The sequence below is a fragment of the Serratia sp. SA088 genome (assembly GCF_049065515.1).
GTDB lineage: Bacteria > Pseudomonadota > Gammaproteobacteria > Enterobacterales > Enterobacteriaceae > Serratia > Serratia nematodiphila.
In genome coordinates, this window is record NZ_JBAKGW010000012.1 from 1 (window position 1) to 55,585 (window position 55,585).

Here is a 55,585-nt window from a genome sequence, read left to right on the forward strand (position 1 = left end):
GCGGTTGGAATAAAACGAATTTGCCTGGCGGCAATAGCGCGGTGGTCCCACCTGACCCCATGCCGAACTCAGAAGTGAAACGCCGTAGCGCCGATGGTAGTGTGGGGTCTCCCCATGCGAGAGTAGGACACTGCCAGGCATCAAATAAAACAACAGGCCTCATGCGAAAGCATGGGGCTTTTTGTTTTGTCTGTTATCTGGCGTTCTGCTCGAGCATGGGCATCCTGAGACGAATGGTGTAGGACAAATCCGCCGGGAGCGGATTTGAACGTTGCGAAGCAACGGCCCGAAGGGGGGCGGGCAGGACGCCCGCCATAAACTGCCAGGCATCAAATAAAGCCGAAAGCCCTGAACTGACGTTCAGGGCTTTTTGCTATGCGTAAAACGTAAAAAAGCGCAGCTACGCTGCGCCTTTCAACCACTCGACAATAAAGTCGGCGATGCTTTCCGGTTGATTGAGATCCAGCTGCTTAGCTGAGATGGATAGTGGTCGGTCGCTGGCTACCGCCACGACAAACTGATCCAACATGTCTTCCAACGGTTTGCCGATCTCGGTCCGATAAAGCAGGATTTTGCTGACCGGCTCATGTTTAAACCCTTCAACAAGAATCAAATCGATCTTATCGGCATCAAAACGCTCTGCCAGGTAGCGTAGATCCAAAGGTTGTTGCTCCGGCGTTTCGGTCATTAATGCCCAGCGGCGATCGCTGGCGACCAGCGTCTGATCGGCGCCCGCTTTACGCAGCTCATAGCTGTCCTTACCTGGCGTATCCACATCCATATCGTGATGCGTATGTTTGATCAGTCCAATCCTTACCTGGCGCTGTTTCAGCAACGGGATCAGCTGTTTGAGCAGGGTGGTTTTTCCCGTACCGCTGTAGGCGCCGATGGCCAGCAAGGGGGGCAATGAACGATTCATTTCTTTAACTCTCGTGTTTGCTGCCAATGTCGGCAGTCTTCCGGCGTATTCAGGTTATGAAATGCCGCTTGTTGTCCGCTGAACACCACGCGTTGTGCGTTAATCTGATGCAAGAACAGCATCAGCTTGCGTTCACCGCGCGCCAGATAGTCGGCCAGCTGCGGCGCTATTTGGGTATGCAGTAACGCCAGCGTAGGGTGATCACGTTCGCCATCGCTGGCAAAGGCAGCCGGCGCAGCGCCTTTTTGCCGCCAGAGTTGTGCCACTAAGTCAGCGGGAAAGTCGGGGACGTCACAAGGGACGAAGGCCACCCATTCGTTGGAAGATTGCTTGAGTCCGGCCAGCATACCGGCCAACGGCCCGGCGAAATCGGGCGTCAGATCGCCAATCACCGGCAAACCGCTCGCCTGGTAACATGCCTGATTGCGATTGGCGCTGATGACGATGGAAGCCACCTGCGGCCGTAACCGAGCCAATATGTGTTGATAGAGTGCGATACCACCAATCGACACCAGGCCTTTGTCTTCACCGCCCATACGCGTGGCCCGTCCACCGGCCAAAATGACGCCGCTGATTTCTTTATGCATCTCGTTTATCCCGCCTTGTCGATGGGCTGATTGTAGCGCTAAAGCAGGCGTGACATCAGGATTTACCTTTATTGACAAGCCGGTTCTTTCACTGTGTGGGTAAGCCTGTTACTTTGTGAGTTTATTCATGCTATTGGACGATATTGAGATGAAAACGCATCGCGTAAACGAGTTGATCGAGCTGTTGCACCCGGCCTGGCAGGAAGATCCCGATCTCAATTTGATGCAGTTTTTGCAAAAGCTGGCGAAGGAAGCGGGCTTCCAGGGCGAGTTGTCCGAACTGAGCGACGACATTCTCATTTATCACCTGAAAATGCGCGGTAGCGCCGGCACGGATCAGATCCCGGGTCTGAAGAAAGATTACGAAGAAGATTTTAAAACGGCGCTGCTGCGCGCTCGCGGCGTTATCAAGGACTGATCCTCGTGCGGTGCGAGAAAGCATAGCGCGTGAAATGCGCCATTAATGCTACTATTTCTCATTCCCGGCACCGTGCTGTCAGCGATCAAACGAACGTTATGAATAACTCTGCTTTTAATTTCGAAACCCTGTCGCCCGATTTGATTATGGACGCGCTAGAAGGAGTTGGCCTGCGCGTCGATTCCGGCCTCACGGCGCTGAACAGCTACGAGAACCGCGTCTATCAGTTTATGGACGAAGATCGCCGGCGCTACGTGGTGAAGTTTTACCGCCCGGAGCGCTGGAGCGCCGCACAGATCGGTGAGGAACATCAGTTCGCTCTGGATCTGGCCGGCGTGGAGATCCCGGCGGTGGCGCCGTTGGCGCTGCAAGGCGCTACCCTGCATACGCACGGCGGCTTTTTCTTTGCCCTGTTCCCCAGCGTAGGGGGCCGGCAATACGAGATAGACAATCTGGATCAGTTGGAATGGGTGGGCCGTTTTTTGGGGCGTATCCACCAGGTCGGCGGTGAGCGTTTGTTCGCTGAGCGGCCAACGATGGGGATTGAAGAGTACCTCACCGGCCCGCGTCAGGTGCTGGCCGATTGCGGGCTGCTACCGGCAACGCAGCGTGACGCGTTCCTGCAGGCGACGGATAATCTGATTGCGGCGATCAAGTCGCACTGGCATCTGAACTGGCAGCCGCGCCGTTTGCACGGTGATTGCCATCCGGGCAATATTCTGTGGCGCGATGGCCCGCTGTTCGTCGATCTTGATGACGCGCGCAACGGCCCGGCAGTGCAGGATCTGTGGATGTTGCTGCACGGCGAACGTCGCGATCAACTGATGCAGCTGGATGTCTTGCTGGAGGCGTATAGCGAATTTGCCGAGTTCGATCAGCGCGAGCTGGCGTTGATTGAACCACTGCGGGCGATGCGCATGGTGTATTACCTGGCCTGGGTCGCTCGCCGCTGGCAGGATCCGGCCTTCCCTAAGAGTTTTCCGTGGATGGCGGAGTCTGATTTCTGGTTGTCTCAGACTGCGGCCTTCACCGAACAGGTTAAGCTGTTGCAGGAGCCTCCTCTGCAGCTGACGCCAATGTATTGAAGCTTTAACACAATGGAGAGTTTAGTCTTATGAAAAAAATATGGTTGGCGCTCGTTGGCATGGTGATGGCATTCAGCGCCTCGGCGGCACAATTTAGCGATGGCGCTCAGTACGTGACCCTGGACAAGCCGGTGACCGGCGAGCCGCAGGTGTTGGAGTTCTTCTCCTTCTACTGCCCGCACTGCTACCAGTTCGAGCAGGTCTATCATGTGTCTGAGAACGTAAAGAAAGCGCTGCCTGCCGGCACCAAAATGACCAAGTACCACGTGGAGTTCCTGGGGCCGTTGGGCAAACAGCTGACTCAGGCGTGGGCGGTGGCGATGGCGCTGGGCGTGGAAGACAAGGTGAGCCCGCTGATGTTTGAAGCGGTGCAGAAAACCCAGACCGTGCAAACGCCGGACGATATCCGCAACGTCTTCGTGAAAGCGGGCGTGACCGCTGCAGATTATGACGCGGCCTGGAACAGCTTCGTGGTGAAATCTCTGGTGGTTCAACAGGAGAAAGCCGCAGAAGATCTGCAGCTGCGCGGCGTGCCGGCGGTATTCGTCAACGGCAAATACATGGTTAAAAACGATGGCCTGGACACCAGCTCGATGGACGCTTACGTGAAGCAGTTCGCCGATGTGGTTAAATTCCTCAGCCAGCAGAAATAAGCCTGATTCAATATGAAAAACGCCGGCATCGCCGGCGTTTTTTTATCCGTATTGCCGCTTCAATTTATCCAGCAACCGGTCTTTTTCCTGCCACAGCGTATTCAGCCACAGCTGGAAGCGCCGCTTGAACTGTTTGTCGTTGAAGTAGTCGCCGTGCAGGGTTTCATCGATCGGCAGCGTCTCTATTCTCACCACGATACGCGTCAGGCGGCCGCACAGCATATCCATAAAAGGCCGCTGGTTATTTTCCGGATAGAGCAGAGTAACGTTCAACACTTTGTCGAACTGATTGCCCAGCGCGCTGAGCGTAAACGCGATGCCGGCGGCTTTAGGCGCCAGCAAATTGCGATACGGCGAATTGCTTTTAATTTTCTTGGCTTCAGTGAAGCGCGAACCCTCGACGAAATTGACGATGGTGGTTGGACGCTGGCGGAATTTTTCGCAGGAACGGCGCGTCGTTTCGATATCCTTGCCGCGCTTTTCCGGATGCTTGAGCAAATAGGCGCGGGAGTAACGCTTCATGAATGGCATATCCAGCGCCCAGCAGGCCAGGCCGACAAAAGGCACCCAGGCGAGCTGTTGCTTGAGGAAATACTTATTCATTGGAATATGATTTCTGAACAGCACGCATAACACGACAATGTCCGACCAGCTTTCGTGGTTGCTGATCAGCAGATACCAGTTTTTGCGATCCAACCCTTCCAGCCCTTCAATATCCCAACGCAGTTGCCCGTTAATGCGCAATAACAGCGCCAGCCCTTGGCACCAACACCACATCATGAAATCGGCGAAAGCCGAGATATATCGCCAGACGGCGGGAATGGGCACCAGGAGTTTCACGATGCCGGCCAGCGTGATGGGGATGGAGCACAACACCGTCACCAGAATGGTAAGTATGACGGAAATGATAAAGATAACAGGCGTTAACAATCTTGGCATGATTATGGGCTGACGGTTGTTGGGAACATCGTTGCATGCCAAAGCGCATGAACAAAAACGCATTTTAACAGAAATCGCCGGGGTAAAGCGCCGCTAAAAATCACTGTTTTTCGTCTCGATGGATAACCATTTGCTGAGTTTTCGTGCAACTTGTCCAGCTTGTGCTATGGTAATTGAGGCGCCGAATTTGATTAATAGTGCGATTAAAATCCGGCGAAAGTTATATCCACAAATTCAATAAATGCCAGTAATAAAGCGTCGCCGGAATTCGTTCTTTTAACGCGGTGATTTAAATAGGAATTTTATTCGCCGTTATAACGATAATCGCAGCGTTATAATTCGGTCTCTTTTCTATGCACAAAGTTATCCACAGGTAAGATCTTGCGGATCCTCGCACACAATCACATCATTTTCGTCCGCAATGCACGCTAAGGTTCGTCTCCGGCGGCCAGCTATGGCATGCTTACCTCTATGTCCGATCACGATAAAGAAACGCTATGGCCCAGATTGCAGAAAACCCACTAATCCTGGTTGACGGTTCCTCCTACCTCTACCGCGCTTATCACGCCTTCCCGCCGCTGACCAACTCGGCGGGCGAGCCGACCGGCGCGATGTACGGCGTGCTGAATATGCTGCGCAGCCTGCTGCTGCAGTATCAACCGAGCCACGTTGCCGTGGTGTTTGATGCCAAAGGGAAAACCTTCCGCGATGATCTCTTCGCTGAATACAAATCACACCGGCCGCCGATGCCGGACGATCTGCGCGCGCAGATCGAGCCGCTGCACAGCATGGTCAAGGCGATGGGCCTGCCGCTGCTGGTGACACCCGGCGTTGAGGCGGACGACGTTATCGGTACGCTGGCGCTGGAGGCCGAAAAGGCCGGCCATGCGGTGCTGATCAGCACCGGCGACAAAGACATGGCGCAGCTGGTGACGCCGAACGTCACCCTGATCAACACCATGAACAACACGATCCTCGGCCCGCAGGAAGTGTGCGACAAGTACGGCATTCCGCCGGAGTTGATCATCGACTTCCTGGCGCTGATGGGCGATTCATCGGACAACATTCCCGGCGTGCCGGGCGTGGGCGAGAAAACCGCCCAGGCGTTGCTGCAGGGGATCGGCGGGCTGGATGCGCTGTACGGCAATCTGGAGAACATCGCCACGCTGAGCTTCCGCGGCGCCAAAACCATGGCGGCCAAGCTGGAGCAGAACAAAGAGGTCGCGTACCTCTCCTATAAGCTGGCGACGATCAAAACCGACGTCGAACTGGATCTGACCTGCGCGGACCTGACGGTATCTGAGCCGGATGTCGATACGCTGCAACAGCTGTTCAAACAGTACGAGTTCAAACGCTGGCTGGCGGACGTGGAAGCCGGCGTCTGGCTGGAAAACAAGAAAGGCGCGGGCGCGAAAGCTGCCGGCGCCGCCAAACCGGCAGCCGCCGTGGAAGCGCCGAAAGCCTTGGCGGAAGCCAAGCTGTCCCAGAACGGGTATGTCACTATCCTGGATGAAGCGACCTTTACCGACTGGCTGGCGCGGCTGAAAAAGGCCGACGTGTTTGCCTTCGATACCGAAACCGACGGTCTGGATACCCTGACCGCCAACCTGATCGGCCTGTCCTTCGCGATCGCGCCGGGCGAAGCGGCCTATTTGCCGGTGGCGCACGATTATCTGGATGCGCCGGCGCAGCTGGATCGCGCTTATGTGCTGGAGGCGCTCAAGCCGCTGCTGGAAGACGAGAAGGCGCTCAAGGTCGGGCAAAACCTGAAGTTCGACATGAGCCTGCTGGCGCGCTACGGCATCGAGATGCGCGGCATCGCCTACGACACCATGTTGGAGTCCTATGTGCTGGACAGCGTCGGCGGCCGTCACGATATGGACAGCCTGGCCGATCGTTATCTGGGCCACAAAACCATCACCTTCGAAGAGATCGCCGGCAAGGGCAAAAACCAGCTGACGTTCAATCAGATCGCGCTGGAGCAGGCGGCGCCTTACGCCGCCGAAGATGCCGATGTCACGCTGCAGCTGCACCTGGCGATGTGGCCGCAGCTGAAACAGAGCGCGGAACTGCTGACGGTATTCAATGAGATTGAAATGCCGCTGCTGCCGGTGCTGTCGCATATCGAACGCACCGGGGTGCTGATCGATCCGGCCATTTTGTCGGCCCACTCCCAGGAGTTGGCCAAGCGTCTGGCAGAGTTGGAGGCGCAGGCCCACGAGCTGGCGGAAGAGCCGTTCAACCTGGCGTCGACCAAGCAGCTGCAGGCGATCCTGTACGAAAAACAAAAGCTGCCGGTGCTGAAGAAAACCCCGGGCGGGGCGCCGTCCACCAACGAAGAGGTGCTGGCCGAGCTGGCGCTGGACTACCCGCTGCCGAAGGTGATCCTGGAATACCGCGGCCTGGCGAAACTGAAGACCACCTATACCGACAAGCTGCCGTTGATGATCAATCCGGTCAGCGGCCGGGTGCATACCTCGTACCATCAGGCGGTGACCGCCACCGGCCGCCTCTCCTCGAGCGATCCGAACCTGCAGAATATCCCGGTGCGCAACGAAGAAGGGCGGCGCATTCGCCAGGCCTTTATTGCGCCGGAAGGCTACCGCATCGTTGCGGCCGACTACTCGCAGATCGAGCTGCGCATCATGGCGCATCTGTCACAGGATGAGGGGCTGCTGAAGGCCTTTGCCGAAGGGAAAGACATTCACCGCGCCACGGCGTCGGAAGTTTTCGGCGTGCCGTTGGATAAAGTGACCGGCGAGCAGCGCCGCAGCGCCAAGGCGATTAACTTCGGTTTGATTTACGGCATGAGCGCCTTCGGCCTGGCGCGTCAGTTGGGGATCCCGCGTGGGGAAGCCCAGCGCTATATGGATCTCTACTTTGAGCGTTACCCGGGCGTGCTGGATTACATGGAGCGCACCCGTCAGCAGGCTTCCGAGCAGGGCTATGTCAGCACGCTGGACGGCCGCCGTCTGTATCTGCCGGACGTCCGCTCCAGCAACGCCATGCGCCGCAAGGCGGCCGAGCGCGCCGCCATCAACGCCCCGATGCAGGGCACGGCAGCCGATATCATCAAGCGTGCGATGATCGAGGTCGACGCCTGGCTGCAAGGGCAGGAGAAGCCGTTGGTGCGCGCGATCATGCAGGTGCACGATGAATTGGTGTTCGAGGTGCATGAATCGGTGATCGAAGAAGCCAGCCAGCGCATCCGCCAACTGATGGAAGGCAGCATGGCTCTGGCGGTGCCGCTGAAGGTCGATGTGGGCGTCGGCATGAACTGGGATGAAGCGCACTGATCGCCGGGTTATCGCCGTATGCGCTAACTGGCGAGAAGCTAAGCACTTTTCGTAATTAAGCTACAAGATGCGGCGATAGTTTCCCCAACTTCGCCGTTCTTGCGCCGCAAATTGTGTAAGTAAACTACAAAAAATTCTTTTTCCCTGCGAAAAAATGATGTAGAGTTACAGGCGTAGGGTACAGAGGTAAGATGTTCTATCTTTCAGACCTTTTACTTCACGTAATCGGATTTGGCTGAATATTTAGCCGCCCCAGTCAGTATTGACTGGGGCGTTTTTTATTGTAAAAACAGCAGCAAACCATACGTTTTTCCTATCGCTCGGCCCCGCTTTTCATTTCAGCTTCCGCTCCCTCAATCCGCGTAATTCGGCGAGACAAGCCCGTTTTGGCAATAAGTCTTTATGATGGCTTTATTTCAAAAGTGTAATTAGATAACAAAAAATCCCGCCTGCGGCCGATCTGCGGGCATAAAAAAGCCGATGCGGTAAGACATCGGCTCAAACGTGCGATCAGGGCTTATTCGCCGATGTCCTCTTCCGGCAGCACTTCCGGCGGGATCTCGTTAAACCAGGTGTCCAGCTTCTGGCGCAGCTTGTCGACGCCGATCTTTTTCAGCGATGAGAAGGCTTCGACCTGGATATCCCCCATAAACGGCAGCACCGCTTCACGCACCATGTTGAGCTGTGCCTTGCGTGCGCCGGAGGCCAGCTTGTCGGCCTTGGTCAGCAACACCAGCACCGGCGTGCCGACGTCGACCGCCCACTGGATCATCTGCTGGTCGAGATCTTTCAGCGGATGGCGGATATCCATCAGCACCACCAGCCCTTTCAGGCTGTTGCGCATCTGCAGGTATTCGCCCAGCGCGCGTTGCCATTTGCGCTTCATTTCTTCCGGCACTTCGGCGTAGCCATAACCCGGCAGGTCGACCAGACGAATGCCGTCTTCCACTTCGAACAGGTTGATCAGCTGGGTGCGCCCCGGCGTCTTACTGGTGCGCGCCAGGCTTTTTTGGTTGGTCAGCGTATTCAGCGCGCTGGATTTACCGGCGTTGGAACGGCCGGCAAAGGCGACTTCAATTCCTGCATCCCCCGGAAGATGGCGAATATCGGGTGCGCTGGTGACGAAATGGGTCACATGATAGTTGTAGTTCTTGCTGGTCAAAATTTTTCGTCTCCGTGAGGATGGCTAACTGGTTGGCGATTATAACTGCATCAGCGGTAAAAATGGCGTGTTTCTCCGTTTTTAAGCGGCGGGGCGCGATAAAACGACAGTTAAGCCGACCGTACGTTGTGAGACATTTGCCATTCGAATCGCGGGTAATGTCGCTTTATTCGAAAGTGATATTCCTATTTTTATTTTAAAAACAACATGTTGTTTTTTCGTTGTGTGGAAATGTCAGTCAAATCGGCATCAGGTGCCTTGAGCCTTCGCAACAATAACGTAAAGTACTCGTTAACGCAGGGTTGCGCAGGATTAGGGAACATCCGGGAAGGATGACAAATCTCAGGGAATGCACAGGGCGTGCAATGAGTGCCAGGATGAACGCAAAAGGAAGTGACCCTTTCGCACCGGAATAGGCGGCAGGCACATCGGATGGTGAAGTATCGGCAGTTTGGATGCCCGCAGGAAGCGCGCTCGGGAAGAGCGGATGCGAATGGATTGCGCCATGGACGATTTTCCTTTCAGGATGAAGGACGTAGTGGCAGGGAATGCGGTTATAGCAGAAGGAAAAACCGGGATGTTGCATGTACGCAAGGAGCGCGTAACAGGAATACCCTTCGCAAGAAGGTGCGAAATAGGCGGCAGGTTTAACCTGCCGCCTTTTTTCTTTGTCCGCTTTCTGCTAGATTCCGCCGCAATTCTATACTGAATCTACATACCTAAGAGCACACGCTATGAACCAGCCATCAAAAGCACCTCGCGGCAGCGCGGCGAAGTCAAAAACGAAAAAGAAAAGCCGTATGGAGCTCGATCAGGAAGCGCGCGAGCGCAAACGCCTGAAAAAACGCCGCGGCCACGCTTCCGGTTCACGTACTCAGGTCGAGTCCGGCAGCCAGAAAAACAAATCGGCGGCGGAAGCCAAAGATCCGCGTATCGGCAGTAAAGTGCCGGTTGCGCTGGTGGTCGACGAAACCAAAGTGAAGGCTAAACCGCAACCGAAGCCAAAGGCCGAAGCGAAACCGCGCCTGTCGCCGGAAGAAGAGCTGGCGAAGCTGGAAAATGACGAACGCCTGAACGCGCTGCTGGATCGCATCGACGATGGCGAAACGCTGAACGCGCAAGAGCAGGCGTATGTCGACAAGACGCTGGATCGCATCGATGTGCTGATGGACGTGCTGGGCATCGAGCTGGGCGATGAAGACGACGAGGAAGAAGAAGAGAAGCAGGAAGATATTCTGAAGCTGCTGAAAGGCGGTAACCCGAAGGACGCCTTTTAACGCGCCATGTGGCTGATCCCGACAATAGCCCTACTCTTGATGTGTTATCTGCTGTGGTTATTCGGTAAACTATGGCGGCTGTCTAAGCGCAAAGCGCGTTTTCGCAGCGCTTCCGTGGCCAGACAGCGCAGACAACCGCCCCTCTCCCGGCCCGGTAGAAAAAGATATCGGAAGGAGTGAGCATGTCAGAGCAGACGATTGTCTGGGATTTGGCCCTGATCCAAAAATATAACTACTCAGGGCCGCGTTATACCTCATACCCCACGGCGCTCGAGTTTAACCAGCGCTACGACGAAGCGGCGTTTCAACGCGCCGCGGCGCGCTACCCTGAGCGCCCGCTGTCGCTGTACGTGCATATCCCTTTCTGCCATAAGCTGTGCTATTTCTGCGGCTGCAACAAGCTGGTGACGCGCCAGACGCACAAGGCCGACGAATACCTGAACGTTTTGGCGCAAGAGATCGCCAGCCGTGCGCCGCTGTTCGCCGGCCGCAAGGTTGGCCAGATGCACTGGGGCGGCGGTACGCCAACCTACCTGGACAAAGCGCAAATCAGCCGGCTGGTGGCGCTGCTGCGCGAACATTTTGATTTTCTGCCTGATGCGGAGATGTCGATCGAAGTCGATCCGCGCGAGATAGAGCTGGATGTGCTCGATCATTTACGCGCCGAAGGCTTTAACCGTTTGAGCATGGGGGTGCAGGATTTCAACAAGCAGGTGCAGCAGTTGGTCAATCGCGAGCAGGATGAAGCCTTCATTTTCGCCCTGATCGAGCGGGCCAAAGCGCTGGGCTTCCGCTCGACCAATATCGATCTGATCTACGGCCTGCCGAAACAGACGCCGGAAAGCTTCGCCTTCACCCTGCAGCGGGTGGCTGAACTGGATCCCGATCGCCTCAGCGTGTTCAACTACGCGCATATGCCGAATTTATTCGCCGCCCAGCGCAAAATCAAAGACGCCGATCTGCCCAGCGCGCAGCAGAAGCTGGATATCCTGCAGCAGAGCATCGCGTTCCTGACTGACGCCGGCTATCAGTTTATCGGTATGGATCACTTTGCACGCCCGGACGATGAGCTGGCGATTGCGCAACGCGAAGGCAAGCTGCACCGCAATTTCCAGGGCTACACCACCCAGGGCGACAGCGATCTGCTGGGGTTGGGCGTGTCGGCCATCAGCATGCTCGGCGACAGCTATGCGCAGAATCAGAAAGAGCTGAAGCGTTACTATGAGAGCGTACCGGCGCAGGGCAACGCCCTGTGGCGCGGGCTGGCGCTGACGGACGACGATTGTCTGCGGCGCGATCTGATCAAAACGCTGATCTGCAACTTTCGGTTGGCGTATCAGCCGCTCGAACGGCAATACGGCATCGATTTCACCGCTTACTTCGCCGAAGACCTGCAGCTGCTGGCGCCGTTTGAACGCGATGGGCTGGTGGAGCGCGACGAGCAGGGCATTCGTGTGACGCCGCGCGGGCGCTTGCTGATCCGCAATATTTGCATGTGCTTCGACCGCTATCTGCGGCAACAGGCGCGCAGCCAGCAGTTCTCTCGGGTGATCTGAGGATGAAAAAACAGCCGCTGATGCGGCTGTTTTTTTAACTGAAGAAGTTAATCAGCGCGGCGCACAACACCGCGGCGACCGCCGCCTGCGGGGTGTGGCTGGCGGTGGAGCCCAGCTCCGCGCCCTGAGAAATGAATGCGATGAATGAGTCCAGCATCGTCAACCTCCAGAGTGTGCGACACGATCATACTGCGCCCGCGCCGGCTGTAAAGCCTGAGGTTGGCGTTTTTTTGTGCGCCGGACTGCGTTTTTCATCATCCACCCCGTTCCTATTCCATGCCCAGCTCTTTAAGCTTGCGTGTCAGGGTATTGCGCCCCCAGCCCAGCAGGCGCGCGGCTTCCTGTTTGTGCCCTTGGGTGTGGCGCAGGGCGGTGGTGAGCAGCGTGCGCTCCATTTCCGGCTGTGCTTCCGACAGCAGATTTTGATGACCGGAACGCAGCGCGCGATCGGCCCACTGCGCCAGCAGCGTGGCCCAGCTGTCCGGCAGGCTGTGGCTGGGGCTCTCCGGCGCAGCGGTTTCGAACAGTTCACCCGGCAGATCCTGAATCAGCACCTCTTGCCCGGCGGCCATCACCGTCAGCCAGCGGCAGGTGTTCTCCAGCTGGCGCACGTTGCCCGGCCAGGGCAGGCGGGTCAGCGCGGTTTCGGTTTCCGGATGCAGGTTCTTGGCCTCGACGCCCAGCTCCTTGGCGGCGATCTGCAGGAAGTGGCGCGCCAGCCGCGGGATGTCTTCCCGGCGCTCGCGCAGCGGCGGCAGGTGTACGCGGATCACGTTCAGGCGGTGGAACAGATCCTCGCGGAACTTGCCTTCCTGTACCCGCAGCTCCAGGTTCTGGTGCGTGGCGGCGATGATGCGCACGTCGACCTTCACCGGCGCATAGCCGCCGACCCGGTAGAACTGGCCGTCCGCCAGCACCCGCAGCAGGCGCGTTTGCACGTCGAGCGGCATATCGCCGATCTCGTCGAGGAACAGCGTGCCGCCGTCGGCCTGTTCAAAGCGCCCCTGACGGATTTGGTTCGCGCCGGTGAAGGCGCCTTTCTCGTGGCCGAACAGCTCGGACTCGATCAGATCCTTGGGAATAGCGGCCATGTTCAGGGCGATGAACGGTGATTTGGCGCGCGGGCTGTGGCGGTGCAGCGCATGCGCCACCAGCTCTTTACCGGTGCCGGATTCGCCGTTGATCAGCACGCTGATCGACGAACGCGAGAGCCTGCCGATGATGCGAAACACGTCCTGCATCGCCGGCGCTTCGCCGATGATGTCCGCCGCCGGATCGCTGGCCGGCTGGCTGCGCACCGGCTGCTGCTGCTCCTGATAATGGCTGATGGCGCGCTCGACCAGCGCCACCGCTTCGTCGATGTCGAACGGCTTCGGCAGGTAGTCGAAGGCCCCTTGCTGATAGGCGCTGACGGCCGCGTCCAAATCCGAATGCGCGGTCATGATGATCACCGGCAGCATCGGGTGGCGCTGTTTGATCTGCTTGAGCAGCGCCAGACCATCAATGCCCGGCATGCGGATATCGGACAGCAGCACGTCGGGGGTTTGCGTGGCCAAGGCTTCCAGCACGTCATTGCCGCCTTCGAAGGTGGCGCAGCTCAGGCCCGCGCCGGTGAGCGCGCGCTCAAGCACCCAGCGGATGGAGCTATCGTCATCGACGATCCAGACTATCCCTCGTTGCATTGCAAACCTCACTGACGAATGGGCAGGTAGACCGAGAATTCGGTATGACCTGGCCAACTGTTGAACTCAATTTTTCCGCAATGCTGATCGATCAGATTGCGGGCGATGGATAATCCCAGGCCGGTACCGCCTTCACGGCCGCTGACCATCGGGTAAAACAGCGTGTCCTGCAGCTGCGCCGGCACGCCGGGGCCGTCGTCTTCGACGTCGATGCGCGCCGCCAGGCGGTAGCGGGTGCCGTGCAACGTAATCTGAAACGCGGTGCGGGTGCGCAGCGTGATGGTGCCGCCCGCCTCACCCAGCGCCTGCAGCGCATTGCGGGTGATGTTCAGCAGCACCTGCTCTATCTGATCCGGGTCGTGGGCCATTTCCGGCAGGCTGGGATCGTAGTCGCGCACCAGCGTGACGTTATCCGGCATTTCCAGCGACACCAGCTGGCAGACGCGCTCCGCGACCTGATGGATGCTTTGGGTGATGTGCTGGCCGGGCCGCTGCGGTCCGAGCAGGCGATCCACCAGATTGCGCAGCCGATCGGCCTGCTCAATGATCACCTTGGTGTATTCGGTCAGCGCCGGATCGGGCAGCGCCTTGGCCAGCAGCTGCGCCGCGCCGCGCAGGCCGCCCAGCGGGTTTTTAATTTCGTGCGCCAAACCGCGCACCAGATCGCGGGCGGCCACCTGTTGGGCATGCTGCAGCTGTTCCTGGCTCAGGCGGCGTTGATTGTCCATCGGCGCCAGTTCGACCAGGATATAGCCTTCCGGCAGCGCTTGAGCGGTCAGGGAAAGGATATGCGCGCGGCCATCGACCACCAGAGTCACTTCGTTGTCGGTGAAGCCCTGCCCGGCGCGCAGGCTTTCGCGCATCAAAGAGACGTTCAGCGAAAAATAACCGAGCAAATCGGGCAGCGGCGTGCCGAACAGCTTGCGGGAGCTTTGCGCCAGCAGCTGCTGTGCCGCCGGGTTGGCGTAGTGAACCGCCAGTGAGTCATCCAACAGCAGGATGCTGTTGATGAGTGAATTGAGGATCTGCCCAGCATCGGGCAGCTTGCCAGTTGCCATACAGCAGACTCCTGCACCTTTTTAGTGCATCTATCCTACTCCATCCGGGATAGGCGCGGTATGGAATAGTTTTGCAGAAAATACGGTGGAGAAAAAAACCCATCCGAAGATGGGCTGAAAGTTTCCACGGCAACAAAAAAGCGATAACAAAAATTGTGGGCGCCGTCCGCCTTTGCAGACGGCGCGGGTAGGGCTTAGACGCTGTAGTACAGTTCGAACTCGACCGGGTGTGGCGTCATGCGAACGCGGTCCATCTCTTCTTTGCGCAGTTCGATGTAGGCATCGATCGCATCGTCGGTGAACACGCCGCCGCGGGTCAGGAACTCGCGGTCTTCGTTCAGCGCGGCCATCGCCTCGTCCAGCGAGCCGGCCACTTTTGGGATCTCGGCTTCTTCTTCCGGCGGCAGGTCGTACAGGTTTTTGTCCATGGCGTCGCCAGGGTGGATCTTGTTGATGATGCCGTCCAGGCCGGCCATCAGCAGTGCGGCGAAGCACAGGTATGGGTTAGCCGCCGGATCCGGGAAGCGGGCTTCGATGCGGCGCGCTTTCGGGCTGGCGACCACCGGGATACGGATGGACGCGGAGCGGTTACGGGCGGAGTAAGCCAGCATCACCGGCGCTTCGTAGCCTGGCACCAGACGTTTGTACGAGTTGGTGGTCGGGTTGGCCAGCGCGTTGATCGCCTTGGCGTGCTTGATGATACCGCCGATGTAGAACAGTGCGGTTTCAGACAGGCCGCCGTATTTGTCGCCGGCGAACAGGTTGGTGCCGTTCTTGGACAGCGACATGTGGCAGTGCATGCCGGAACCGTTGTCGCCGAACATGGGCTTCGGCATGAAGGTCGCGGTTTTACCGAAGGCGTGCGCCACGTTGTGCACCACGTACTTATAGATCTGAATTTCGTCGGCTTTCTTGGTCATGGTGTTGAAGCGGGTTGCCACTTCGTTCTGACCGGCGGTCGCCACTTCGTGGTGGTGCGCTTCAACCACCAGGCCCATCTCTTCCATGGTCAGACACATGGTGGAACGCAGATCCTGCGAAGAGTCGACCGGTGGAACCGGGAAGTAACCGCCTTTCACCGCCGGACGGTGGCCTTTGTTGCCGCCGTCGTATTTTGTGCCGGAGTTCCAGGCGCCTTCGATATCGTCGATCGCCACGTGGGAACCGCGGATGCTGCTGCCGAAGCGGATGTCGTCGAACAGGAAGAACTCAGGCTCTGGCCCGAACAGCACGGTGTCCGCGATGCCGGAGGAGCGCAGGAAGTCTTCGGCGCGTTTGGAGATGGAACGCGGGTCGCGATCGTAGCCTTGCATGGTGCCCGGCTCGAGAATGTCACAGCGAATGATCAGCGTAGGTTCTTCGAAGAACGGATCCAGAACCGCCGTGCTGGCGTCCGGCATCAGCACCATGTCAGATTCGTTGATGCCCTTCCAACCACCGATAGAGGAGCCGTCAAACATTTTACCTTCTTCGAAGAAGTCGGCGTTTACCTGGTGAGCCGGGATAGTCACGTGCTGTTCCTTACCCTTGGTGTCAGTGAAACGCAGGTCTACGAATTTCACTTCATGCTCATTCAGCATCGTCAAAACGTGTTCAGCGGACATACTTAACTCTCCCGGTTTATCATTGTCGTCGTCGTGGAACGAATCTGTGGAACTGGCTTTTTTTCGCCTTGAAAAGACTAAAGCGAAAAGCGTGCCAACTTTTAAAAAAGGCTTTCATCGCCTTTCTGCGCGGGTTTTACCCAACCACAGTATGCACCATTAGTGATAAATTGCACCGAAATGGTGCAATTGGGGTGGGCATGGGCACTGAAATGGTGCAAAAGTGCAACGATTGCGGCTTTTTGCACCGTGAAAGGGATCACAAACTGACCGGTACGCGGTTGTTTATAAGAGATGGTTGTGATCTTGTTTAGTCCCTCGCTTAATACGTGTACAATAGCGCGCTATTTCTAATGCCCGAGGCAAAGCTGTGATCGAAAATTTGCGTAACATCGCCATTATTGCCCACGTTGACCATGGTAAAACCACCCTGGTTGATAAGCTGCTGCAACAATCCGGTACTTTCGGAGAGCGTGCGGAAGCTACCGAACGCGTAATGGACTCCAACGATTTGGAGAAAGAGCGTGGGATTACCATCCTCGCAAAAAACACCGCCATTAATTGGAACGGTTACCGTATCAACATCGTGGATACCCCGGGACACGCCGACTTCGGCGGCGAGGTAGAGCGCGTGATGTCGATGGTTGACTCGGTGCTGCTGGTTGTGGATGCAATGGATGGCCCTATGCCGCAAACCCGCTTCGTGACCAAGAAGGCCTTCGCCAACGGTCTGAAGCCGATCGTGGTCATCAACAAGGTTGACCGTCCTGGCGCGCGCCCTGACTGGGTTGTGGATCAGGTGTTCGACCTGTTCGTGAACCTCGACGCGACCGACGAGCAGCTCGACTTCCCGATCATCTACGCTTCTGCGCTGAACGGCATCGCCGGCGTCGACCACACCGACATGGCGGAAGACATGACCCCGCTATATCAGGCGATCGTCGACCACGTGTCTGCGCCGCAGGTTGAGCTGGAAGCGCCATTCCAGATGCAGATCTCCCAGTTGGACTACAACAACTACCTGGGCGTTATCGGCATCGGCCGCATCAAGCGCGGTAAAGTGAAGCCGAACCAGCAGGTCACCATCATCGACAGCGAAGGCAAAACTCGCAACGGTAAAGTGGGTAAAGTGCTGGGTCACCTGGGTCTGGAGCGTATCGACAGCACCCTGGCGGAAGCGGGCGACATCATCGCCATCACCGGCCTGGGCGAGCTGAACATCTCCGACACCATCTGCGACACCAACGCCGTAGAAGCGCTGCCGGCGCTGTCCGTCGACGAACCGACCGTAACCATGTTCTTCAACGTCAACACCTCGCCGTTCTGCGGTAAAGAAGGTAAGTACGTGACCTCGCGTCAGATCCTGGATCGTCTGAACAAAGAGCTGGTGCACAACGTGGCGCTGCGCGTCGAAGAAACCGACGATGCGGACGCCTTCCGCGTATCCGGTCGTGGCGAGCTGCACCTGTCGGTGCTGATCGAAAACATGCGTCGCGAAGGTTTCGAGCTGGCGGTTTCCCGTCCGAAAGTTATCTTCCGCGAAATCGATGGCCGCAAGCAGGAGCCATTCGAGAACGTAACGCTGGATATCGAAGAGCAGCATCAGGGTTCCGTGATGCAGGCGATGGGTGAGCGTAAAGCCGACCTGAAAAACATGGATCCGGACGGTAAGGGCCGCGTGCGTCTCGACTACGTGATCCCAAGCCGCGGTCTGATCGGCTTCCGTAACGAATTCATGACCATGACTTCGGGTACCGGCCTGCTGTACTCCACCTTCAGCCACTACGACGACGTGCGTCCGGGCGAAGTGGGCCAGCGTCAGAACGGCGTGCTGATCTCCAACGGCCAGGGCAAAGCGGTCGCTTTCGCGCTGTTCGGCCTGCAGGATCGCGGCAAGCTGTTCCTGGGCCACGGTGCGGAAGTGTATGAAGGCCAGATCATCGGTATTCACTCACGTTCCAACGACCTGACCGTAAACTGCCTGACCGGTAAGAAGCTGACCAACATGCGTGCTTCCGGTACTGACGAAGCGACTACCCTGGTTCCGGCCATCAAAATGACCCTGGAGCAAGCTCTGGAGTTCATCGATGACGACGAACTGGTAGAAGTGACGCCAACCTCGATCCGTATCCGTAAGCGTCACCTGACGGAAAACGATCGTAAGCGTGCCAGCCGCGGTCCTAAAGACGCTTAATCGCTGATTGAGTGTCTCATGCTTAGGGCGCGGTTCTCGCGCCCTGAGTTTTTTCCTCTGTTGTTCCCCGTTTGTGCGGCGCGCTATGCGCTTTTCCGTTCGCTCCCTGTTCAGCTGTTCCTTTTCCCGCTACAGTGAAATCTCACCGGCCCATCAGGAGAGGACTATGCTGTATATCTTTGATTTAGGTAATGTGATCGTCGATATCGATTTCAAGCGTGTGCTGGGCGTGTGGAGCAATTTGAGCGGCACGCCGTTGGCGGTGCTGTCCGATCGTTTCGCCATGGGTGAGGTGTTCCAGCAACATGAGCGCGGTGAAATCAGCGATGAAGACTTCGCCGGCAAGCTGTGCGATGAAATGGGCATTGCGCTCAGCTTCGAACAATTCGCCACCGGCTGGCAGGCGGTATTTGTCGCGCTGCGCCCGGAAGTGATCGACATCATGCAGCGCCTGCGCAACGAAGGCCACCGGGTGGTGGTGCTGTCGAACACCAACCGTCTGCACTGCAACTACTGGCCGCAGCACTATCCTGAAGTGGCCGCCGCCGCCGATCATCTCTATTTGTCGCAAGATCTCGGCATGCGCAAACCGGAGGCCGATATCTATCAACATGTGCTGGCCGCGGAAAACACCGCCGCCGCCGACGCGGTGTTCTTCGACGATCACCCGGCGAACGTCCTCGCCGCGCAGGCGCTGGGGATCAAGACGGTGCACGTCACCGATCGCGACGTGGTGCCGGCCTATTTTGCTCAATGAGCGCAGGGCGCGTTAAGCTTAAGGCGTATCAACGGACATCAAGGAGTGACCATGTCGTTTTTCCGCCGCAAGAAGCTGCCCTCTGCGATTAAGCCCGGCGTCACCTTCGGACGGCTGCTGTATCAGCGTATCGATCATGATGGCCTGACGATGTTGGCGGGCCATCTCGCCTATGTTTCCCTGCTGTCGCTGGTGCCGCTGGTCACCGTGGTGTTCGCGCTGTTCGCGGCTTTCCCGATGTTTTCCGACATCAGCGAGCAGCTGAAGAGCTTTATCTTTTCCAATTTCGTGCCGGCCGCCGGCAACGTGATCCAGAACTACCTGGAACAGTTCGTCGCCAATTCCAACAAGATGACCGCCGTCGGCACCTGCGGGCTGATCGTCACTGCGCTGTTGCTGATTTCCTCGGTGGACAGCGTGCTGAACACCATCTGGCGCAGCAAGAACAAACGGCCGATCGTCTTCTCCTTCGCCGTGTACTGGATGGTGCTGACGCTGGGGCCGCTGCTGGTGGGCGCCAGCATGGCCATCAGTTCTTACCTGCTGTCGCTCAACTGGCTGGCGCAGACCGGCGTCAATGGCCTGGTGGATCAGGTGCTGCGCATCTTCCCGTTGATTTTGTCGTGCATCTCCTTCTGGCTGCTGTATTGCATCGTGCCGACGGTGCGCGTGCCGCCCAAAGACGCGCTGATTGGCGCGGTGGTGGCCGGATTGCTGTTCGAGCTGGGCAAGAAGGGATTCGCGCTGTACGTCACCATGTTCCCTTCCTATCAGCTGATTTACGGCGTGCTGGCGGTGATCCCGATTTTATTCCTGTGGGTCTACTGGAGCTGGTGTATCGTGTTACTTGGCGCGGAAATCACCGTGACCATCGGCGAATATCGCGACTACCGCCGGCAGAAGGCGGAGCAACAGGAACCAAAAGCAGAAGGGCAGCAGGAATGATTGCGTTGATTCAACGGGTGTTAAACGCCAGCGTCACGGTGGGTGGCGAGACGGTAGGCAAAATTGGCCCCGGTTTGTTAGTGTTATTGGGCGTGGAGCAGGGCGATAACGAGCAAAAAGCGCAGCGCCTGTGCGAACGCGTGTTGGGATACCGCATTTTCGGCGACGAGAACGACAAGATGAACCTCAACGTCCAGCAGGCCGGGGGCAGCGTGCTGGTCGTTTCGCAGTTCACCCTGGCGGCGGACACCCACAAAGGCATGCGGCCCAGCTTCTCGCGCGGCGCCGCGCCGCAGGAAGCCGATCGGTTGTATCAATACTTTGTTGGCCAGTGCCGCGAACGCGGCGTAGAGACCCAGACCGGCGAGTTCGCCGCCGACATGCAGGTGGCGCTGGTCAACGATGGTCCGGTGACATTCTGGCTACAGGTCTAAGCATTCGGAGAACAGGCGTCTATGTATCACCTACGAGTACCCGTAACAGAGCAAGAACTGAAAGAGTATTACCAGTTTCGCTGGGAAATGCTGCGCAAGCCGCTGCACCAGCCGGTGGGTTCGGAAAAGGATGCCTATGACGCCATGGCCCATCACCAAATGGTGGTGGACGAGGCCGGTAAAATCGTCGCCATCGGGCGGCTGTACATCAATGCCGACAACGAGGCGGCGATCCGTTTTCTGGCGGTAGACCCGACGCTGCAGGATAAAGGGCTGGGGACGCTGGTGGCGATGACGCTGGAGTCCGTCGCGCGGCAGGAAGGCGTGAAGCGGGTGGTGTGCAGCGCCCGTGAAGATGCGGTGGATTTCTTTGCCAAGCTGGGGTTCGTCAATCAGGGCGAGATCACTGCGCCGCAGACTACCCCGATCCGCCACTTTTTGATGATCAAACCGGTAGCGACGCTGGACGATATCCTGCATCGCCCCGACTGGTGCGGCCAATTGCAGCAGGCCTGGTATGAACATATCCCCCTGAGCGAAAAGATGGGCGTGCGCATCAGCCAGTACACCGGCCAGCGCTTCGTCACTACCATGCCGGAGATCGGCAACCAGAACCCGCACCATACGCTGTTTGCCGGCAGCCTGTTCTCGCTGGCGACGCTGACCGCCTGGGGGCTGATTTGGCTGCTGCTGCGCGAGCGCCATCTCGGTGGCACTATCATTCTGGCGGACGCGCACATTCGCTACAGCAAACCGATCACCGGCAGGCCGCGGGCGGTGGCGGATCTCGGTTCGCTAAGCGGTGATTTGGCGCGTCTGGCGCGGGGCCGCCGCGCGCGCGTGCACGCCGAAGTGCATCTGTTCGGCGATGAGGATAAGGGCGCGGTGTTCGAAGGCACTTACATGGTGTTGCCGGCCGAGCCGGATGTGCCGCTGGATCAGGGCGGTTCCGAAGCGCTGGAAGAGTAAAACGGCGGCCCTGCCTGACGGTGGGCCGCGCGATAGATTACGGCAGCTGTTGGTTCACCGTCTGGCCGTCGCCGGCGGTGGCTTGCAGAGTCCCCTTCAATGAAGCTTTGAACGGCCCGTCGCTGTTCAACAGCCCTTTCAACTGCAGCTCAAGGTTGCCGTCGCCCGCCAGCGGCACCGGCTGCCATCCCCATTGCTGCAAGGTATTGAGCGGTACCGAACGGCCGTGCAGCGTCAGCTGGAACGGCTTGCCCGGCAGCTGATCGACGGTCGCGTTGGCCTCAAGCAGCCCATTGGGCATAAAGGCGCTGAGTTCGGTGACGGCGATCTGGTTGGCGTCGGCGTTCAGCGCCAGCGAAGGGCGCCGCACGTCGATTTTGTTGAAGGTGGCCTCGCTGCCGTTCAGGTTTAACGAACCGGACCAAATGCCCCACTGGTGGTCGCGCGCCAGCAGCAGGTTGCTGCCGTAACCGTCCAGCGCGGTGATCTGGAACGGGAATGCCGGGTTGATATCGATAATCAGATTGCGGTTGGTGGTCAGCTTGGTGACGTACACCTCCGCCAGCCAGTCCGGCAGCGGTTTCAGCCACAGCTCGCGCCAGTCGATTGGCAGGGTGTACTCCAGCGCCGCCATGGCCACTTCATCCAGCTGCAGGCGTTTGCCGGCGCGCAGCCAGTTGCCGGAGGTGCGCAGCAGCCCGCCTTCCCAGCGGGTGGTGAATTGCTGAATGGCGATGCCGGCGGAGGAGAGGCGCAGGGTGGCGATCGGGTCGATCAGGTGGAAACCGCCGTTGATCACATCGCTGGCATTGACGTTGAGCGAGCCGTCTTCGCTGCGCCAGTCGCCTTTTTCGATGCTGACGTTTTGCAGCGACAGATCGAGATCGTTAAACGCCCACGCCTTGCCTTCCAGGCGCGCGTCGATCAGATCGAAACGCTTGAGGGTGACCGGCGGCAGGGTGGTAAAGCGCTGCATGAATTCCGCCAGCGTCAACGGGGTTTGCATGCGCACGCCGCTCAGCCGCAGGCGATCCACTTGCCAACTGCCGTCGGCGGCGCGGCTGGCCACGCCGGTCAGGTCGCCCTGCGCCAGATCGGCGCCGAAATTGTTCAATAGCAGCTGGCCCTGTTTTTGCTCCCCCTGCACCAACACCTTCGAGGCGGGGATGCCGTTCAGCGTCATCGAACCGGCGCTGAACTGGAACTGGTTGTTGTCCCCCAGCAGATGGCCAGCCAGCGGGCGCCACGGCGTGATGCCGGCATTGACCCGCTGCGCGTTGAGCTGCCACTCGTTATCGTTGGATTGCAGCGCCATGTTGCTCAGCTGCAGCACGTCGGCCTGTACAGGCAGCGCAGCAGTCTGCGGCTGCACGTTCAGCGTGCCGTCACGCAGCGTGACGCTGTGGAAATAGCGCGGTTCGGTGATTTGGCGCAGGCTGAGGCCGAGATCGACGCGTTTGGCGGCCAGCGCCTGCGGCTGGCCATTGCGCGCCAGCTGCACCTCTTCCAGACCGATCTGGTCCGGCTGGCGCCATGAATGGGTGATTTTTCCTATCGACAGGCGGTATTCGCTGTTGTCGCTGATCCAGGCGCTCAGGCGGCCTGCCGCCCAGCGGGTTTGCCCCACCAGATACAGTACCACCGCCGCCAGCACGGTCAGCAGCAGCAACGTCAGCAACAGCTTTCCGATAAATTTCATCGTCTACATCCGCATCGGTCAAAAAAGATACCCTGTTTATGCCGCAATTGGCCGGGCATCTCAAGGGCAATGGTCTGATAGACAATAAAAAACGGCCGCAAGCGGCCGTTTGAACGTCAATGGGCGGGTTACTTTTTCTCGTGTTCCTGCGGGAACACCAGGTTCAGCACGATGGCGGTAATGCCGCCTGCGGCGATGCCGGAAGAGAGCAGGGTTTTCAGCCAGTCCGGCGCGAACTGCAGGATCAGCGGCTGCTGAGAGACGCCCATGCCGACGGCCAGCGACAGCGCCATGATCATGATGGCGCGCCGGTTCAGGCGCTCGCGCGACACGATGCGCACGCCGGAGGCGGCGATGGTGCCGAACATCACGATGGTCGCGCCGCCCAGTACCGGCTCGGGAATGTGCTGCACGAAGCCGGCCACCGCCGGGAACAGCCCCAGCGCGATCAGCATCAGCGCCACCACGAAGCCGACGTAACGGCTGGCGACGCCGGTCAGCTGGATCACGCCGTTGTTCTGGCCGAAGCAGGAGTTGGGGAAGGTGTTGAACACCGCCGACAGCATCGAGTTCAGGCCGTTGGCCAGCACGCCGCCCTTCAGGCGCTTCATGTACAGCGGCCCGCTGACGGGCTGTTCGGAGACGTCGGAAGTGGCGGTGATGTCGCCGATGGTTTCCAGCGAAGTGACCATAAAGATCAGCATCAGCGGCAGCAGCAGGTTCCAGTCGAAGCCCAGGCCGTAATAGAGCGGCGTGGGAATGGTGATCGCCGCCGTTGGGGCTGCCGATGCGCCGGCGGGCAGCATGTCCATCGCCCAGGCCAACAGATAGCCGACCGCCATGGCGATCACCAGCGAAGCGACGCGCAGGTAAGGGTTGCGCTGGCGGTTCAGCAGGATGATGACCGCCAGCACCGCGCCGGCCAGCAGCAGGTTTTTCGGCGAGCCGAAGCTGTGATCGTTCATCGCGGCATAACCGCCGCCGATCGAGGTCAGACCGACCTGAATCAGCGACAGGCCAATGATCATCACCACGATGCCGGAAACCAGCGGGGTGATAATGCGGCGCGCCAGATGCAGCACGCGCGACAGTAAAATTTCGGTGCAGGAAGCGACCATCAGCGTGCCGAACAGCGCGGCCATCATGGTCGGCACGTCGGCGCCGCCGTTTTTCAGCGCCAGACCGCCCATGATCAGCGGCGAAACGAAATTGAAGCTGGTGCCCTGAATCGACAACAGCCCGGAACCCACCGGTCCCCAGGTTTTGATTTGCAGAATGGAAGCCAGACCGGAGGCGAACAGCGACATGCTGATGATGTGCTGGGTATCCTGTGCCGGCAGGCCCAGTGCCTGGCAGATCAGCAGCGCCGGTGTGATCACCGCGACGAACATCGCCAGCAGATGCTGGCCGGCGGCAAACAGCGTTTGCGGTAGCGGCGGGCGATCTTCCAGGCGATAAATCAGTTCACTGGCGCGGGGTTCTGAGGCGGCTTGGCGCGCGGCATCAAGCTCGGAGGATGACATGCTCATGGTGTGGCGTTTCCAGATACGGCAAAGCAGGCATTTTAATGCCCCGCCCCGCAAAAGCAAACGGTTGCGCGTAAATATTATGTTGCCGACTTTCCCGTTTATGTCGCATTTTCATTCATTTTTTCTTGTCATCTCAGCGTTTTTTACTTCTAATCCTGCACTCATCAAGTTTAAAAACTAAGTGGTTTTCTATAACTTATTATTTTTATTTGGATCTTTTCCCTTACATGGAGTACCTGGATGTTTCATCTTGATACTTATGGCACGTTAGTCGCGGCGACGCTGGTTTTGCTCCTCGGGGGCAAGTGCGTCAGAACCATTCCCCTGCTGCGAAAATATACCATTCCCGCTCCCGTCGCCGGCGGTTTGCTGGTGGCCCTTCTGCTGTTAGCCCTGAAAAAGCTCGTCAACTGGGAAGTCAGTTTTGACATGTCGCTGAAGGATCCGCTGATGCTGGCCTTCTTCGCCACCATCGGCCTGAACGCCAACCTGGCGCGTTTGCGCGCCGGCGGCAAAGTGCTGGTAGTGTTCCTGTTCGTGGTGCTGGGGCTGCTTATCGTGCAGAACGCCATCGGCATCGGCATGGCGAAAATGCTGGGGCTGGATCCGCTGATGGGCCTGATTGCCGGATCGATCACCCTGTCGGGTGGCCACGGCACCGGGGCGGCCTGGAGCAAGCTGTTCATCGAGCGCTACGGTTTTGAAAACGCGACGGAAGTCGCCATGGCCTGTGCCACCTTCGGCCTGGTGCTGGGCGGTCTGATCGGCGGCCCGGTGGCGCGCTATCTGGTCAAACACTCCTCTACGCCGGAAGGCACCCCGGATGACAGCGTGCAGCCGAGCGGTTTTGAGAAGCCGGAAAGCGGCCGTCTCATCACCTCGCTGGTGATGATCGAAACCATCGCCATGATCGCCATCTGTCTGAGCCTGGGGCAGTTGATTGCCGGCCTGCTGAGCGGCACTGTGTTTGAACTGCCGAACTTCGTTTGCGTGCTGTTCGTCGGGGTGATCCTCAGCAACACGCTGGCCTTCACCGGCTTCTATACCGTGTTCGAGCGGGCGGTGTCGGTGTTGGGTAACGTCAGCCTGTCGCTGTTCCTGGCGATGGCGTTGATGAGCCTGCGCCTGTGGGAGCTGGCCTCGCTGGCGCTGCCGATGCTGGCGATCCTGGCGGTGCAGACGCTGGTGATGGCGCTGTACGCGATATTCGTCACCTACCGGGTGATGGGCAAGAACTACGACGCGGCGGTGCTGGCCGCCGGCCACTGCGGCTTCGGCATGGGTGCCACGCCGACGGCGATCGCCAACATGCAGGCGATCACCGATCGTTTCGGCCCGTCGCACGTGGCGTTTTTGGTGGTGCCGATGGTGGGGGCGTTCTTTATCGATATCGCCAATGCCATCGTCATCAAGCTGTATCTGCTGCTGCCGGTGTTCCCGGCGGTGGGGTGATATCGCGAGCCAGAAAAAAAGAAGAGGGCGCCGTCGGCGCCCTTTTTTATGCGTTGGAGTAGCGCGCCTTCTCCGGCAGCCAGCGTTCAATCAGCGCCTGGGCGTGTTCCGGGTAGTGCTGGTGGAGGTGGCGAGCGACGCGCTGCACTTCGGGGATCATCGCCTGGTCGCGCAGCAGGTCCGCCACCTTGAATTCGGCGCTGCCGGTCTGGCGGGTGCCGAGCAGCTCGCCTGGGCCGCGGATCTCCAGATCGCGCTGGGCGATGACAAAGCCGTCGTTGCTGTCGCGCAGCACCTGCAGGCGCGTTTGCGCGGTTTTGCTCAGCGGCGTTTTGTACAGCAGCACACAGTGTGAGGCCACCGCGCCGCGCCCTACGCGGCCGCGCAGCTGGTGCAGCTGCGCCAGGCCCAGCCGCTCCGGGTTTTCGATGATCATCAGGCTGGCGTTCGGTACGTCGACGCCGACTTCGATCACCGTGGTGGCGACCAGCAGCTGCAGCTCGCCCTGTTTAAACGCCTGCATCACCGCCTGCTTCTCCTGCGCTTTCATGCGGCCGTGCACCAGCGCCACCTTCAGCTCCGGCAATGCGGCTTTCAATTCCTCCCAGGTGGCTTCCGCCGCCTGCGCTTCCAGCAGCTCAGATTCCTCGATCAGCGTACACACCCAGTAAGCCTGCCGCCCCTCTTCCAGGCAGGCGCTCTTCACCCGTTGAATGATGTCGGCGCGGCGAGTATCGGGAATGGCGACGGTGGTCACCGGCGTGCGGCCCGGAGGCAGCTCGTCGATGACCGAGGTGTCGAGATCGGCATAGGCGGTCATCGCCAGCGTGCGCGGGATCGGCGTGGCGGTCATGATCAGCTGATGGGCGTGGAAGCCTTGCTCTTCGCCTTTCTCCCACAGCGCCAGCCGCTGATGTACCCCGAAGCGGTGCTGCTCATCGATGATCACCAGCGCCAGGCCGTTGAACTGTACCTGCTCCTGGAAGATGGCGTGGGTGCCGACCACCATTGACACCTGGCCGCTGGCGATGGCTTCCTGCTGCGCGATGCGCGCCTTGCCTTTCTGTTTGCCGGCCAGCCAGCCGACCTCCAGCCCCAGCGGTTCAAACCACTGGCGGAAATTGTTGGCGTGCTGCTCGGCCAGCAGCTCGGTCGGCGCCATCAGCGCCACCTGTTTGCCGTGCGCGATGGCGCGCAGCGCCGCCAGCGCCGCCACCAGCGTTTTGCCGGAGCCGACGTCGCCCTGCACCAGCCGCATCATCGGGAAGTCTTTTTGCATATCGGCTTCGATGTCGGCCACCACGCGCGTTTGCGCGCCGGTCGGCGAGAACGGCAGCTGGGCGAGAAAACGGTTTTTCAACCGATCGTCCGGCAGCAGCGGCTGCGCCCGGTAACTCTGGGCGCCGGCGCGCACCGCCAGCATGCTGAGGTTATGCGCCAACAGCTCTTCGAGGATCAGGCGTTTTTGCGCCGGGTGTTTGCCCAGCTCCAGATCCGCCAGCTGGATGTCCGGCGGCGGGCGGTGCAGGGTGTGCAGCGCCTGCGGCAGGCTCATCAGGCCGCCGCTCAGCTCCGGCGGCAGCAGTTCGGCGATGGCGCAGGTATCCAGCAGCGCCAGCGCCTGATCGGTCAGCTTGCGCAGCGTGGCCTGCCGCACCCCCTCGGTGGTGGGGTAAACCGGCGTCAGCGACTCCTGCAGCTCGACTTCGCTGGCTTCGCCCTGAATGCGGTATTCCGGATGGATGATTTCCGCGCCGTGGTTGCCGCGTTTGATCTCGCCGTAGGCGGTCACGCGGCGGCCGGTGGCCAGGCTGTTTTTCATCGCGGCGTTGAAGTTGAAGAACCGCATGGTGAGGATGCCGGTGCCGTCGCTGATCTGGCAGGTCAGCATGCGGCGGCGGCCGAAACTGATGTCGCTGCGCAGCACTTCCCCCTCTACCGTGGCGTAGATGCCCGGCAGCAGATCGTTGATCGGATAGAGGCGGGTGCGGTCTTCGTAGCGCAGCGGCAGGTGCAGCAGCAGATCCTGAATGGTGTCGAGGCCGAGTTTGGCCAATTTGCCCGCCTGGCTGGCGCCAACCCCGGAAAGCGTGGTGAGTGGGACAGCATCCAGCAGGCGGCCTTTCATTTGCGCACCGTCGCCTGCATGGCCGCCCACCATTCGGCGCTGGCGACCACCTGGCCCTGTTCATCGATCTGCGGGCGCGGCAGCCCTTTGCGCTTGGCCACGTTGGCCAGCACCGGGTAACCGCCTTCGAACAGCAGACGCTGCTGCTCTTCTTCGTCCAGCATGCTGTTGTCGCGACGGTACAGGCCGGCGTTTTGCCGCTGGCGCTGCGCCTCATACAGGATCAGCGCCGAAGCCACGGAGACGTTGAGCGATTGCACCATGCCGATCATCGGAATGACGATGTCCTGATCGGCGAGCGCCAGCGCTTCTTCGGTGATGCCGGTTTTTTCCTGGCCGAGCAGCACGCAGGTTGGCCGGGTGTAGTCCACCTCGCGGAAATCGACCGCGCGCGCAGACAGGTTGGTAGCCAGAATTTGCATGCCCTGCGTTTTCAGGTGCCCGACCGCGTCGCCGATGGTACGGTGGGTTTTAACGCTGACCCAGCTGTTGCTGCCGGCGGCGGAGGAGACCAGGGTGCGCATGCGGGTGGTGGGCCACACGGCGTGGACCTGATGCACGCCGACGGCGTCGGCGGTACGGATAATGGCGGAGACGTTATGCGGCTTGTGCACCTGCTCCAGGCAGACCGTCAAATCCGGCTGCCGGGTCGCGAGCATTTCACAAATCCGCGCATAGCGTTCAGGACTCATAAGCGCTAGTTTCGGTTGCGGTTAACTTTGATCACATCCGGCATGATACGGATTTTACGCATAATGTTTGCCAAATGGATGCGATCGCGGGTGGTCAAGCGGATAAAGGCGCTATAAACCCGACCGTCTTTCTCTTCGGTGTTCAGGCTCTGAATATTGGACTCGGCCGCGTTGATCGCCGCCGTCAGGTTGGCCAGCGCGCCCTGGTGGTTAAACATATCCACCTTGATCTCGGCGATGAACTCCTGCTCGGTCTCTTTATCCCACTCGACCGCCATGAACTTCTCAGGCTCTTTCTGATAGCCGCGAATATTGCGGCAGGATTCATGGTGGATCACCAGCCCTTTGCCCGGGCTGACGTGAGCGATAATCGGGTCGCCCGGAATCGGACGGCAGCACTTGGCGAAGGTGATCAATACGCCGTCGGCGCCCTTGATGGCCAGGTTGCGCACGCCGGAAGAGGTGCCCAGGCTGGACTGATCGCCCTGCAGGTTCTTCGCCACCACCACGCTCATGGCGTTGCCGAGGCCAATTTCCGCCAGCAGATCGTCCAGCGTCGCCAGCTTCATGCGATCCAGCTCGTGCTGAATATTTTCCTGCGGGATTTCGGCCAGTTTGCGGCTGCCGCCCAGCGCATGGTTGAGCAGACGGCGGCCGAGGCCGACGGAGTCGTCGCGCTTGAGGTTCTTCAACATCTGGCGAATCTTGGCGCGCGCTTTCGAGCTGACCACGAAGTTCAGCCAGGCGGCGTTGGGCCGTGCGCCCGGCGCGGTGATGATCTCGACGGTCTGGCCGCTGGTCAGCGACTGCGACAGCGGGTACGGCTGACGATCGACGCGCGCGCCGACGCAGGCATGGCCGATATCGGTATGCACCGCATAGGCGAAGTCGACCGGCGTGGCGCCGGCGGGCAGCTCGACGATGCGGCCTTCCGGGGTGAAAACGTAAATCTCATCCGGGAACAGATCGGATTTGACGCTCTCGATAAATTCAAACGAACTGCCGGCACTTTGCTGCAGCTCCAGCAGGCTTTGCATCCAGCGCTGGGCGCGGATCTGCGCCGTGGTGCCGGTTTCGCCCTGTTCTCTTTCCTTGTAAGCCCAGTGCGCGGCCACCCCCATCTCAGCCATCTGATCCATGTCTTCGGTGCGGATCTGCACTTCGACCGGCACGCCGTGCGGGCCGATCAGTGAGGTATGCAGCGATTGATAGCCGTTGGCCTTGGGAATGGCGATGTAATCTTTCACCCGCCCCGGGCGCGGTTTATACAGGCTGTGCACCTGGCCGAGCACGCGGTAGCAGGTATCGACCTCTTTGACGATCACCCGGAACGCGTAGATATCCATGATGGAATGAAAACGCTGTTCTTTCAGGTGCATCTTGAGGTAGATGGAGTAAAGGTGTTTTTCCCTTCCGCTGACGCGGCAGGCGATGCCGGCCTCGGTCAGCCGCCCTTCGATCTCGGAGAGGATTTTTTGAATCATCTCTTTGCGGTTGCCGCGCGCGGCTTTCACCACTTCCTTGATCACGCGGTAGCGGTTTGGGTACAGCGCCTCGAAGCCCAGCTCTTCCAGCTCGGTTTTCAGGTGATGAATACCCAGACGGTGGGCGAGGGGGCTGTAGATTTCCAGGGTTTCACGCGCGATGCGCCGGCGTTTGTCGGGGCGCAGCGAACCGAGGGTGCGCATGTTGTGCGTACGGTCGGCCAGCTTGATCAGCACGACGCGGATATCCTGCACCATCGCCATGATCATCTTGCGGAAGTTTTCCGCCTGCGCTTCTTTCTTGTCCTGGAACTTCAGCTTGTCGAGCTTGGAGACGCCCTCGACCAGTTCGGCGACGCTCTTGCCGAACAGCTGTTCCATATCTTGATAGGTGGCCGGGGTGTCTTCGATGACGTCGTGCAGCAACGCCGCCATCAGCGTCTCGTGGTCGAGACGCATTTCCGCCAGGATGCAGGCCACGGCGACCGGGTGAGTAATGTAGGGCTCACCGCTGGAGCGTGTCTGGCCCTCGTGCGCGTCGCGCGCGACGAGGTATGCCTGTTTGAGGCGCTTAATCTGCTCCTCGGGCAGGTAACGTTGAATCAGCAGATTCAGGCTTTCAAACAGGTACAAGGCGGACTCGCTGTCTAATTAACGACGACCTTCAGCAATCGCGGTAACCGCTTGAATCTCTGCGGCTTCCTGCTCTTGCTGCTCCTGGCGCTCACGCACGTCGAGGATCTGGCTGGTGATCAGGCCTTCTTCGATTTCGCGCAGGGCGATAACGGTGTACTTGTCGTTCTCTTCCGGAACCAGTGCATCTTTGCCGCCGGTCTGGATCTGACGCGCCCGACGAGCAGCGACCAACACCAGGTCAAAACGGTTACCAATTTTCTCTACAGCGTCTTGAACAGTTACGCGTGCCATATTTGTGCTACTCCACAGGTGACGAAAAGACTGGGCATGATACTGAAACTGCCTTCAGTCTGCCAATAGTTTGCTGATTAAAGCGTCATGCCGCAGCAACTGGCGGCCCAAACGCAGGCGTTCGGCGCGAATGATGGTCTTCAGATCGGACAGCGCCAGATCGAAATCATCGTTCACGATCAGGTAATCGTACTCCGCGTAATGCGTCATTTCCGCCACGGCCTGGGCCATGCGTTTGGCGATCACCTCTTCGGAATCCTGCCCGCGCCCGCGCAGGCGGCGGCCCAGTTCTTCCTTCGATGGCGGCAGAATGAAGATGCTGCGCGCCTGCGGCATTTTGGCGCGGATTTGCTGCGCGCCCTGCCAGTCGATATCCAGAAACACGTCCACGCCGGTCGACAAGACTTGTTCGATGGCGGCGCGCGAAGTGCCGTAATAGTTGCCGAACACTTCGGCGTGCTCAAGAAACGCATCCTGCTCGATCATCCGGCGGAATTCGTCTTTCGAGACGAAGAAATAGTGCTCGCCGTGATTTTCACCCGGGCGGCTGTCGCGCGTGGTGTGCGAAACCGAAACCTGCGTGTCGTACAGCGGTTGCGTCTTTAACAAAGCCTGAATCAGACTTGATTTACCTGCGCCACTGGGAGCAGAGACAATATAAAGCGTGCCTTGAGCCATGATGATGTTCGTTGATAACGGTTGATATGCCAAAAACAGCGGATGTGTATTTTCTCCGCACAGTATACACGGCTAACGCGCCGGGTGCAGCGTTAGCTCGCATTTTGCCCGTGGCTTTGCGCGGAAAAAGCGTCGAAAGGGCGAATATGCGCGCTGAAGAGCAATATTTTGGCAGTTTTGGCCCAGCGGCGGCGCGCTGCCGCCCCGGGATCAGTGATCCGGATGTTGGTAGTTGAACACCGGCAGACCGAGGCGGAAGCGCAGGGCGATAAGACGCGCGCTCAGGCCGGCGACCAAGGTGAGGATCACCACCAGATTGTGCGGCAGGCTGAGGTGCTGCAGGCCGATATACAGCCAGGCGGCGCTGAAGGAGATGCCGGCGTAGATCTCTTTCTGGAACACCAGCGGGATGCGGTTGCAGAACATGTCGCGCAGCACCCCGCCGAAGACGCCGGTGATCACCGCGGCGATGGCGGCGATAATCGCGCTGTGCCCCATATCCAGCGCCACCTGCGCGCCGATGATCGAGAAGACAATCAGGCCGACGGCGTCGAGCACCAGGAACAGGCGGCGCAGATGGCGCATCAGGGGGGCCACCCAGGTGGTGACGATTGCCGCTATTGCGACGATGACGATGTATTCCGGGTGTTTGACCCAGCCCAACGGAAAATGCCCGAGCAACATATCGCGCACCGACCCGCCGCCGATCGCGGTGACCGAGGCGATGATGATCACGCCGAACATGTCCATTTGGCGGCGGCCGGCCGCCAACGCGCCGGTCATGGCTTCGGCGGTGATGCCGATGATATAAAGGATGCTCAGTAACATAAGGGATTCACAGCGTACTTGCGTCAGAATGATGGCCGGCAGGGTAATCGCCGCCGATGGCGCGCGCCACTGAGTTTTTTTCACCGATGGCATTTCGGATTAATATAGCTAATCCAAACACCATTTTTATTGCCGATAACCAGCCTTTTTTAACATCTTGCTGTTAATGAAAGCATTAGAAATTTCGCGCTAATTTCCATCGCTGACTATGATTTTTGCAGCGAATCCTTCAACCGAAAAATCGAGATTGCAGATGAAAAACTCCCCGAAACTGGCCGTCTGCGCCGTGATGGCTGCCGCCCTGCTGCTGAGCGGCTGCGTGGCGCCAGGCCACCAGACAACGTCACCCGCCCCGGCTTGCCGCACCGGCGATCCGCTGGTGCAGACAACGCTCTACTTCGGCCTGAACCGGCCGGCGGGGCCGGCGATCACCGCCGCCGAGTGGCAAACCTTCGTCGATAGCCAGGTGACGCCGCGTTTTAAAGACGGGCTGACGGTGTTTGATGCCAAAGGGCAGTGGCTGGGCCACGACGGCAAACTGGCGCGCGAGAACAGCAAGGCGCTGCTGCTGATCCATGCGCCGGGCAAAGAGAGCGAGGCGAATATCGAGGCGCTGCGCAGCGGCTATAAGCAGCAGTTTGCGCAGGATTCGGTGATGCGGGTGGATGCGCCGGTGTGCGTGGCGTTTTAAAACGCACTCCCGGCCGCCTGGCCGGGAGTGAGGATTACAGCACCAGGCCGGCGATGGCTGCTGACAACAGGCTCACCAGCGTCGAGCCGTAAACCAGCTTCAGGCCAAAACGGGAAACCACGTTGCCTTGCTGCTCGTTCAGTCCTTTGATGGCGCCGGCGACGATGCCGATGGAGGCGAAGTTGGCGAACGACACCAGGAACACCGACAAAATGCCCAGCCCGCGCGGCGACAGCTCCGCCGCGATCTTCTTCAGTTCAATCATCGCCACGAATTCGTTGGCCACCAGTTTGGTCGCCATGATGCTGCCCGCCTTCAGGGCCTCCTCCGCCGGGATGCCGATCAGCCAGGCCAGCGGATAGAACACGTAGCCGAGGATCTGCTGGAAGCTGATGCCGAGCACCGCCGAGAACAGCGCGTTGACGGCGGAGATCAGCGCGATAAAGCCGATCAGCATCGCCGCGATGATCATCGCAATCTTGAAGCCGGCCAGAATGTACTCGCCCAGCATTTCGAAGAAGCTCTGATCTTCGTGCAGCTTGTTCAGCTTCAGCTCCGGCTCGTCTTCGACCTGATACGGGTTGATGATCGACAGGATGATGAAGGTGCTGAACATATTAAGGATCAACGCCGCCACCACGTACTGCGCGTCGATCATCGACATGTAGGCGCCGACGATGGAGAGCGATACCGTCGACATGGCGGTCGCGGCCATGGTGTACATGCGGCGCGGCGAGATGTCGCCGATGATGCCCTTGTAGGCGATGAAGTTCTCTGACTGCCCCAGCACCAGCGTGCTGACGGCGTTGAACGATTCCAGCTTGCCCATGCCGTTGACCTTGGACAGCAGGGTGCCCACCAGGCGGATGATCAGTGGCAGGATGCGGAAATGCTGCAAAATGCCGATCAGGGCGGAAATAAAGATGATAGGACACAAAACGCCGAGGAAGATGAACGCCAGGCCATCCTTGCTCATGCCGCCGAATACGAACTCCGAGCCTTGGGCGGCGTAGGCGAGCAGGGTGTCGAAGAAGCCGGCGACGTGTTTGATCACGCTGAGCCCGCTGGCGGAGTGCAGGAAGAAGTAGGCCAGCGCGCCTTCGATCACCAACAGCTGGATGATATAGCGCAGGCGGATTTTCTTGCGATTATTGCTGACCAGCAGCGCCAGGGCGATGATCACCACCAGGGCCATAATAAATTGCAGAATTTGTGGCATAAACGGTCCGTACGGTTCACGGGCAGGAAAAAAACACATTTAGCCACAGCATCGCCGTCCTTTCATTACCTTGCGTGATAATTAGAACAAAATACTTATGGCGTGCGGGATATCTTGCCAAATGTCATCCACACGCGCTGCTCGGCAGTTTTTCATAAGCCCCCGAAGTGCCTTAGTGAGCCGTCTTCCATGATGCCTGCCGGCTCGCAGCCTGATGCAACCACCGTCCCGCACGTTCAGGCGCCTGGAATCTGGCTCGCAACTGGCACTTTTTCATGGCGTAAAGCGTGGTTTTCTCGAGGGAAGCGGAGAAAAATGCCTGAACAAGGCGCTACGACCGGCGCATTTTCTCGGACAAGGAGACGAACAATGAATACCGGCACGTTGCTCAGGGCGCTGGCCAACGGCGTTAATCCCGACACCGGCGAGCTGTTGAGACCGGCTTCGGCGGCCTGCGCGCCGGAGGCTATCCGCCTGCTGTTCGCGTTGGCCAACGAGTTCGACGGTGAAGCCGAACCGCAGAAAAAAGCCCGGCTGACGCCGGAGGAGAAGCGGCAGAAGAATCTGGCCGAGGGGCGGCCGGCCAATGCCTACTTCCCCTGGCCGGAAGAGGAAAAGCTGCGGCTGCGCGAGAGCCATGCGGCCGGGGCGACGCTGGAAGCGCTGAGCGATGAGTTCGAACGCTCAACCTGGAGCATTGCGGTGCAGCTGCAGAAAATGGGGTTGATCGGTGAGGAGCAGGCGGCCGCCTATCGCTGATCTGCAGCCATAAAAAAGCCCGCGTGGCGCGGGCTTGATGGCGTGTGGAGCGGGATCACTCGATGTTCTGGATCTGCTCGCGCATTTGCTCGATCAGCACTTTCAGCTCGATGGCGGAGGCGGTGACGTCGGCATTGATCGACTTGGAGGCCAGGGTGTTCGATTCGCGGTTGAACTCCTGCATCATAAAGTCGAGGCGGCGGCCGACGGCTTCTTTCTTCTTCAGGATGTTGTGCGTCTCTTTCACGTGCGCTTCCAGACGGTCCAGCTCTTCGGCGACGTCGATGCGCTGCGCCATCAGCACCAGCTCCTGCTCCAGGCGGGTGTTTTCCAGCTGCACCTGCGCCTCTTCCAGCTTGCTGACCAGGCGCTCGCGCTGCCATTGCAGGATGTTCGGCATCTGGGCGCGCACTTTGACCACTTCGGCGCTGACGCCGTCGAGACGCTGTTCGATCAGCGTTTTCAGCGCGGCGCCTTCGCTTTCGCGTGCGACGATAAAGTCATCCAGCGCGCCGTCCAGCGCCTGCATCAGCTCGGCGCTGATGGCGTCCAGATCCTGCTCCTGCGCGGACATCACGCCCGGCCAGCGCAGCACGTCGATCGGGTTGATTTCCCCTTCGTCGCTTTGCATTTTCACCCAGTTGGCGGCTTCGACCAGCTGTTTGGCCAGCTTTTCGTTCAGGATCAGCGAGCTTTGCGCGCTTGGATCCAATTCGAAACGCAGGTTGCATTCGACTTTGCCGCGGGTCAGGCGGCCACGGATACGTTCACGGATCACCGGCTCCAGGCTGCGGAATTGTTCCGGCAGGCGGATGTAGGTTTCTAAGTAGCGCTGGTTAACGGAACGCAGCTCCCAGGCTGCGCTGCCCCATTCACCCTTGATTTCACGCCGGGCGTAGGCGGTCATGCTGCGGATCATTGATGCGTACCCGTAATAGGAAAAGATGGGGCGATTATAGCGTCGCGGCTGCGGGCAGGATAGGCATTACGTCACGAAGCCCGTATAATGCGCAGCCAATAGTTGATTTGAAGCCGGAGAGAGCCCATGCGTCCTGCAGGCAGAGCACCACAGCAAGTTCGCCCCCTGACACTGACCCGTCACTATACTAAACACGCTGAAGGTTCAGTGCTGGTTGAGTTTGGCGATACCAAAGTCTTGTGCACCGCCACGGTAGAAGAGGGCGTTCCGCGCTTCCTGAAAGGCCAGGGGCAAGGTTGGATCACCGCCGAGTACGGCATGCTGCCGCGTTCCACCCACAGCCGCAACGCCCGTGAAGCCGCCAAAGGCAAGCAGGGCGGCCGCACGCTGGAGATCCAGCGCCTGATCGCCCGCTCGCTGCGCGCCGCGGTGGATCTGAAAAAGCTCGGTGAATTCACCATCACCCTCGACTGCGACGTACTGCAGGCCGACGGCGGTACCCGCACTGCCTCCATCTCCGGCGCCTGCGTGGCGCTGGCCGATGCGCTGAACACCCTGGTGGCTAACGGCAAGCTGAAAGCTAACCCGATGAAGGGGATGGTGGCGGCGGTTTCCGTCGGCATCGTCAATGGCGAAGCGCTGTGCGATCTGGAGTATGTGGAAGATTCCGCGGCGGAAACCGACATGAACGTGGTGATGATGGAAGACGGCCGCATGATTGAAGTGCAGGGCACCGCCGAAGGCGAGCCGTTCAGCCACGATGAGCTGTTGGCGCTATTGGCGCTGGCCCGAGGGGGCATCGAAACCATCTTCCAGGCGCAGAAAGCGGCGCTGGTGGACTGATTTTTCAAGGCGACTGAGAAGTCGCCTTTTTTATGCCCGGCGATCGGGCGGTAGTAATGACAAGACCCAAGCAGATTCAGACGAGGAGAAGCAGTAATGAAAGCCTATCAGCGCCAGTTCATCGAGTTCGCGCTTAACAAGCAGGTATTGAAGTTCGGCGAGTTCACCCTGAAATCCGGCCGCACCAGCCCGTATTTCTTCAACGCCGGCCTGTTTAATACTGGGCGCGATCTTGCGCTGTTGGGGCGCTTCTACGCCGAAGCCCTGATGGATTCCGGCATCGATTTCGACCTGCTGTTTGGCCCGGCCTATAAAGGCATTCCTATCGCCACCACCACGGCGGTGGCGCTGGCGGAACACCATGAGCGCGACGTGCCTTACTGCTTTAACCGCAAGGAAGCCAAGACCCATGGCGAAGGCGGTTCGCTGGTGGGCAGCCCGCTGCAGGGGCGCGTGATGCTGGTGGACGATGTGATCACCGCCGGCACCGCGATCCGCGAGTCGATGGAAATCATCGGCGCCAGCGGCGCTTCGCTGGCGGGCGTGCTGATCTCCCTCGACCGTCAAGAACGCGGCCGCGCGGATATCTCCGCCATCCAGGAAGTGGAACGCGACTATCACTGCAAGGTGATTTCGATCGTGACGCTGAAAGACCTGATTGCCTACCTGGAAGAGAAACCGGAGATGGCGGACCACCTGGCGGCGGTGCGCGCTTACCGCGAGCAGTACGGGGTGTAAGTAAAACGCCGGGCATGCCCGGCGTTATCGTTATTGCAACTGTGCTGCCAAGAGCGGCCAGCGGGCGTCGAATTCCTGCGTGGGACGATAGCGGAATTCCGAACGCACATAGCGCGACAACATGCCTTCGCAGAAGGCCAGCAGCTGGCTGGCCAGCAGCGTTTCATCGACGATAAAGCCTTTGCCTTCGCGCAATTTGCGCTCTTTCAACACCTGGCGCAGCTGCGCCTCGATGCGTTCGAACAGCTGGTTGATGCGGCCCTGCAGGCGATCCTGTTCAAACATCAGCGCGTGGCCGGTCATGATGCGCGTCAGCCCCGGGTTGCGTTCCGCAAAGCCCAGAATCAGCAGCAAAATCAGGCGCAGACGATTAAACGTCTCTTTCTCGTCCTGCAAGATCAGGTTGATGCGGGTGATCAGGCTGTCTTCGATAAACTCGATCAGACTGTCGAACATCCGTGTCTTGCTGGGGAAATGCCGGTACAGCGCAGCTTCAGAAACACCCACGTTCGCGGCGAGCTTGGCGGTGGTGATGCGTTGGCTGCCGTCGCTGGATTCCAGCATCTGGGCTAACGCCTGCAATATTTCCTCGCGCCGATTCCTTTTCGTCTTTTCTTTTTCTGCCATGTCTGATTAGACCCTTGCTAAAACTTAACTGACGGAAACCCGGGCACCGGCCGCTGCAGAGCAGGCTCTGTGCGGCTTATGTGATAGCTTTTTTACGATGCTGGGGTCAGCGGCCTTAACGGCCTTTTTCCGCGCTGCCTGGTGTGCGCTGCAATTGTCGCGGTAAAACCTTGCCGCAGAGACATCCTTCTCCCCGGAAAGGCAAGGTTCAGGCGACGTTTCCCTGCCGGCCATCGTACATTGGGTAGCGCTTAGTGGCGCCCCGAGTGGCCGAAGCCGCCTTCGCCGCGTTCGCTGCTGTCGAACTCTTCCACCAGGTTGAATTCGGCCTGCACCACCGGCACGAAGACCATCTGCGCGATGCGTTCACCCGGCTCGATGGTGAAGTGCTTCTGGCCGCGGTTCCAGACGGACACCATCAGCTGGCCCTGATAATCGGAGTCTATCAGGCCGACCAGATTGCCCAGCACGACGCCGTGCTTATGGCCCAGGCCTGAGCGCGGCAGGATCACCGCCGCCAGGCCGGCGTCGGCGATATGGATCGCGAGACCGGTAGGCAGCAGCGTGGTTTCACCCGGCGCCAGCTCCACCGCGCTGTCCAGGCAGGCGCGCAGGTCGAGACCGGCGGAGCCCGGAGTGGCGTAGGTCGGTAGCGGGAAATCCTGACCGATGCGCGGGTCGAGGATCTTAACGTCGATTTTTTTCATCATAACGGCTGACTATCTCGTCTATTAAACGTTGGCCAAGGAGTGCCTTGTCGCTCAGCGCCAGGCGTTTCTCTCCATCCTGCCAAAAAAGATGCAGGGCATTGGTGTCGCTGTTGAACCCGTGCTCTGCAAGCGATACATCGTTAGCGCAAATCAAATCCAGCTTCTTACGCGCCAGTTTTTGCCGCGCGTATTCTTCCACATTCTGGGTTTCGGCGGCAAACCCCACGACAAACGGTCGATTTTTGGTCATCGCCGCCACGCCGGCGACGATATCGGGGTTTTTTACCATCTTGAGGACGATTTCATCACCCTGTTTTTTTATTTTTTCATCGGCGATCCGCTCGGGGCGGTAGTCGGCTACGGCGGCGCAGGAGATGAAAATCTGCTGCTGAGCGGCGCGTTGTTGCACCGCCTGTTCCATCTCCAGTGCGCTGGTGACGTCCACACGTGTGACCTTTGGCGGCGTCGGCTGGCTCACCGGCCCGGCGATCAGCGTCACCTGCGCGCCGCGGGCGGCGGCGGCGCGGGCGATGGCGAAGCCCATTTTGCCGGAGCTGTGATTGCTGATGAAACGCACCGGATCCAACGCTTCACGCGTCGGGCCGGCGGTGATCATAACCTGCAAATGTTGCAGATCCTGCGTGACAGAGAAATGGCCGTTCGCCAGTTCGACGATGTCCAGCGGATCCAGCATGCGGCCCGGGCCGACGTCGCCGCAGGCCTGGCTGCCGCTGTCCGGTCCCCAGAGCAGCATGCCGCGCGCCTGCAGCGTTTGCAGGTTGGCCTGCGTGGCGGCGGCGCGATACATCTGCTGGTTCATGGCGGGCGCGGCGGCGATAGGTGCGTCGGTCGCCAGGCAGACGGTGGTCAGCAGATCGTTGGCCATGCCGGCGGCGACGCGCGCCAGCAGATCGGCGGTCGCCGGCGCCAGAATCACCAGATCCGCCCATTTGCCGAGCTCGATGTGGCCCATGGCGGCTTCGGCGGCGGGATCCAACAGATCGTCGGACACCGGATGGCCGGAAACGGCCTGCAGCGTCAGCGGCGTAATGAACGCCTTGGCGGCGTTGGTCATCACCACGCGCACTTCCGCGCCCCTGTCGCGCAGGCGGCGCACCAGCTCTGGGCATTTGTAGGCGGCGATGCCGCCGCTGATGCCAAGCACAATATGTTTGCCGGAAAGTCCCGTCATCATCATTGTCCGATTGAAAGCCGAAAGATGCGCCATTTTAGCATATCCGCCGTTCAGGTGAGCGATTCCGCAATGGCTGCAGGGCGTTACATTGTGCTTTGCGAAACACTTCGCAATGTTATCAAACACCTGTCGAACGCGTCGGGTGGCGCATGGCATGCTGTAGCCCTTTCAGGGAGGAACACGATGAGCAACCCGATTGTGGCGTGCTGGCCGGGCGCGTTGGCGCCGCGTGAAAAACTGTTGATGCAGGGGGCGGCGTCGCTGTCTGACGCAGAGCTGTTGGCCATTTTCTTGCGCACCGGGTTGCCCGGCGTGCATGTGATGCAGTTGGCGGAGCAACTGCTGCGCCGGTTCGGCTCGCTTTATCACCTGATGTCGGCCGATCATCAGGCTTTTTGCAGCCAAAAAGGCCTGGGCGACGCCAGCTATACCCAACTGCAGGCGATTGCCGAGCTGGCGCTGCGCTTCTTTTCCAGCCACTTGTCGCAGGAAAACGCCATGCTCAACCCGCGCGTCACCCAGCATTATCTGCAAAGCCTGCTGGCGCATCGCGAGCGAGAGGTCTTTTTGGTATTGTTTTTAGACAATCAGCATCGGGTTATTCGCCATCAGGAGATGTTTGCTGGTACCATCAGCAGCGTCGTCGTCTACCCGAGAGAAATTGTGCGTGAAGCGTTGAAGGCTAATGCCGCCGCGCTGATTCTCGCGCATAATCACCCTTCGGGTAAGGCTGAACCCAGTCATGCCGACCGTTTAATAACGGAACAGGTGGTGAAAGCCTGTCAGTTATTGGAGATCCGAGTGCTTGATCATTTGGTGATCGGTCGGGGTGAATGCGTCTCTTTTGCCGAGCGCGGATGGCTTTAAGCGATTTTTTCGCGATCCTTGTGGGATCTTTAGCTGTTCGGGACTTGAGCACTTACGCTTCAGAGCGTATACTACGCCACCTTTGAGAATCTTGGGTTTGGCGCAAGAGCCTATCTCAGCAGGTTTCTGACCTGATGTGTGGTTTCTACCTGATGACGAGAGTCTCCTCAGTATGAAGTTTGCTGAGATGGGCTCTAAAAGCCTGACGAGGCGGCCATACCCTATACGAAGCTCGAGCTGATTTGATTTTTGGAGAATAGACATGTCCCGAGTCTGCCAAGTTACTGGCAAGCGCCCGGTGAGCGGTAACAACCGTTCCCACGCAATGAACGCGACCAAACGCCGTTTTCTGCCTAACCTGCACTCACACCGTTTTTGGGTTGAGGCTGAGAAGCGCTTTGTAACTCTGCGTGTATCTGCTAAAGGTATGCGTGTTATCGATAAGAAGGGTATTGAGACGGTTCTGGCCGATCTGCGTGCCCGTGGTGAGAAGTATTAAGGAACTGAATCATGGCTAAAGGTGTTCGCGAGAAGATCAAGCTGGTTTCTTCTGCTGGTACTGGTCACTTCTATACCACCACGAAGAACAAGCGTACTAAGCCGGAAAAATTGGAACTGAAGAAATTCGATCCAGTTGTCCGTCAGCACGTAGTATACAAAGAAGCTAAAATTAAATAATTTTAGTGGATTAATGAAAAACCCGGCCTTGGCCGGGTTTTTTGTTTTATAAAGGGTAGAAAACGTCGGAGGGGAAGCCAGATGCCTGAATTACCGGAAGTTGAGACGAGCAGACGCGGTATAGAGCCTTATCTTGTCGGCCACAGCATTCAGTATGCGGTGGTGCGCAACGCGCGCCTGCGCTGGCCGGTTTCCGAGCAGATCCTAACGCTGAGCGATCGGCCGGTGCTCAGCGTGCAGCGCCGGGCCAAATACCTGCTGATCGAGCTGGAGAACGGTTGGATTATCGTGCACCTGGGCATGTCGGGCAGCCTGCGCATGCTGCGCGAGGAAAACGAAGACGAAGCCGGCAAACACGACCACGTCGATCTGGTGATCAGCAACGGCATGATCCTGCGCTATACCGATCCGCGCCGTTTCGGCGCCTGGCTGTGGTGCGAAGACCTGGCGACCAGCAGCGTGTTGGCGCATCTGGGGCCGGAACCGCTGAGCGAAGCGTTCAACGGCGATTACCTGTATGAAAAATCACGCAATAAGCGCACGCTGATCAAACCGTGGCTGATGGATAACAAGTTGGTGGTCGGCGTTGGTAACATTTACGCCAGCGAATCGCTGTTCAGCGCCGGGATCCTGCCCGATCGTCCGGCGGGATCCTTGAGCAAAGCCGAAGCGGAACTGCTGGCGAAGACCATCAAGGCGGTGTTGCAGCGCTCTATCGAGCAGGGCGGCACGACATTGCGCGACTTTTTGCAGTCGGATGGCAAACCGGGGTATTTCGCGCAGGAGTTGCAGGTTTACGGCCGGGCGGGAGAACCGTGCCGCGCGTGCGGCACGCCGATCGAATCTGCCAAGCACGGGCAGCGCAGCACCTTCTTTTGCCGCCGCTGCCAGCGCTGAGCCGATCACTCGGCGGCGAGCTTCGCCATCAGCGCCTGGGTGACCACATCGGGCAGGAAAGGCGCGATATCGCCGCCGTGGCGGGCGACCTCCTTCACCAGTGAGGAGGAGATGAACGACCACTCTTCGGAAGGCATCAGAAATACGCTTTCCAGCGTTGGCATCAAATGGCGGTTCATGTTCGCCAGCTGCAATTCATATTCAAAGTCAGACACCGCACGCAGGCCACGCACCAGGATATTGGCATTCTGGTGCGCGGCGAAGTGTGCCATCAGTTCGCTGAAGCCCAGTACCTCAACATTGCCCAGATGTGAGGTGACCTGCGTCGCTAACGCCACGCGCTCATCCAGGCTGAACAGCGGTTTTTTGCTCGGGCTGGCGGCGATGGCCAGAATGACGTGATCGAACATTAGCGACGCGCGCGTCACTAAATCCAGGTGGCCGTTGGTCATGGGATCGAACGTCCCGGGATAGATGGCTTTGCTGGTCATGATTCACTTCTCTGAGTAGTTGCGGCCCAATGCCCATAATGCGGCATATTTATTGAAGGTATATTGCGCGTTGACCACCGCTAACAGCAACCCCTGTTTGCCATCCAGGAAGCCGGCGCGCAGCAGCCAGGTTTTGACGAAGGCGCCGAGCGTGTGGGTCAAGATGGACAAATAGCCGCAACGCTTGCCGGCCCGGTGGCGCTGGGTGGCCCACTCTTCGGCGTAGCGCAGCTGTTTGCGCTGGAAGGCGAAGAAATCGCGGCAGGTCAGGTGCAGCATATCGCCGCTGAGGGGGATCACTTTGGCGTCGCCGATGTTCAGCGACTCGTGCACCAGATCGTCGTTATAGCGATAGCGTTGGTTGGCGTACAGGCGGTTGACGCGGTCGGGATACCAGCCGCTGTGGCGCATGAAGCGGCCGAGGAACAGGTTGCGCCGCGCGCAGCTGTAGACGGCGCCGTCCTCCGGCGCGTTCAACACCTGTTCGATAGATTGCCGCAGCTCGGGTGTAACGCGTTCGTCGGCGTCGATCATCAAAACGTAGTCATGGCTGGCGTAGCTTTGCGCCAGCTGACGCTGCTTGCCAAACCCTTGCCAGTCGGTGTGGGTGAAGACTTTGGCGCCCAGGCTTTCGGCGACGGCGACGCTGTCGTCTTCGCTGCCGGAGTCCAGCACAATGATTTCATCGGCCCACTCGACCGAGCGCAGGCAGTCCGGCAACAGCCCGGCTTCGTTTTTGGCGATCATCACCACCGACAGGCTTTTGCGGCTGCTCATTCAGTGACTCCGGGGCGGCAGGTGCGGTTCCAGCAGCTGCAGCAGGCGCTGCAACGCTCCCTGATTCTGATACAGCACTTCCACCGCATGGCGGCCGTAGTAACGACGGTAGTCTTCGTCGGTCAGCAGGGTTGCCACTTCCTTCACCAGCGAATCGACATCGGTCACGGTGATCAGGCCTTCGGCTTGGGAGAGCTTGGCGCAGATGTCTTTAAAGTTGAAAGTATGCGGGCCCATCAACACCGGGATGGCGTGCGCGGCGGCTTCCAGCGGGTTGTGACCGCCGCGTTCCACCAGGCTGCCGCCGACAAAGGCCAGATCGGCGATGCCGTACAGCAGCATCAGTTCGCCCATGGTATCGCCGATCACCACCTGGGTGCTGCCGGACGGGATTTCGCCGCTGCTGCGCAGGGTGTAACTGAAGCCGGCCTTCTGCACCAGCTCTTTGGCTGTCGGGAAGCGTTCCGGGTGACGCGGCACCAGGATCAGCAGCAGGTCAGGGTGTTTTTCCAGCAGCTTGCGGTGCGCTTCCAGCAGGATGGTTTCTTCACCGTCATGGGTGCTGGTGGCGATCCACACCGGGCGGCGCGGCGCCCATTGGCGGCGCAATGTAACGGCGCGGGCGGCCAGCTCCGGGGTGACGGAGATATCGAATTTCAGGCTGCCGGTTACGGCCAGCTGCGAGCGTTTCAGGCCCAGTTCGATAAATCGATCGCCATCTTCCTGGTTCTGTGCGGCGATCAGCGTGATGCGGCGCAGCATATCGCGCATGAATCCGCCAATTTTCTTATAGCCGGCGGCGGAGCGGGCCGACAGACGCGCATTGGCGATCACCAGGGGGATTTGCCGCTGATGCAGCGCGTTGATCAGGTTAGGCCATAGCTCGGTTTCCATGATGATCACCAGCTTGGGATTCACCTGGTCGAGGAAGCGGTTCATGGCGCCGGGCAGATCGTAGGGCAGATAGACATGATGCACGTCTTTGCCAAAAGCGGACTGGACGCGTTCTGAACCTGTCGGGGTCATTGTGGTCACAGTTATCGGCAAAGCGGGGTAACGATGGCGCAGCGCCCGCACCAGCGGGATGGCCGCCAGCGTTTCGCCGACGGAGACGGAATGCAGCATGATGCCGCCTGGCACGACTTTCCCGGCGCAGAAGCCATAGCGTTCCGCCCAGCGTTTACGGTAGGCTGGAGCTTTGCGGCTGCGCAGCAGTAAGCGGAGCCAGATCAGGGGTTGGATGAGGTAGAGTAGTACCTGATATAAACGCAGCAACATTCTATCAATTTCATTTATATGGGTTATTCGGAATAGTACCATAACTGGAAGGGAAAGGCGCTAATTTGGTAACCTTGGGTGTCAGTTTCAGACAACCGGCGAGCGATTTCGCCGACAGGCTCGGAATGAAGAATATTTTAATTATTCGCCGCGACAACATCGGCGATCTTGTTTGCACCACGCCCTTGATTGAGGGGGTGAAAATTGCCTATCCGGACGCAAAAGTTTATCTGCTGATCAATAAAGTCAGCCAGGATGTTGTTAAAAACAATCCTCATCTCGAGAAAGTCTTTGTCTATAAAAAGGCCAAGCACAAGGCGAAAAATGAGACCACGTTGGGCGTTTATTTTGAACGCATGATGATCTTCCTGAAGCTGCGCAAAATAAAGTTCGATGCGGTTATTCTGGCCAACCCGGTGCCTTGCAAATACAGCCTGCGTCTAGCGAAAATGGCCGGGGCCACCCATATCATCGGCGCCGATCTGGGCACGAAAGATATTCATCGCCCGTTCCGCAAGGACGATTTCCGCGGCCTCCATCAGGTCGAGCACACCTACAGCTATTTATCGGCGATAACCGATCAATCCATTCCGATCCCGCCGGTGCGGGTGTTTCTGGCGCCTGAAGAGCGGCAATTGGCGGCGCAGCGGCGGCAGGAACGTCTGCCGCCGGTCGAGCGCGTATGCGCCGTGCACATCAGCAGCCGCAGCCCGAAACGGCGTTGGCCGGTTGAGCGCTATGCCGAAATCATCAACCGTCTGGTTGCCGATCCCCACACCGGCGTGCTGATCTTTTGGTCGCCGCAGGGCACGTTGGCACCGGACGACATCGGCGATCAGCAGCGCGCCGAACAGCTGCTGGCGCTGTGTCAAAACGAACGCGTCGCGCTTTATCCGACGGCGTCGGTGCGTGAGCTGTTGGGCGGGTTTGATTTATGTGACCGGGTGCTGTGCAGCGACGGTGGGCAGATGCATCTTGCTGCTGCGTTGAATAAGGACATGGTGGTGTTCTTTGGCGATACCGATAAAGTGTCCTGGCATCCATGGACTGGCCGCCATCATATTTTGCAAAGTGAATCGGGGCACTGTGAAGATGTTTCTGTCGATGAGGTTTGGCAGAAAATGCAGGCGCTCAACTAACGAAGAAAATAAGGCAGGCATCCCCTGCCTTATTTATTTTTTTATTATTCTTCTTTCAGCTCAATATATTGATGGCAAATAGGCTCAAGCCCATAGCTCAGCAATTGCTGTTGATTTATCTGCGGCGGGTTGGCGTAAACCTCCGCCATTTTTTCTGCCAGCGACGCTTCGTTTAATTCCGCCAGCGCGTTAGCCATGCCGGCTTTTTCCAGAATTTCCGCAGGGCCGCCCGGGCAGCGAGTGCTGACCACCGGTGTGCCGCACAGCAGCGATTCTACCAGTACGTTGCCAAACCCTTCGCTGTCGGAGCTGAGCACCAGCAGCGAGGCATGACGAATAAACGGATAGGGATTGCTCTGGAAACCGAGGAACAACACGCGCTCTGCGATGCCCAAGTCTGTCGCCAGACGTTTGACCTCGTCGACTTTGGCGTCGTCACCGGACCCGATCAAGGCCAGCGGTGCCTGAATGCCGGAGAGCGCATAGGCTTTCAACAGGCGGTCATGCCGCTTGGTGGTGTGAAAGCGGCCGACGTGCACCAGATAGCCCTGGCCGGCCAGTTCGCAAGGCGCCGCCGCCTGTTGCTGAATGGCGTCGATGTCGAACGGGTTGTTGATGACCGCCAACCGGCGCGGGCGGATCGGCAAGTTCCGCTGCAGATCGTCGCCGACCGCCTGTGAAACGGCGACGATATTTCTTCCCTGGTAAACGTTGGCGATTTTGCGTTGCTTCAGCCAGCGATCGAGACCCTTGCGGTGACCGAGGTAGGAGGTGGAGAGGATGCCGTGAATGCAGAACCACAGGCGATCCGCGGCCAACCGCTTGCTGCGGCTGACGATGCGATCGGTTTTATGCAGGTTGGAGAACACCAGATCGAACGCGCCGTGTTGGCGCTCGTGTTCGGCTATCGCGCGATCCAGCGCGGCGGCGCGGCGCGACAGCTCGGTCAGCTTGCGCCAGGGGGCACGGCTGCGATCGGCCAGCACCTGATAATCAATGCCCGGTGGAATAGAGTAATTGCAGACGTCGCGCAGCGAGATCAGACTGACGTCGTGCCCCTGTTGCTGCATGCCCTGACACAGGGTCAGCACCACTTTTTCCGCGCCGCCTCCCGGCAGGCCATCGATGATCATCAGAATACGCATAGCTAATCCAGTAACCGGTTATAGAGGGAAATCAGCTGTTCGGACAGATGCGCCGGCGTAGCCGTCATAATGCGCAATCTCGCCGCTTCGCCCATAGATGATCCCAGCGCCTGGCGCGGCAGTGCCCGAATAGCCTCCGTGATGGCTGGTACATCGAGCGCGTCGGTCACGAAGCCGTTCTGGCCTGGGGTGATAAACTCGGCGCCGCCGCAGGTGGTGCTGGTGATAACCGGCAGGCCGCACGACATCGCTTCCAGAATCACATTCGGGAACGGATCGTACAGCGTCGGCAGCAGCAGCGCGTCCGCGGCCTGATAGAACGGCAGGGTCTGCTTCTGCACGCCCATAAAGTGAATGCGATCGCCGCAGCCCAGCGACTGCGCCAGCGCCCGGTAGCGTTTTTCGGCTTTGTCTTTACCGATCACCAGGAGGTGGCTGTCGGTCGCCGCCACGGCGCGGATGGCGGCGGCCAGCCCTTTGCGCTCGAAACCGGAGCCGACGAAGATCAGGCAGTGCGCCTGTTGCGGGATCTGATATTGCTTGCGCAGACGTTGACGCTGGGCCTCGTCGGCGGGCGGGAACTTTTGATTGTCGATGGCGTTATAGATCACCGTGATCTTGTCGGCGGGCACGCCAAAGTCGGCGATGATTTCCTGCTTGATCATCTCGGCGTTGCAGATGACGGCTTTCAGCTCGGGCGCGGCGTACATGGCGCGTTCGGCGCACATCACATAGCGGTGATAGCGATTGGAGAACAGCCACTTGCGGCGCCATTCCGGCAGCAGACGCGCGCGTTGCAGCAGCCAGCGGCGGTGTACGCCGTCGCCGGCGCGATAGATGTCGCAGCCGGGAATACGTTCGTGGCTTTGCACCAGATCGAAGCGCTCTTTCTGCCACAGCGCCCTGGCCGCCACGGCGAAGCCCCGTTCGCGGCTGATGCGGCCGAGCTTTAACGGATTGCACAGGTGGATATGCCAGTTGGGATTGGCGTCGCCCTGCCATTCGCGAGTGATGACGTTCAGATCGAGATCCTGTTGCTCCAGCGCTTCCAGGGCGCGGGAAACGAAACGTTCGGCTCCGCCGTCCGGGCGGTATTTTTGGCGAACGATCGCCAAACGAAATGCTTTCATGCCAGCGTGCTCCGCGCGGCTGCAATCACCGCGTCTGTAGGAATAAGGTCGAGATATCGTTCGTCGGTGCCGGTATCGATGGCGTCCGGATCGGGCAGTTCGCCGAAGTCGCCGGCCCAGATCACGGCGCCGGTAGCTTGCCACGGCCGCCAGAAAGTCAGCTTGGAAGGGCCGAACAGCGCCACGCACGGCGTTTGCAGCGCGGCGGCCATGTGCATCGGCACCGAATCCACGCCGATAAACAGCTTGGCGTGGTCGATCAGGGCGGCCAGTTGGCTCAGCGTCAGCTGGCCGGCCAACGAGATCACGCCCTGTGGCGGGCAGAGCGCCAAAATGCGTTCTACCATGGCTTGTTCTCTGGCGTCGGGGCCGGAGGTGATCACCAGCTGGTGGCCGTCGGCCTGCAAGGCGGTGAGGGTGGCGGCCATTTTCTCTTCGCTCCAGCATTTGAAGAACCAGCGCGAGGTGGGTTGCACCACAATATAACTGCTGAAGACGCCCTGCTTCTGCAACCGTTGCTCACAAGCCTGCCAATCCTGCGGATCGTAACTCATGGTCACATGTTCATTGAGCGCGGGCAGGTTCAGCGGCGCCAGCAGCGAAAGATTCTGTTCGACGGTATGCAGGTGGGCGTGATTGTCGACCGGCACCAGCTGGGTGTGGCAATGGCGCCACAGCAAGCCGCGGCGTTTGGGGAAATCGAAGCCCAGACGGATACGCGCACCGGTCAGGCGCGTGAGGATGGCGCTGCGCCACTGATCGGCCAGGTTGACCACCAGATCGTAGCGTTGCGCCTTCAGGCGACGCAGCAGCGCCAGTTCGTGCCCCAGGTGCGCGCGGGCGCCCTGTTTTTTCCATTGACGGTCGATGGCGAACAGCGTCGACAGTTCCGGATTACTGGCCAGCATCTCCTGCGTTTCCTGATACAGCAGTACGTCGATTTGCGCCTGCGGGTAGTTTTGCCGCAGGCTGCTGATGACCGGCGTGACCAGCAGCATATCGCCGTGATGGCGCAGTTTTATGATCAAAATACGCTGTACGGATGGGGCGGAAGTTGGGGCTGGCGCGTCGTTCATCATGAGTCGCTTTCTGGGAAACCAATCTTTGATTCTAAATGACACGATCGCATGTGGCTACTGTTGCAAGGTTTTCTTGCCTGGCCGTAAAAAAATCGCCGAGCCGGGGACGAATGCGCTTCAACGTTGTCCAAACCAGGCAGCAAAGTCGTTTGCCCTGGCGAAACGGCCTGCGTAACATAGTGCATTCTGTTGATATCAGGCTCGATATTCATGACTAAACCGGCGTTTCTCATCACCATTGATACCGAAGGCGATAATCTGTGGCAAAACCACGATCGCATCGCGACCGAAAACACGCGTTTCTTGCCGCGCTTTCAGGCATTGTGCGAAAAATACGCCTTCAAACCGGTTTATCTCACCAACTATGAAATGGCGGTGGACCCGGCTTATGTCGAGTTCGCGCGCGACGTGATCGCTCGCGGCACGGGTGAAGTGGGCATGCACCTGCATGCCTGGAACAGCCCGCCGCTGACGCCGCTCACCGACGACGACTGGCGCCACAAGCCTTATTTGATCGAGTATCCCGCCGATCAGATCCGCGCCAAGGTCGATCACATGACCAAGCTGCTGGAAGACACCTTCCAGACCAAAATGCTCAGTCATCGCGCCGGCCGTTGGGCGTTCAACGAATATTATGCCTCGCTGCTGCTGGAATACGGCTATCAGGTGGACTGTTCGGTGACGCCGCGGGTCAACTGGCAGTTTTCGCCGGGCAATCCACAGGGCAACGGCGGCACAGATTATAGTCGGTTCCCGTCGCAGGCCTATTTCATCGATCCGCAGAACATCGCCAAACCGGGCGCTTCGTCGTTGCTGGAAGTGCCGATGAGTATCCAGTACAAGCACTCGGCGCTGATGAATGCCTTCAAGCAGGGCTATGACCGGCTGCGCGGCAAGCGGCGTTCGCCGTCCGTCAACTGGCTGCGGCCGAGTGGCGGCAATGTGGCCAAGATGATAAGCGTGGCTGAGACATCGCTGGCGCAGGGGCATGACTACGTCGAATTCATGCTGCACTCCTCCGAATTTATGCCGGGCGGCAGCCCGACGTTCAAAACCGAGCAGGATATCGAAGGGCTGTACCGCGATCTGGAGCAGCTGTTTGACTGGCTGCAGCAGCGCACGGTGGGCATGACGCTGGCCGAGTATTATCAACTTAAAGCGAATTAAGCACGCACATGTCGAAGAAATGGAAAATCAAGGTTGCCGACTGGTTCTTGCGGCGCTATACGGCGAAGTACGGCCGTTTTCAGGACAAGGCGACGTTCGACGGCGCCCAGCAGTTTGACAATATCGTCATCTATTCCACCACGGCGTTGGGCGACTTCATGTTCAACACGCCGGCACTGCGGGCGATGCGGGAACGCTACCCCAACGCGCACATCACGCTGGTGGTGCACAAGAAAAACCGCGAGCTGGTGGAAAACGGCCGCTATTACGATCGCGTGGTGTATTGGGACAGCAAGATCAAGACGATGCGCCCGTTGCTGAAATCGCTGCGCGAACATCAGCCGGATTTGGCGCTGATCCTGCATTCCCATCTGCCTTATGACATCATCAGCGCCGTACTGGCCGGGGCGAAGTACATTATCAGGGATAACTACAGTTCAGGCATTTGCGGGCTGGAGCCTTGGCTAACCAACTACGTCTTCCATTATTACGGCCACTTCGTGCGCCGCAAGCTGGAGCTGATTTCCATTTTGGGCTGCCGCAGCGACGATCCGACGATGGAAATTCCCGTGGATTATCAGCGCGGCGTCAAAAGCAGCGAGCATCCCACCATCGGTTTTCAGCTGGGGGCGTCAACGGAGTCGCGTTGCTGGCCGGTTGCGCACTATGCGCGGCTGGCCGATGAGCTGGTGGCGAAGCACCCAAATGTACGCATCGTGCTGATTGGCGCACCGTTTGACGACGGCAAGGCCAAACAGTTTTTGAGTCTGATCGGCCCGCAAACGCAGGCCTGCGTGGATAACCAGATCGGTAAAACGGGGCTGCAAGGTTTACTGACGTTGCTCGACAGTTTCCATGTTCTGGTTACCGGCGATACCGGGCCGTTGCATCTGGCGGTGGCGTTGAAGGTGAAAACCATCAGCCTGTTCGTGACCGCCGACTCACGTTCCACCGGGCCGATTCAGGATCCTGAACTGCACCGCATCATTCAGGTGTCTCGTACCGGCTATACGATGCCGCTGGAGGCGGAAAGCCCGATGGGGGTTATCCAGCCGCAGCGGATTTATGACGAGTTGGTCGCGCACGTGCCTTTAGCGCGCTAAAGGCGAGACGACGCATCGGCCGCCCGGCCGATGCGGTTAGTGCGGCCTGCGCCCGCGCAGCTTCGAAAGAAAGGTATCCACTCGCGCATAGCGCATCTGGCGGACTTTTTTGCCCGGCACGTCGCTGTTGCGGCAGACAGCGGCGGCGCGGCGCAGGATATGCAGCGTTGCCGGCGCGTAATGGTAATAGCCGTACACCGCCTTCGACATGCTTTTCACCTCGGAAAAGCAGTTAGCCAGCATCAGGGCGGCTAACCGGCGCAGCGGCTCATCCCCGGGATGCTGCGCCACAAAACGCAGCATCTTCTCCATGGCGAACAGCAGATCTTCAATATCTTTGGGTTTGATATTGCGGGTGATGCCCTGGCTGTTGTCCCGATAGAAGTAGAGCTCGCAGTCAAGATGGGCGATGCGGCGAGTTTTGAAATACTGAAAAGGCGTGAAAATCACGTCTTCGTAGCGCCTGCCGTCTTCGAACGCCTCCCCTTCCAGCAGCGTGCGTTTATATACCCGGCTCCAGAGATGCCACATCGAGCGTGCAAACAGCGGTTGCAGGCAGCCGAGCCCCAACTGTGAAAAGTCGTAGGCTGCGGGCTGCGCCGCGCGGTTATCCGGCGTCGACGGATGTTCGGTGAACTTCTGATAATTAAAATCGATCAGGTCATATTCACCGGCGATCAACAGGGGGCGCAGGATCGCCAGATAGTCGTCGCTCAGCAGATCGTCGCCGTCGAGAAAGGTGACATAGCGCCCGGTGGCCCGCTGTAGCCCGACGTTGCGGGCGTGCGCAATGCCGCCGTTGGCCTGTGAAGTAAGGACCGCGCGCGGATGCCGCCGCTGCGCCAGATAGTGGCTGACCAGCGCGGCGGAGGCGTCGGTGGAGCCATCGTCGATGATCACCACCTCGATATCGTCGTCAATCTGTACAAATAACGAATCCAGCGCAGCGATAACGAACGCTTCATTATTATAAAACGGCACGATAACGCTGAGCAGCGGCTGCTGAGGATTCACAAGGTGGGCTCCTGAACTGGGGGCTGTTTCGTAACGGAAAGAACGGCGGCGATCAGCGCCAGGCAGAACATGACGGTGCCTTCCGTGCTGAAGAAGATGACGTCGCTCAGGCCGTAAACGAACAGGCTGGCGCTGACGCTCAGCAGTAACGCGTTGCGCTGCGGCCGGAACGAAGAGAAGAGCAGGCCGGCGTAGAGCGCCAGCAGCAGCAGTACGCCCCAGACGCCCTTGAGCGAGTAGGTTTCCAGCAGTTCGTTGTGCAGGTGGACGTTGATGTAGGGCATGACGCCGTACAGATGTGGCTGCTGCGCGACGATGGCGCGGATCTCTTCACCGCGTTGTTCGGCGGATTGGCCCCAAGGCGCTTGTGAACCGGTACGCCATGCCAGCGTTTGCATCGACAGCCGGGAAATGATCGAGTTATCCGTTTGTGGCTGATCCATCAGGCGCATGTCGGTCTCAAAGGCCTGGATGCGTTCTTCTATCTGCGTCTTGAACGCCAGACCGCAGGCTATGAGCAGCAGCGGCACTGAGGCCACCAACGCGAGCTTGTGTTTTCTGGAAACCAGCTGCTTGGTCGCCAACAGCGACAGGCAGACCGCTGCCGGGTAGACCAACATGGCCGCGCGCGTGCCGGTGAGCACCAGCGCAGAGAAGGACAGCAGGAACGCCGTGATATATAACGCCAGACGGTAGCGGGTGCGCAGCATCAGGATGGCCTGCATCATGACCAGATCGAGGGCGGTCATCAGGTAGGCCGCGATCGTGGCGCGATCGAAGTTGAGCTCTACGCGCGGGATATCCAGCCGCAGCCCCTGATAGAGTGAATAACCGTTGATCGCCAGACCGGTGGCGAGGGCTACGACAACGAGCAGGCGCTGCACGCACAGGCGTTCATTAAGCGCGATCAGTAAGATGAAAGCGGTCGCGAGTTGGAGCTTGCCGGTCGACATGTAAGAGCGGTAAATGTTGATGTAATCACCCGGCTGTTTGAAGTGGTGCATCCAGAGGATGGTTCCCATGCCTACGCTGAACATCAGCGCGGGCAACAGCAGATTTTTAACGTTGCTGAAGTAGTAGCGCGGGTACAGGCAAACGGCGATAAAGGCGATGTAGCTGGAAATATAAAACAGATTGCGTCCGGTCGCAGAACCGAAAGGAATAGTGCAAAAAGCGATGGCGCACCCCAGATAGATCAGATAGCTGAAGGCAGGGTGCGGTGTTCTGTGTTTTAGCATCGGGCGTGTTTTCCGGCTCACGTTCCAATTAAGCGATAAAGGATCGCAGCGTGTCGTCGAATTCAACTTTGAACTGAGCATAGTTGAAATGTTCCGCAGGATAGCGCTGCGCATTTCGGCTCAGAGTCTGGTAGGTTTCTCGCTCCAGCAATTTCTCAACGGCATCCGCACAGTCGATATGCGACAGCAGCTTGGGCGCCACCAGGCTGTCGGTCTGCGGATCGTAGACCTCATGCGGGAAGTCGACCTCGATATCGGTGAGCTGCCGGTGTTGTTCGATGGTGACCGACGGCGTCAGGCCAAGGCCGCAGACCCCGTCCTTGACCGCTTCCGGCTGGCCGTCGACCCGCGGGAAAATGACCGGCACGCCGAAATAGAGCGATTCCATGCAGGACAAGCCGAACGGCTCGGTGATCGGCGTGCTCATGTAGATGTGCGTGCGATTGAAGAAGCCGGCGACGTCATCCTGATAACCGCTGAAGGTGACGCGGTCGCCGAGCTGAAGCCGTGCCGCCAGCGCCTCGAACGCCGCGCGATCCGGCCCTTTGCCGGCCACTTCCAGCGTGACGTCATGCCCGCGCCGCAGCAGTTCCTGCATCATCAATAATGAAACGCTGATGCCTTTCAGGCTGACCAGGCGTGAGGCAGTGCCGATCCTGACCGGCTGCGACAGCGTTTTCGGCGCAGCGTCGATCCCCGCCGGCGTCTTGATGCGGTTGATCACCACGTGATTTGGGCAAGGCAGATTAAAGCGCAGCTCCATCACCCGCTTCGACGCGTGTGAGGCGGAAATCACACCGTCCAGCATGGCGAAGAAACGCAGCGTCTTTTTATTCTTGGGGTAACGCCAGGAGCAGCCGTGATCGTAGTAAACCAGCTTGCCGCGCTTGGGTTTGGCCGCCAGCCCCGGCACCAGATCCCAGACGATC

General features: G+C 59.1%; 53 protein-coding genes and 1 rRNA gene (1 of these 54 cut by a window edge). 24 read left to right on the plus strand and 30 right to left on the minus strand.

Features of this window, described 5'->3' with window-relative positions:
- Positions 1-23 precede the first annotated feature (23 nt).
- Positions 24-139 (plus strand): 5S ribosomal RNA (rrf, locus tag ACOWVD_RS22920).
- Between the two features lie 261 nt (positions 140-400).
- On the opposite strand, the gene mobB is transcribed toward rrf, so the two are convergent.
- Complete coding sequence (mobB, locus tag ACOWVD_RS22925) at positions 401-919, minus strand: molybdopterin-guanine dinucleotide biosynthesis protein MobB (protein WP_049240865.1); 519 nt, start codon at positions 917-919, stop codon at positions 401-403.
- A complete protein-coding gene (gene mobA / locus ACOWVD_RS22930; RefSeq protein WP_049240864.1) occupies positions 916-1,506 on the minus strand; it encodes a molybdenum cofactor guanylyltransferase MobA in 591 nt (196 codons plus the stop codon). Before mobA ends, mobB begins: the two co-directional genes overlap by 4 nt.
- Positions 1,507-1,654: 148 nt before the next feature.
- On the opposite strand from mobA, the gene ACOWVD_RS22935 reads away from it, so the two are divergent.
- From ACOWVD_RS22935 to dsbA, 3 genes are all read left to right on the plus strand, one after another.
- Entirely contained in the window at positions 1,655-1,924 is a 270-nt protein-coding gene (locus tag ACOWVD_RS22935; protein WP_004931268.1) for a YihD family protein, read from the plus strand.
- 98 nt (positions 1,925-2,022) lie between these two features.
- The gene (locus ACOWVD_RS22940; protein WP_164095875.1) at positions 2,023-3,009 is read left to right on the plus strand and encodes a serine/threonine protein kinase; all 987 of its coding nucleotides are present in this window, start codon (positions 2,023-2,025) and stop codon (positions 3,007-3,009) included.
- A 29-nt stretch (positions 3,010-3,038) separates the two neighbouring features.
- Positions 3,039-3,662 (plus strand): thiol:disulfide interchange protein DsbA, encoded by a 624-nt coding sequence (gene dsbA / locus ACOWVD_RS22945; RefSeq protein ID WP_004931264.1) that lies wholly within the window; start codon positions 3,039-3,041, stop codon positions 3,660-3,662.
- Positions 3,663-3,704: 42 nt separating this feature from the next.
- Here the strand turns inward: dsbA and ACOWVD_RS22950 are convergent, their stop codons facing one another.
- Entirely contained in the window at positions 3,705-4,601 is an 897-nt protein-coding gene (locus ACOWVD_RS22950; RefSeq protein WP_015379457.1) for an acyltransferase, read from the minus strand.
- Positions 4,602-5,098: 497 nt separating this feature from the next.
- Between ACOWVD_RS22950 and polA the strand changes: the two genes are divergently transcribed.
- Entirely contained in the window at positions 5,099-7,897 is a 2,799-nt protein-coding gene (polA, locus tag ACOWVD_RS22955) for a DNA polymerase I (protein WP_421105790.1), read from the plus strand.
- Between the two features lie 517 nt (positions 7,898-8,414).
- Here the strand turns inward: polA and yihA are convergent.
- Positions 8,415-9,059, minus strand: a complete 645-nt coding sequence (yihA, locus tag ACOWVD_RS22960) for a ribosome biogenesis GTP-binding protein YihA/YsxC (RefSeq protein ID WP_004931258.1) — start codon at positions 9,057-9,059, stop codon at positions 8,415-8,417.
- A 734-nt stretch (positions 9,060-9,793) separates the two neighbouring features.
- Between yihA and yihI the strand changes: the two genes are divergently transcribed.
- Entirely contained in the window at positions 9,794-10,336 is a 543-nt protein-coding gene (gene yihI, locus ACOWVD_RS22965; RefSeq protein ID WP_015379455.1) for a Der GTPase-activating protein YihI, read from the plus strand.
- 182 nt (positions 10,337-10,518) lie between these two features.
- The gene (gene hemN / locus ACOWVD_RS22970) at positions 10,519-11,892 is read left to right on the plus strand and encodes an oxygen-independent coproporphyrinogen III oxidase (RefSeq protein ID WP_166445499.1); all 1,374 of its coding nucleotides are present in this window, start codon (positions 10,519-10,521) and stop codon (positions 11,890-11,892) included.
- Positions 11,893-11,926: 34 nt separating this feature from the next.
- On the opposite strand, the gene ACOWVD_RS22975 is transcribed toward hemN, so the two are convergent.
- The 4 genes from ACOWVD_RS22975 to glnA all read right to left on the minus strand — a co-directional run bounded on the left by ACOWVD_RS22975 (position 11,927) and on the right by glnA (position 16,236).
- Positions 11,927-12,049, minus strand: a complete 123-nt coding sequence (locus tag ACOWVD_RS22975) for a YshB family small membrane protein (protein WP_306377737.1) — start codon at positions 12,047-12,049, stop codon at positions 11,927-11,929.
- A 112-nt stretch (positions 12,050-12,161) separates the two neighbouring features.
- On the minus strand, positions 12,162-13,574 hold the full coding sequence (gene glnG / locus ACOWVD_RS22980; protein WP_015379452.1) for a nitrogen regulation protein NR(I): 1,413 nt from the start codon (positions 13,572-13,574) through the stop codon (positions 12,162-12,164).
- 8 nt (positions 13,575-13,582) lie between these two features.
- A complete protein-coding gene (gene glnL / locus ACOWVD_RS22985; RefSeq protein WP_004931246.1) occupies positions 13,583-14,632 on the minus strand; it encodes a nitrogen regulation protein NR(II) in 1,050 nt (349 codons plus the stop codon).
- 194 nt (positions 14,633-14,826) lie between these two features.
- On the minus strand, positions 14,827-16,236 hold the full coding sequence (gene glnA / locus ACOWVD_RS22990; protein WP_025304715.1) for a glutamate--ammonia ligase: 1,410 nt from the start codon (positions 16,234-16,236) through the stop codon (positions 14,827-14,829).
- A gap of 370 nt (positions 16,237-16,606) precedes the next feature.
- Between glnA and typA the strand changes: the two genes are divergently transcribed.
- The 5 genes from typA to fabY all read left to right on the plus strand — a co-directional run bounded on the left by typA (position 16,607) and on the right by fabY (position 21,535).
- Entirely contained in the window at positions 16,607-18,430 is a 1,824-nt protein-coding gene (typA, locus tag ACOWVD_RS22995; RefSeq protein ID WP_004931243.1) for a ribosome-dependent GTPase TypA, read from the plus strand.
- A 166-nt stretch (positions 18,431-18,596) separates the two neighbouring features.
- Positions 18,597-19,187, plus strand: a complete 591-nt coding sequence (gene yihX, locus ACOWVD_RS23000; RefSeq protein ID WP_004931242.1) for a glucose-1-phosphatase — start codon at positions 18,597-18,599, stop codon at positions 19,185-19,187.
- 51 nt (positions 19,188-19,238) lie between these two features.
- Positions 19,239-20,132 carry a virulence factor BrkB family protein gene (locus ACOWVD_RS23005; RefSeq protein WP_021504485.1) on the plus strand — a complete coding sequence of 298 codons (894 nt, stop codon included), beginning with the start codon at positions 19,239-19,241 and terminating at the stop codon, positions 20,130-20,132.
- Positions 20,129-20,566 carry a D-aminoacyl-tRNA deacylase gene (gene dtd, locus ACOWVD_RS23010; protein ID WP_015379450.1) on the plus strand — a complete coding sequence of 146 codons (438 nt, stop codon included), beginning with the start codon at positions 20,129-20,131 and terminating at the stop codon, positions 20,564-20,566. Before ACOWVD_RS23005 ends, dtd begins: the two co-directional genes overlap by 4 nt.
- Before the next feature lie 21 nt (positions 20,567-20,587).
- Positions 20,588-21,535 carry a fatty acid biosynthesis protein FabY gene (fabY, locus tag ACOWVD_RS23015; RefSeq protein ID WP_004931235.1) on the plus strand — a complete coding sequence of 316 codons (948 nt, stop codon included), beginning with the start codon at positions 20,588-20,590 and terminating at the stop codon, positions 21,533-21,535.
- Positions 21,536-21,572: 37 nt separating this feature from the next.
- Here fabY and ACOWVD_RS23020 read toward each other — a convergent pair whose 3' ends face one another.
- Positions 21,573-23,234 carry an AsmA family protein gene (locus ACOWVD_RS23020; RefSeq protein WP_049240855.1) on the minus strand — a complete coding sequence of 554 codons (1,662 nt, stop codon included), beginning with the start codon at positions 23,232-23,234 and terminating at the stop codon, positions 21,573-21,575.
- Between the two features lie 128 nt (positions 23,235-23,362).
- Entirely contained in the window at positions 23,363-24,763 is a 1,401-nt protein-coding gene (locus ACOWVD_RS23025; protein ID WP_021504483.1) for a nucleobase:cation symporter-2 family protein, read from the minus strand.
- A gap of 240 nt (positions 24,764-25,003) precedes the next feature.
- Between ACOWVD_RS23025 and gltS the strand changes: the two genes are divergently transcribed.
- The gene (gene gltS / locus ACOWVD_RS23030; RefSeq protein WP_004931230.1) at positions 25,004-26,215 is read left to right on the plus strand and encodes a sodium/glutamate symporter; all 1,212 of its coding nucleotides are present in this window, start codon (positions 25,004-25,006) and stop codon (positions 26,213-26,215) included.
- A 46-nt stretch (positions 26,216-26,261) separates the two neighbouring features.
- Here the strand turns inward: gltS and recG are convergent, their stop codons facing one another.
- From recG to ACOWVD_RS23060, 6 genes are all read right to left on the minus strand, one after another.
- Entirely contained in the window at positions 26,262-28,343 is a 2,082-nt protein-coding gene (gene recG, locus ACOWVD_RS23035; protein ID WP_049240868.1) for an ATP-dependent DNA helicase RecG, read from the minus strand.
- Positions 28,340-29,035: a tRNA (guanosine(18)-2'-O)-methyltransferase TrmH gene (trmH, locus tag ACOWVD_RS23040; protein WP_049240854.1), complete on the minus strand. Its 696-nt coding sequence runs from the start codon at positions 29,033-29,035 to the stop codon at positions 28,340-28,342. The genes recG and trmH overlap by 4 nt, the downstream gene beginning before the upstream one ends.
- A 5-nt stretch (positions 29,036-29,040) precedes the next feature.
- On the minus strand, positions 29,041-31,152 hold the full coding sequence (gene spoT / locus ACOWVD_RS23045) for a bifunctional GTP diphosphokinase/guanosine-3',5'-bis pyrophosphate 3'-pyrophosphohydrolase (RefSeq protein WP_004931224.1): 2,112 nt from the start codon (positions 31,150-31,152) through the stop codon (positions 29,041-29,043).
- Between the two features lie 18 nt (positions 31,153-31,170).
- On the minus strand, positions 31,171-31,446 hold the full coding sequence (gene rpoZ / locus ACOWVD_RS23050) for a DNA-directed RNA polymerase subunit omega (RefSeq protein ID WP_004931221.1): 276 nt from the start codon (positions 31,444-31,446) through the stop codon (positions 31,171-31,173).
- A gap of 54 nt (positions 31,447-31,500) precedes the next feature.
- Entirely contained in the window at positions 31,501-32,124 is a 624-nt protein-coding gene (gmk, locus tag ACOWVD_RS23055; RefSeq protein ID WP_033636481.1) for a guanylate kinase, read from the minus strand.
- A 210-nt stretch (positions 32,125-32,334) separates the two neighbouring features.
- Positions 32,335-32,952 (minus strand): trimeric intracellular cation channel family protein, encoded by a 618-nt coding sequence (locus ACOWVD_RS23060; protein WP_025304704.1) that lies wholly within the window; start codon positions 32,950-32,952, stop codon positions 32,335-32,337.
- Between the two features lie 253 nt (positions 32,953-33,205).
- Here ACOWVD_RS23060 and ACOWVD_RS23065 point away from each other — a divergent pair, with 253 nt between their 5' ends.
- Positions 33,206-33,643, plus strand: coding sequence for a DUF3574 domain-containing protein (locus ACOWVD_RS23065; RefSeq protein WP_049240852.1), 438 nt, complete (start codon positions 33,206-33,208; stop codon positions 33,641-33,643).
- A gap of 34 nt (positions 33,644-33,677) precedes the next feature.
- Here the strand turns inward: ACOWVD_RS23065 and ACOWVD_RS23070 are convergent, their stop codons facing one another.
- A complete protein-coding gene (locus tag ACOWVD_RS23070; RefSeq protein WP_004931212.1) occupies positions 33,678-34,862 on the minus strand; it encodes a NupC/NupG family nucleoside CNT transporter in 1,185 nt (394 codons plus the stop codon).
- 369 nt (positions 34,863-35,231) lie between these two features.
- Between ACOWVD_RS23070 and ACOWVD_RS23075 the strand changes: the two genes are divergently transcribed.
- On the plus strand, positions 35,232-35,621 hold the full coding sequence (locus tag ACOWVD_RS23075; RefSeq protein ID WP_049240850.1) for a hypothetical protein: 390 nt from the start codon (positions 35,232-35,234) through the stop codon (positions 35,619-35,621).
- 55 nt (positions 35,622-35,676) lie between these two features.
- Here ACOWVD_RS23075 and ACOWVD_RS23080 read toward each other — a convergent pair whose 3' ends face one another.
- Positions 35,677-36,540 carry a YicC/YloC family endoribonuclease gene (locus tag ACOWVD_RS23080; protein ID WP_015379441.1) on the minus strand — a complete coding sequence of 288 codons (864 nt, stop codon included), beginning with the start codon at positions 36,538-36,540 and terminating at the stop codon, positions 35,677-35,679.
- Between the two features lie 126 nt (positions 36,541-36,666).
- Between ACOWVD_RS23080 and rph the strand changes: the two genes are divergently transcribed.
- Together rph and pyrE are read left to right on the plus strand one after the other, a co-directional pair.
- Positions 36,667-37,383 carry a ribonuclease PH gene (rph, locus tag ACOWVD_RS23085; RefSeq protein ID WP_004931205.1) on the plus strand — a complete coding sequence of 239 codons (717 nt, stop codon included), beginning with the start codon at positions 36,667-36,669 and terminating at the stop codon, positions 37,381-37,383.
- 96 nt (positions 37,384-37,479) lie between these two features.
- Positions 37,480-38,121 carry an orotate phosphoribosyltransferase gene (pyrE, locus tag ACOWVD_RS23090; RefSeq protein ID WP_004931204.1) on the plus strand — a complete coding sequence of 214 codons (642 nt, stop codon included), beginning with the start codon at positions 37,480-37,482 and terminating at the stop codon, positions 38,119-38,121.
- A gap of 30 nt (positions 38,122-38,151) precedes the next feature.
- On the opposite strand, the gene slmA is transcribed toward pyrE, so the two are convergent.
- The 3 genes from slmA to coaBC form a co-directional block, all read right to left on the minus strand.
- A complete protein-coding gene (gene slmA, locus ACOWVD_RS23095; RefSeq protein WP_004931203.1) occupies positions 38,152-38,748 on the minus strand; it encodes a nucleoid occlusion factor SlmA in 597 nt (198 codons plus the stop codon).
- A 251-nt stretch (positions 38,749-38,999) separates the two neighbouring features.
- The gene (dut, locus tag ACOWVD_RS23100) at positions 39,000-39,458 is read right to left on the minus strand and encodes a dUTP diphosphatase (protein WP_016929680.1); all 459 of its coding nucleotides are present in this window, start codon (positions 39,456-39,458) and stop codon (positions 39,000-39,002) included.
- Positions 39,436-40,653: a bifunctional phosphopantothenoylcysteine decarboxylase/phosphopantothenate--cysteine ligase CoaBC gene (gene coaBC, locus ACOWVD_RS23105; protein ID WP_421105791.1), complete on the minus strand. Its 1,218-nt coding sequence runs from the start codon at positions 40,651-40,653 to the stop codon at positions 39,436-39,438. The genes dut and coaBC overlap by 23 nt, the downstream gene beginning before the upstream one ends.
- 183 nt (positions 40,654-40,836) lie before the next feature.
- Here coaBC and radC point away from each other — a divergent pair, with 183 nt between their 5' ends.
- From radC to mutM, 4 genes are all read left to right on the plus strand, one after another.
- Entirely contained in the window at positions 40,837-41,520 is a 684-nt protein-coding gene (gene radC, locus ACOWVD_RS23110) for a RadC family protein (protein ID WP_004931197.1), read from the plus strand.
- Positions 41,521-41,782: 262 nt separating this feature from the next.
- Complete coding sequence (gene rpmB, locus ACOWVD_RS23115) at positions 41,783-42,019, plus strand: 50S ribosomal protein L28 (RefSeq protein WP_004931195.1); 237 nt, start codon at positions 41,783-41,785, stop codon at positions 42,017-42,019.
- An 11-nt stretch (positions 42,020-42,030) separates the two neighbouring features.
- Complete coding sequence (rpmG, locus tag ACOWVD_RS23120; protein WP_002442576.1) at positions 42,031-42,198, plus strand: 50S ribosomal protein L33; 168 nt, start codon at positions 42,031-42,033, stop codon at positions 42,196-42,198.
- 81 nt (positions 42,199-42,279) lie between these two features.
- On the plus strand, positions 42,280-43,095 hold the full coding sequence (mutM, locus tag ACOWVD_RS23125) for a bifunctional DNA-formamidopyrimidine glycosylase/DNA-(apurinic or apyrimidinic site) lyase (protein WP_028128080.1): 816 nt from the start codon (positions 42,280-42,282) through the stop codon (positions 43,093-43,095).
- 5 nt (positions 43,096-43,100) lie between these two features.
- Here the strand turns inward: mutM and coaD are convergent, their stop codons facing one another.
- The 3 genes from coaD to waaA are packed head-to-tail and all read right to left on the minus strand — an operon-like array spanning position 43,101 to position 45,641.
- Positions 43,101-43,586: a pantetheine-phosphate adenylyltransferase gene (coaD, locus tag ACOWVD_RS23130; RefSeq protein WP_033631353.1), complete on the minus strand. Its 486-nt coding sequence runs from the start codon at positions 43,584-43,586 to the stop codon at positions 43,101-43,103.
- Between the two features lie 3 nt (positions 43,587-43,589).
- Positions 43,590-44,363, minus strand: a complete 774-nt coding sequence (locus tag ACOWVD_RS23135) for a glycosyltransferase family 2 protein (protein WP_049240849.1) — start codon at positions 44,361-44,363, stop codon at positions 43,590-43,592.
- Entirely contained in the window at positions 44,364-45,641 is a 1,278-nt protein-coding gene (gene waaA / locus ACOWVD_RS23140) for a lipid IV(A) 3-deoxy-D-manno-octulosonic acid transferase (protein WP_015379436.1), read from the minus strand.
- Between the two features lie 125 nt (positions 45,642-45,766).
- Here waaA and ACOWVD_RS23145 point away from each other — a divergent pair, with 125 nt between their 5' ends.
- A complete protein-coding gene (locus ACOWVD_RS23145) occupies positions 45,767-46,780 on the plus strand; it encodes a glycosyltransferase family 9 protein (protein WP_060557971.1) in 1,014 nt (337 codons plus the stop codon).
- A 44-nt stretch (positions 46,781-46,824) separates the two neighbouring features.
- Here the strand turns inward: ACOWVD_RS23145 and ACOWVD_RS23150 are convergent, their stop codons facing one another.
- From ACOWVD_RS23150 to rfaQ, 3 genes are read right to left on the minus strand one after another with little or no spacing between them, the layout of a single operon-like run.
- A complete protein-coding gene (locus ACOWVD_RS23150) occupies positions 46,825-47,925 on the minus strand; it encodes a glycosyltransferase (RefSeq protein ID WP_197800729.1) in 1,101 nt (366 codons plus the stop codon).
- Positions 47,926-47,927: 2 nt separating this feature from the next.
- Positions 47,928-49,055, minus strand: coding sequence for a glycosyltransferase family 4 protein (locus ACOWVD_RS23155; protein WP_274865000.1), 1,128 nt, complete (start codon positions 49,053-49,055; stop codon positions 47,928-47,930).
- On the minus strand, positions 49,052-50,134 hold the full coding sequence (gene rfaQ / locus ACOWVD_RS23160) for a putative lipopolysaccharide heptosyltransferase III (protein WP_421105792.1): 1,083 nt from the start codon (positions 50,132-50,134) through the stop codon (positions 49,052-49,054). The genes ACOWVD_RS23155 and rfaQ overlap by 4 nt, the downstream gene beginning before the upstream one ends.
- A gap of 210 nt (positions 50,135-50,344) precedes the next feature.
- On the opposite strand from rfaQ, the gene ACOWVD_RS23165 reads away from it, so the two are divergent.
- Entirely contained in the window at positions 50,345-51,301 is a 957-nt protein-coding gene (locus ACOWVD_RS23165; protein ID WP_075684474.1) for a polysaccharide deacetylase family protein, read from the plus strand.
- 8 nt (positions 51,302-51,309) lie between these two features.
- The gene (locus tag ACOWVD_RS23170; protein WP_004931167.1) at positions 51,310-52,404 is read left to right on the plus strand and encodes a glycosyltransferase family 9 protein; all 1,095 of its coding nucleotides are present in this window, start codon (positions 51,310-51,312) and stop codon (positions 52,402-52,404) included.
- 36 nt (positions 52,405-52,440) lie between these two features.
- On the opposite strand, the gene ACOWVD_RS23175 is transcribed toward ACOWVD_RS23170, so the two are convergent.
- The 3 genes in view from ACOWVD_RS23175 to ACOWVD_RS23185 are tightly spaced (at most 28 nt apart) and all read right to left on the minus strand, a layout consistent with a single transcriptional unit that may run on beyond the window.
- Positions 52,441-53,418, minus strand: coding sequence for a glycosyltransferase (locus tag ACOWVD_RS23175; RefSeq protein WP_164095860.1), 978 nt, complete (start codon positions 53,416-53,418; stop codon positions 52,441-52,443).
- Positions 53,415-54,656 carry an O-antigen ligase family protein gene (locus ACOWVD_RS23180; RefSeq protein ID WP_049240836.1) on the minus strand — a complete coding sequence of 414 codons (1,242 nt, stop codon included), beginning with the start codon at positions 54,654-54,656 and terminating at the stop codon, positions 53,415-53,417. The genes ACOWVD_RS23175 and ACOWVD_RS23180 overlap by 4 nt, the downstream gene beginning before the upstream one ends.
- A 28-nt stretch (positions 54,657-54,684) precedes the next feature.
- Positions 54,685-55,585: the 3' portion of a glycosyltransferase gene (locus tag ACOWVD_RS23185; RefSeq protein WP_049240834.1), read on the minus strand. Its footprint extends 266 nt past the window's final position; only the last 901 of its 1,167 coding nucleotides appear in the window; its start codon lies beyond the right edge, outside the window; it ends in the stop codon at positions 54,685-54,687.

Excerpts from the sequence above, each read along its gene's own strand:
- gmk (WP_033636481.1), bottom strand. The coding sequence starts at position 32,124 with ATGGCTCAAGGCACGCTTTATATTGTCTCTGCTCCCAGTGGCGCAGGT.
- glnL (WP_004931246.1), bottom strand. The coding sequence starts at position 14,632 with ATGGCAACTGGCAAGCTGCCCGATGCTGGGCAGATCCTCAATTCACTC.
- ACOWVD_RS23020 (WP_049240855.1), bottom strand. The coding sequence starts at position 23,234 with ATGAAATTTATCGGAAAGCTGTTGCTGACGTTGCTGCTGCTGACCGTG.
- ACOWVD_RS23005 (WP_021504485.1), top strand. The coding sequence starts at position 19,239 with ATGTCGTTTTTCCGCCGCAAGAAGCTGCCCTCTGCGATTAAGCCCGGC.
- ACOWVD_RS22975 (WP_306377737.1), bottom strand. The coding sequence starts at position 12,049 with ATGCTGGACTCATTCATCGCATTCATTTCTCAGGGCGCGGAGCTGGGC.
- ACOWVD_RS23165 (WP_075684474.1), top strand. The coding sequence starts at position 50,345 with ATGACTAAACCGGCGTTTCTCATCACCATTGATACCGAAGGCGATAAT.
- rpoZ (WP_004931221.1), bottom strand. The coding sequence starts at position 31,446 with ATGGCACGCGTAACTGTTCAAGACGCTGTAGAGAAAATTGGTAACCGT.
- mutM (WP_028128080.1), top strand. The coding sequence starts at position 42,280 with ATGCCTGAATTACCGGAAGTTGAGACGAGCAGACGCGGTATAGAGCCT.
- ACOWVD_RS23180 (WP_049240836.1), bottom strand. The coding sequence starts at position 54,656 with ATGCTAAAACACAGAACACCGCACCCTGCCTTCAGCTATCTGATCTAT.
- rpmB (WP_004931195.1), top strand. The coding sequence starts at position 41,783 with ATGTCCCGAGTCTGCCAAGTTACTGGCAAGCGCCCGGTGAGCGGTAAC.
- ACOWVD_RS23155 (WP_274865000.1), bottom strand. The coding sequence starts at position 49,055 with ATGAAAGCATTTCGTTTGGCGATCGTTCGCCAAAAATACCGCCCGGAC.
- mobB (WP_049240865.1), bottom strand. The coding sequence starts at position 919 with ATGAATCGTTCATTGCCCCCCTTGCTGGCCATCGGCGCCTACAGCGGT.
- fabY (WP_004931235.1), top strand. The coding sequence starts at position 20,588 with ATGTATCACCTACGAGTACCCGTAACAGAGCAAGAACTGAAAGAGTAT.
- ACOWVD_RS23070 (WP_004931212.1), bottom strand. The coding sequence starts at position 34,862 with ATGCCACAAATTCTGCAATTTATTATGGCCCTGGTGGTGATCATCGCC.
- coaD (WP_033631353.1), bottom strand. The coding sequence starts at position 43,586 with ATGACCAGCAAAGCCATCTATCCCGGGACGTTCGATCCCATGACCAAC.
- ACOWVD_RS23060 (WP_025304704.1), bottom strand. The coding sequence starts at position 32,952 with ATGTTACTGAGCATCCTTTATATCATCGGCATCACCGCCGAAGCCATG.
- mobA (WP_049240864.1), bottom strand. The coding sequence starts at position 1,506 with ATGCATAAAGAAATCAGCGGCGTCATTTTGGCCGGTGGACGGGCCACG.
- ACOWVD_RS22950 (WP_015379457.1), bottom strand. The coding sequence starts at position 4,601 with ATGCCAAGATTGTTAACGCCTGTTATCTTTATCATTTCCGTCATACTT.
- yihI (WP_015379455.1), top strand. The coding sequence starts at position 9,794 with ATGAACCAGCCATCAAAAGCACCTCGCGGCAGCGCGGCGAAGTCAAAA.
- glnG (WP_015379452.1), bottom strand. The coding sequence starts at position 13,574 with ATGCAACGAGGGATAGTCTGGATCGTCGATGACGATAGCTCCATCCGC.
- yihX (WP_004931242.1), top strand. The coding sequence starts at position 18,597 with ATGCTGTATATCTTTGATTTAGGTAATGTGATCGTCGATATCGATTTC.
- ACOWVD_RS23065 (WP_049240852.1), top strand. The coding sequence starts at position 33,206 with ATGAAAAACTCCCCGAAACTGGCCGTCTGCGCCGTGATGGCTGCCGCC.
- dsbA (WP_004931264.1), top strand. The coding sequence starts at position 3,039 with ATGAAAAAAATATGGTTGGCGCTCGTTGGCATGGTGATGGCATTCAGC.
- radC (WP_004931197.1), top strand. The coding sequence starts at position 40,837 with ATGAGCAACCCGATTGTGGCGTGCTGGCCGGGCGCGTTGGCGCCGCGT.
- dtd (WP_015379450.1), top strand. The coding sequence starts at position 20,129 with ATGATTGCGTTGATTCAACGGGTGTTAAACGCCAGCGTCACGGTGGGT.
- slmA (WP_004931203.1), bottom strand. The coding sequence starts at position 38,748 with ATGGCAGAAAAAGAAAAGACGAAAAGGAATCGGCGCGAGGAAATATTG.
- ACOWVD_RS23025 (WP_021504483.1), bottom strand. The coding sequence starts at position 24,763 with ATGAGCATGTCATCCTCCGAGCTTGATGCCGCGCGCCAAGCCGCCTCA.
- ACOWVD_RS23080 (WP_015379441.1), bottom strand. The coding sequence starts at position 36,540 with ATGATCCGCAGCATGACCGCCTACGCCCGGCGTGAAATCAAGGGTGAA.
- ACOWVD_RS23145 (WP_060557971.1), top strand. The coding sequence starts at position 45,767 with ATGAAGAATATTTTAATTATTCGCCGCGACAACATCGGCGATCTTGTT.
- ACOWVD_RS23075 (WP_049240850.1), top strand. The coding sequence starts at position 35,232 with ATGAATACCGGCACGTTGCTCAGGGCGCTGGCCAACGGCGTTAATCCC.
- ACOWVD_RS23150 (WP_197800729.1), bottom strand. The coding sequence starts at position 47,925 with ATGCGTATTCTGATGATCATCGATGGCCTGCCGGGAGGCGGCGCGGAA.
- rph (WP_004931205.1), top strand. The coding sequence starts at position 36,667 with ATGCGTCCTGCAGGCAGAGCACCACAGCAAGTTCGCCCCCTGACACTG.
- pyrE (WP_004931204.1), top strand. The coding sequence starts at position 37,480 with ATGAAAGCCTATCAGCGCCAGTTCATCGAGTTCGCGCTTAACAAGCAG.
- rpmG (WP_002442576.1), top strand. The coding sequence starts at position 42,031 with ATGGCTAAAGGTGTTCGCGAGAAGATCAAGCTGGTTTCTTCTGCTGGT.
- polA (WP_421105790.1), top strand. The coding sequence starts at position 5,099 with ATGGCCCAGATTGCAGAAAACCCACTAATCCTGGTTGACGGTTCCTCC.
- hemN (WP_166445499.1), top strand. The coding sequence starts at position 10,519 with ATGTCAGAGCAGACGATTGTCTGGGATTTGGCCCTGATCCAAAAATAT.
- glnA (WP_025304715.1), bottom strand. The coding sequence starts at position 16,236 with ATGTCCGCTGAACACGTTTTGACGATGCTGAATGAGCATGAAGTGAAA.
- rfaQ (WP_421105792.1), bottom strand. The coding sequence starts at position 50,134 with ATGATGAACGACGCGCCAGCCCCAACTTCCGCCCCATCCGTACAGCGT.
- trmH (WP_049240854.1), bottom strand. The coding sequence starts at position 29,035 with ATGAGTCCTGAACGCTATGCGCGGATTTGTGAAATGCTCGCGACCCGG.
- ACOWVD_RS23170 (WP_004931167.1), top strand. The coding sequence starts at position 51,310 with ATGTCGAAGAAATGGAAAATCAAGGTTGCCGACTGGTTCTTGCGGCGC.
- gltS (WP_004931230.1), top strand. The coding sequence starts at position 25,004 with ATGTTTCATCTTGATACTTATGGCACGTTAGTCGCGGCGACGCTGGTT.
- dut (WP_016929680.1), bottom strand. The coding sequence starts at position 39,458 with ATGATGAAAAAAATCGACGTTAAGATCCTCGACCCGCGCATCGGTCAG.
- ACOWVD_RS22940 (WP_164095875.1), top strand. The coding sequence starts at position 2,023 with ATGAATAACTCTGCTTTTAATTTCGAAACCCTGTCGCCCGATTTGATT.
- recG (WP_049240868.1), bottom strand. The coding sequence starts at position 28,343 with ATGAAAGGCCGCCTGCTGGATGCTGTCCCACTCACCACGCTTTCCGGG.
- waaA (WP_015379436.1), bottom strand. The coding sequence starts at position 45,641 with ATGTTGCTGCGTTTATATCAGGTACTACTCTACCTCATCCAACCCCTG.
- coaBC (WP_421105791.1), bottom strand. The coding sequence starts at position 40,653 with ATGATGACGGGACTTTCCGGCAAACATATTGTGCTTGGCATCAGCGGC.
- ACOWVD_RS23135 (WP_049240849.1), bottom strand. The coding sequence starts at position 44,363 with ATGAGCAGCCGCAAAAGCCTGTCGGTGGTGATGATCGCCAAAAACGAA.
- ACOWVD_RS22935 (WP_004931268.1), top strand. The coding sequence starts at position 1,655 with ATGAAAACGCATCGCGTAAACGAGTTGATCGAGCTGTTGCACCCGGCC.